This window comes from Neorhizobium sp. T6_25 (assembly GCF_002968555.1).
Taxonomy (GTDB): Bacteria; Pseudomonadota; Alphaproteobacteria; order Rhizobiales; family Rhizobiaceae; genus Neorhizobium.
On record NZ_PVBL01000001.1, the window covers coordinates 229,680 to 286,157 of the forward strand.

Sequence of the window (56,478 nt, forward strand, 5' to 3'; positions counted from 1 at the left end):
GATGTGAGAGCCAGACGGTCCGAGCCCGGACTCTGTAGACGGATCGCCGACTACGAAGAAATTGTCAGCGAACTCAGGGATGCTCTCGCTGCCATGACACCCTCACGGCTGCACTAGGCTGGCGGAACTTTGGGCACGCCTTCTCGGTTTGATTTCCAGCAGGAGATCAAGACACACCGCCCAGCCGGCGCGAATTCCTGTTTTATGTCTACCAGACCGTAGCTCTCGGCTGCCTATCGCAGGAGCGATGTGGTTGGCCTTCAACCAAGAGCGAAGGGCATCCGAAAGAAAGCTCAACGCTGCTACTTTAGGTGATCTAGCGGGGATTTCGCTCGCGAACTACGCTCGGCGGTATGACAGATAGATCAAAAATTGCTGGTCGCAGAGCGGGCATCGGTGCTGGTGGGATAGTCCTACTAGGCGCCGTCATCGCCGGTTCTTATTTCGTGTCTATCGAGCGAAGCAGGCCGAGCAACTGCCGCCCGTTCCTGGCGCAGCTATTGTGTCGCCTGCCCGCTGGAGTTAGCGTAAAAGGCGAACGCCTGCAGCTTGATCCCGACGAACGTCGAGACAAGAATGTCGCCGACTCCTCGTCTAGTGAGAGGTGGCTATAAAAGGGCGCATCTCAGGATCGGGTGCTCGGGCCGCGACCGATCCGGCAATAGAGCCTCCCGACTATTCCGTCGTCCGCCTGACGCTCCGCAATCGCGATACGGTCCGGGATTCGGACCGGCAGGAGATTTTTCCTCAAGCTTCGCAAAACGCCGTTGATCGCGACAACTGCATATCCGGGCAAGGCGGACACTCCCGCACTGCGATTGCCTTTTATCTTTCGCAAGAGCCGCTGCCGGCTATAGTCTCGTCCACGGCTGGAATTCTCGGCGCGAAACAGGCCGTGTCGGCGAAAATTCCGAGAATGGAAACTCCGTTCCCATGCCGAAAACCTCACACGCCTGCAGGTGGGATGACACCCTTGGTGAACAGGAAGCAGCCATAGAAACGCGTTTCCCCAGTCGAGATCACGCAATAGGCCTTCTTGGCCAGATCGTAGAAATCGAAGCGCGCGATGCCGTACATGGGTGAAGACCTGCCTTCCGCTTGGTCGATCTCCGCCTGCACCTCGCTTTGCACCGTCGGAATTTCGCCCGGCGCGCCCATAACTTCCATGCGACCGGCAGAATTCTGGAGCGGCGTGTCGAGCGGCAGCACCGAGAGAATGGCACGGATCGCCTGCGGTGCCGGGAGATTGGCCATGCTGAGCTGCCGGCCGACCACCGTCTGCCTGGCGACGCTGTCGCTCGGGAAGTTGGTGTCGGAGACAACCAGCGTGTCCCCGTGCCCCATGGAGCGAAGCGCGTGCAGCACGTCGGCGTTCAACGCCGGATGAATGTTCTTAAGCATAATGTCCTCCCTATTGGCATTTACTGGACGGCACATGCAGTCAGCCTCTTGACGATATAGCGCTTCCGAAAGATACCGACGAGGATCAGGAGCATGATCGCAGTCGTTCGGAACTTTTTAGGCTGGACTGTTTCAGGAGCTCGTTCCGCCATCACCACGCCGCCCTGTATATTGAGAGTGCGTTCGCCTCGCCAATCTCGCGCGGGTTGTTGACGAGAAGCCGGGTCTGTTTCATGGCCTCCCGCGCCATTCCGGCCAGGTGCTCTTCCCCGATACCCACGTCCCGCAGCCGCGACTGAAGGCCGAGCTTAAGCGACAACCTGGCAAGTCGCTCGATGAAAGCGGCGCAGCGTCGCTGGTCACCCTGTTCCGAACCGAGGTCCGGAAAGACGTCGGCTGCGATCTCCGCGTATATCGACGCAGCATCCGGTGCATTGAACCGAAGGACATGCGGGAGCACGAGCGCGTTTGAGAGGCCGTGAGGAATGTGGAAGGTTCCGCCGATCGGATAGGCCAACGCATGAACCGCCGCCACGGGAGAGTTCGCGAAGGCCTGTCCAGCCAGCATCGAGCCGAGGAGCATTGCGCCGCGGGCGGCACGGTTCTTTCCGTCAAAGACCGCCTTTTCGATATTCGCGCCCAGAAGCTGGAGCGCCTGGCGCGCAAGCATCTTTGAAAGAGGGTTGTTATTCGCGCTCTTCGATGCATATGCCTCGATCGCATGGACCATAGCATCGATGCCGGTGGCAGCCGTTATGTCAGCGGGAAGCCCTAAGGTCAGATCGGGATCGAGGACCGCGAGGTCGGGCAGGATGATCGGCGACGACACGCCACGCTTCTCGTCGCCGCCGACCGTGATAATGGAAACCGGGGTGACCTCCGATCCTGTTCCGGCCGTGGTTGGAACAAGAGCCAGTGGCAGCCGCGGCCCCTTCGCGTTCCCCACGCCCCAGGCATCGTTGAGTTGTTCACCGGAACCGCAAAGCAATGCGACGACTTTGGCCACGTCAAGTGAAGAACCGCCGCCGAAGCCGATGACCCCGGAGACATTGGCAGCCTTGGCGGCACCTGCCGCGGCCATCACGGTCGCGAGCGATGGGTCGGCTTCCACTCCATCGAACACGGTGGTCTCGATGCCGGAGGCAGTAAGAGACGCAAGAGCAGGTTGACAAAGGCCAAGCCGTCGCAATCCGGGGTCTGTCACGAAGAGAACCCGGCGGCCGAGCTTTTGCTTAACCAGATCACCGATCGCAGTTGCGGCGCCAGGCCGAAAGACTATCTGTGCGGTCGTACTGAAGACAAACGGATTCATGCATCTTCCCTTCGCCGATTTACGCCTACGCCACCGCATGCCGTCGCCACGTTTGTCCTGCAGGATTTTTCCGCAACCCGCACGAGCATCTCAGTAGCGACGTCGACGCGGTCCGGGACCTTGTAGGCCGATAGCCGGTCTTTGCAGTGTTTGAGCAGAGCATCCTGATCGAATGCAACGACACCCATTAGAACGATGCATGCGACCGGCGCCTCCCCCAGCATTGGGTGAGGCACGCCTGTGACAGCACCCATGGTGGCATCGTCGAGCAAATTGCCTTCTCCGCGTCGACGGCGCGCATGGCCCGTCCTCCTCCCGCCACGATCCGCCAGAAACTGGAAGGACCCGATGAACTACTCCCAGAAGCGAGGGGAAACATCAAGGTTGCTCAGCGCGCCTCTGACGCTCGGCCCGCCGATGCTTCCGCCAGGCTTCCCACCAAAGCCTGGCCTCCCTTGAAAGGGCCGGCGCAACCGGGATGGCCACTGCGACCAACATTACCCAATCCGTCTTGGACATCAAACAATTCTCCGGTGATCACCACACGCCGTTGAGGATACAGGTAAGGTGTTCGGCGGGGATATTCGGGCGAATTCAAACCCGGTGTGAATTTCCTAACTAACTGATATTTCTTTATCTGAAGAATCCGGGGCAGCTGAAGCGAGTGATGAACTTCCCCGACCTGTAACGAGCGCGGGAATCTCCTCCAAATTGGAATTGATCCCCGCATGCTGCGGAAAGGTGACGCCATCGGGAGGATGAGTTGAACCCGGACTAACAATCATGGGTGCCTCAAAATGTGCAATAATTGCACCACCGGAACAGTTGCCCTATCTCGCAATCGATGCAGACAACAGCTTTGCCGGTATCGAGGGGTCGTCCGCGTGGGTGACTAGGAGAAGTTCCAGCATGGCGTTTTCTAGCCCAGCGCTGATGCCCTCCACCTTGTACGGCCGGTCAAATGGGTGCAGGCAGACCAGATGTCCGTCATTGTCGGCGATCCCGATCGCAGCCCCGACGCAGCGCCCATCCCGATAAGCGTCTTCAGTATCTTCCGCCACGGCGCAGAACACCATGTCACCACCGGGAAGAACTGTGGCGTCAGTGAAGCAGAGCGGAACTCCCTCGATTAGACCAAGGTCCAGCCGTTTTATGGCGAACGGCGCGACGGTATCGGCTTGCGAACTTTGCAACGCACCGAGAACTTGCCCGAGTGAATAACGGATGATCGCGTTGTCGGCATGTTGCTTGTTGCCGCGCTGGAACAGGCGCAGCTCGTTACGAACAACAACCGCGCCCTCAATATTGAGTTCATCGAACGCTTGGTCAAGCGGACCGACAATGGGGGACATGTTCAGTTCATTGGGTGAACCGCAGACCGCACCATGCGCGTCGAGTGTCAGTAACGCGCCGCGTCCACGGTTTGGCCTGGATGCCGATCCCATAGCCAAGAGCGCGCCATGCGGAAAATTGTCGAAAGCCGGAACAAAGGTGATCGCCTCAAGGTCCGGCTTCTGCCGCTTTCGCTCAGCCTTACCGCTGGGCAGATCACCGGCAAACAGGCGGATCAGATGGCCAGGTTCAGAGGTATCCTTTGAAAACACCCCGAGGTGAAGCTCGTCATCAGCAACAACATACATGGTCGAGCGGACGCAGACGAGCCCGCTTGCAGCGCTGATGTAGAGGGGCTGCGTGGTCGGCACTTCCGGCGAGACGTCGAGCGCTCGCATCTCTGTAGCGTTGATCATTGCGCTTTCTTATCAATTCGAGCCGTCTCACTCCACCGCTACGCAGCAACGATCTCCCTGGCGTGGTCGTGACGATCTTGTCACGACATTATGATGCGCGGCCCCAGCAAGCCAAATACGGGTGCCCCGGCCTCGAACCCTCCGCCTTCTGTCGCGCCGCCCGCAACCAGTTCCTGCTGCAACTTCCTCGGTTGAACAAGGTTGTCCCTCGCAAGACAGAAAGAGGGCCGCACTGACGCGCGGAGCGCTCTCTGCGTCGCTATCGCTCAAAGATGGAACTGTCGCCGACATGGATTGTTCGCGCCTAGGGTTGTTTTTGGAGCGCGCCGTGTTTAACCACATTTTCCGATCGTTGCGGCGCGGCTGCGGACCGGCCGGATTCTTCATCGGCCTAGCCTTGGCCGGTTTTTTCGATGGGATCCTTCTCCACCAAATCCTGCAGTGGCATAGCCTCTTCAGCTCACTCGATGGCCAGGTTTATCAGGACCTCCGGTTCCGAATGTTGACAGATGGGGCTTTCCACGCCGCAATGTACGGTGTCGGGCTTGTTGGGCTTTGGTTGCTCTGGCGCGCTCGCTATGACTTCGCTTCGAACGGATCCGGAAAGCGGTTCGCTGCAACATTGCTTGTCGGATTCGGCGTCTGGCATCTGGCCGATGCGGTCGTGAACCACTGGCTCCTGGGTCTGCATCACATCAAGGAAGACAGTCGAAATTGGCTGTCGTGGGACTTGGCCTTCTTTGCTCTCGGCCTGATATGCGTGGGTCTCGGTATAGCCTTTGACCGATTTGGCGGCAGCCGCCGGCGCCACCTGAGTAACACGGTAGCGTCGAGCGTCGGGATCATCACTTTCGCGGCGGGCGCCGTCGCTGCCTCACCCTGGTCAAATCCGCGACCGGTCACGGTCGTATTCCAGCAAGGCATCAGCCCGGCCGCGGTTCTCGCCGCCGTGGATAATGCCGATGGCCAGATTTTGTGGAGCAATGCTGATGGGGACGTGTGGGCGATCGCCTTAAAAAACCGCTTCGACGGATGGTCCTTCTACCGTTACGGCGCGCTCTACGTCAGTGGTTCTGTGTTCGGCATGGGATGCTTCAGTGCCACTCCCGCCCCCTCCCCTTAGACGGCCTACTCCCACATCGGTGAACCGCAAAAGGCGACGGTACGATTTCGATAACTGCCTTAGCAGGCGAAATCACCTCGGTGCGAAATCAGCGGCCCACATAAGGAACCAAGTGGCACTTTTGTAGTTCATTTCCCGACGTGCAGGAGGCTGATTATTCCCCGAGGCGTAGAACGGCGTTCGTAAAGCAGCGGCGCCGCACCGAACGCCAAGCAGGCCTTACGCTTCTGTATCCAGGGTCGGAAGCATCAACGCCCGGGAAGGGACCAGAATGATCGAAAGGACTTGCTTTGGTAAACACTGGAACCGAACACAGAAACTCCGACACGGTACCAGCCACAACCCCGTTCTCGGCTGAAAACGTATGCCGGAAATGCAGCGGCAAAGGGCAGATCGATGGCGCGCGATGCCCCGACTGCAATGGAACCGGCAAGGTCATCACACCTGTCGGAGGGGCAGGCTAGGCTTTGATGAAACCAATAGAGCGCACGCTTGACGATATCCTTGGATCAATCGGGAAACGATCCCCCGATATCCCTGGCAGTACCGCTTCAATCCTCGCCGGATTGATGGGCCTGTCGATGGCAAAGATGTCCGTCCTCGTCTCCAGTCATCCCACAAACGACCCATGTTTGTACGCGGCCGTGGAAAAGATCGATCGACTTTCGGGTGATCTCTTGCAGGCAGCAGAACAAGACCGCACAAACTTCTTGAACTACATGGAAGTTCTGCGGGATCGCTGCGCCGTGGAGAGCGAGCGAGCTTATGTTTCCGCTCTCCGCGAGGCGGAATCCAGGGCAACTGTCCAACCTCTCGATGCAGCCCGTCTGATCGTCGAGGCGCTAGAACACCTGAACGAGTTATCCTCCTCGGTGGATCACTCGGTCGCGAGCGACCTTCACGCCGGAGCCGCAATCCTCAATGCCTCCTTTGCCGGCATAATCATGGCCGTGAAGATCAACCTGGAGCCCGACCGCATGGTCGATCTGCACCAACATACGGCGGAGATCCGGGCAGAGCTTGCTGCGCGCCGCGACACCGCATTCGCGGCCCTCAAAAGAGCCGCGGCGCAACAGGACTTCCAATACTAAGGCCAAAATGAAACCTGCGCGCCCGAATCGACCGGCCGAGAACGCCGATCATGGGCGCTTGCCAGGCAGGTTGTTCGTGGGCTTTGCCTCAGCAACATCATGTCGCGGATTTGCTCCCCCGTCGGACCGACCATTTCCTCCCAGCGAGGACGCTTCCTCCACGATCCGGTCGCCGGCCACGTCATGAACCTCGGTGGCGATGGAGACTGCCTTGTGGACGGCGTCCGAGGCCAGGTCCTCAGCCCTATCCAGCACCCTCGACGCCCAAGACGACAGCCCGTCCTTTACGTTGTCGGCCGCCGCGCCAACCGCTTCATCCTCCTGGCTGGTGTGTGGCAGGGGCGCTGCTCCAGGGCGCCCTCGGTCTTTCGGCAGCGATTCCAGACCGGGACTTCACTGACATTTCCCGCTGCATCAGGTCTCGACCTGCATCGGATACGGCTCCTCGGGCTCTGACTGAATCAGCACACTCCTTGCTTGGAAAGTCTCATGAACAATGAGGGAAAGGGGCAAGTTCCTTAGAGGCGAAATGAAATCAGGATCGTCTCACGCGGAACTTTGGTAGGTGCAACTGGTTTACGCGCCTCAGTGGAAGGAGCCTGAAATGATTTGATGGCGCGCCCCGGGACCAACAGGTGTTGACCGACTGGTGTGCCGCAATCCGGTCTGCGAAGGCTTGGTCTGCACCATTATCCTGGAGCAAGAGAGCTGCTCGTTCAACAGTCGTCGGGGGCGTGTTGCGATCGCACTCTGACTCAGCGGCGGCCGCTCAAGTTGGTACAATGAAAATCGATCCGGCGGATATCTTCGAGACATGTGACTTTGCCCGAGCGCGGAGTTTAAACCGTGCCCTGTCATGGATGCCGCGCTACCATACGGGCAGGCGGCTGAACGCCAGGCTGATTGACAGCGTCATCGGGTTTGGCCAGCACCTCCTGCCCGAAAGGCAACGAGAAGACATATCGACCGAGACTGTCTCGTTGCCCGTTGGCAACCGTCAGACGATGATCCGCATTCTCCGACCTCGGCAGGGGAGCAAGGCCCTCCTGCTGCACTTTCACGGTGGGGCGTGGGTCTTGGGCAATGCCCGGCTCGACGACGGCTGGAACACGATGATCGCCAGATCTTGCGGCGTCACCGTCGCCAGCGGCGATTTTCATCTGGCGGTGGATGACGATCTTGAGCAGACGATAGACGACGCTGTCGCTATCACCAGGTGGGCGCTGGACCATGTTGCCGACTTCCAGACGGATCGACTGATCATCGAAGGCGAATCTTCTGGTGCACACCTTGCCGCGTGTGCGCTGATCCGCCTCGCAAGACATCGCTCGCTCGAAGAGGTAGCCGGATTTGTCTCGCTTTGCGGAGCCTTCGACCTAGCCGGATCGAAAAGCCTAAGGACCGCAACGGGTAGCCTGATCATTGAGCCCAGGTCGGCGCAAAGGAACCTCGACAGATTGACTTCCAGTTTAGCAGTGACTGATGCGCAGGTTTCGCCGGTTTTTGCGGATCTTTCAGCAATGCCTCCCGCCCTGTTTATCGCGGGAGCGCTTGATCCCATAGTGGAGGATACCCTCCGAATGCATGACCGCTGGCAACGCCAGGCTGGCAGCTCGGACCTGCTTGTCGTGCCGGAAGGCCCTCATGGCTTCGAGCGGCTGCCGACCCGACTGGCTCTCAAGACGCGGCAGTTCATGGCGGACTGGATTAGCAGGACGTTGTCTTAAACCGAGGGGAAATTCCGGAACAAAAGCGTATGTGCTCCGAAAGTTGGCACGCAGGCGACGTTAGCGGTTGGCAGTCGGACCAATTTTCTTATAAATTCAAGGATTGTAGCGCCATTGGGCATTGCGCGAAGTGCCCTTCGTAGCTCAGTATCAAGCGCAGCAGCGCCGACTCCAGTCCTGAAGTTTCCAACGATGATTTCCGACCATGCAAAATTCGATTATCCGGATCCGCTTCAACCGGAAGACCTGCAAATGATACAGCGCGTCTTCGACGTAACCTGCGCAGCGGGCGGCATTCGCAAGAAGAGCCCGCAGGCTGAGGGGCTTGCGGCGACATTGCTCGAACTCTTCCAGAGCGGAATTCGCGATGAACATAAGCTTGAAGCAGCGGTCGCGCAGATCGAGTTTATCTGATGCGGTAGAATGATCGTCGGGAATTACCAGCCCCGCCTAGAGCAGATCTTGTAATCGATGAACGTTTGCCAGGTGATGTGAGGCGTCGAGGCTCACTCGACGCCGAAGAGGTGGATGAGTGCAAAAACATCGGGCAATGATCTCCAATGACGGGTGTTGAAAGCGTCTGCGGCGAGCATATTTGCACGGCAGGCCGCGGCGCCGGATAAGTTGACGGCGCATGGACAGGTAGTCGCAAAGAAAAGTCTCGTACGGGAGCTCGATGGAAAGGAACCCGGCTGGTTCTTCGCCAAGGACGTCGGGTCTATTCGCGATAGTTCCAGCCACCGCCCCGGTGGGTGGTGTTCCTAGCAAAGTGGCGACCATCGGCCGAAAGATCGAAGAACTGTTGGGCGACCAGGTGCACCACATCCCGTTTCTGCTGAATCCTGCGGTTGATAGCCCTCATGCTGGCGCCGAGCACGACCCGCGCAAAACCTTCTCAGAAACGAGCACGAGAAAAGGCCAAAGCTCGCCACACGCCCGAAACCTGGGCTTTAATCGCCGCCCAATGCCGCGCGCAAATCGCCATAGGGTTCATTTGTTGGTAGCCGGATCGACGGATGGATAGAATCGAAGATGGGCTCAGGCTGGCTTTTATCGATTACCCGCAGACCAACGATTGCAGAAGACGAATAAGTCGGATCGGGATAAATGCATTACGCTTCCGAACTGCTCAAGAAGCGCAGGGCCTTCTTGGAGCAGGCGACCGCTGCCGATGATTGCAAGGGCAACGGCACCACCGAAGCTCTTCCTTACCCAAAAGCGAGGGTGGGAACCGGTTGAGGGCGGCATAAATCTCTTTCTATCGGATAGTGCCGGTCACAATGGGATCGAGTTTGTCGAGTTGGTCCCAGGCGAGCGACGCGCCAAACAGCAGCACCGCAATAAGCGGGATAACCAAAAGTACAGCACCACCGGGTACACGCATGACAAAACCTCTCAGCGATTGAGCCGCAGACTCATGCTCCGGCTTCGTTACCGAGAGGTTAATGGCGTCTCACTTTCATACAGAAAGCCACAACCATCTGTGCTTCTTTCCGACCTCCATTGGCTTGCTGAGGAGGTCAGCAGATGGCGGAAACCACAACTTACGACGAGTGGCGGACACGACACCGATCTTCAGTGAACGGATGGGACGGCCAGCGGTTCAGGAAAGGGCTCGGTCAGGCAGCGATGTAGCCGCGCGATCTGTCGATTGAAGTGCATCATCAGGAATGGCCAACTCGCCAATGACCTGTAGCCGGCGACCACGCCCTCGTAATTGTTTCACTGGGTTTACGTCTTCAAACCCCTTTGGATCGCCTCTGGCGGGCCCACTCATGATGGGGCCAAACCTATGACCCGTTTCGAAGTAGACGGTTGCAATCCACGTTCCGGACCGTGCTGAACCTCAGCACATTATCAGGTTCAAGCTGAGCTGCCGGGCCAGGCCGTGCAATGTAATATCCCTGAAGCCGGTTGATTCCGTACTGCTGCATCAGCCGCTGATGTTCTATGGTCTCGACGCCTTCAACGAGGATACTCACACCGAGATTGCGCAACAGGCTGATGATGTCAAGCAACATCCTCTTCCCTCTCTCCGTGTTGCAGTCGTGGAGGAAGGATCGATCGATCTTGACCGTGTCGAATTCGATCAGGCGAAGCCACGACCGAGCCAGACTTGGGCGCCCAGCTTTCTCAGGTCGCTAATGCAACGGGCCACATGGCCCCCCCGAGAAACGCGATCAGGCGTGATTATTTTGCCATCGTCTGCCTTCGCGCTCAAAGGCTCGTTCCACCACTATACTCCGGGCGATCGTGGCATTTTCGTGCATTCGATGGCCGCAGCCGGCAAGGCGACTATCATGCTTATCAATTTAGGCTGCGGCCGCGACTATAACACAGAACGACGACGCGGTTTTCGCGGAGAGGTTCGACCGGTTTGTCACCTCAGGCTATGCCGGTTGTCGCAACAAGGCTCGCCGGCCGCGGCGAGGCTGAAACGATTCCAATCCAGGCCTATGCGGACGTCCGCGGCCTGTGGCAGAGCGCAAGGTGCTGGCGGTCTGCGCCAAGTCAAACTTTCATAAGGCTGCTGGCGGGGGCGGCTGCCGCGGGGCCGGAGGCATCGCCAAATTCCACTCCCAGTAGGGCTGTCGTCGCATCGACGCCTTGACCGCCATACCGCGCTATATGCGCCTGACCGTTTCGATCATCGGAACGAGCCGTCTTTATCTTTGCATAGCCGCCTTCTTCTAGACTAGCCATCCGTCTCGGCCAATATCTCAGGTCTTGCGAAGGAGGAGAGGAACAACCCAGCAATTGGTCCGCGCGACTAACGGATCTCCAGCGCAGATCGGACACGCCAGCATAGCTTGAACATCGGCCTGGGCACTGGCCTCGAACATTGGGATCGATCATGACATTTCATGCAGACCACGCGGTGGGCATCCTGTTCGCCGCAACTGGCGGTATCGCCGTCTATCTCGGCCTGGACTATGGCTTCGGCGAGCTTTCGGAAATGGGGCCGGGCGCCCTGCCCGTGCTGCTTGGCACGACACTCTCAGTCTTCGGCATAACGCTCTTGGTGAAAGCCACTCTGGCGAATGCGGGCGCGGCACCAATTGCGCTTATACCGCGCGAGGAAATCCGGCCCTTCCTGGCGATCCTTACGGCGCTCTTTGCCTTCAGCCAACTTATCGATCGCGTTGGGCTGCTGCCAAGCGTCGTCGCATTGATCAGTCTCGGCTGGCTTGCGGACAACCGCGGCCGGCTGAAGGAGTTGCCCGCCCTGACTCTCGCGATCGTCGCCATCATCCTGGGCATCTTCCATTTCGGTCTCGGCATTCCATTCCACCTGTTCGACTGGAGCATCTAGCGTGCTGGACTTCGTTTCTTCGATTGCCCTGGGACTGCAAGTCGCCGCCAGCATCGACAACCTCTTCTATTGCTTTCTCGGCGTCACGCTCGGAACCGCAATCGGCGTGCTGCCGGGTGTGGGCCCGATCATCACCATCTCGCTGCTCCTGCCGCTGACTTTCGGACTACCGCCAGAAGGTTCGGTGATCCTGCTGGCCGGCATCTATTATGGCGCCGCCTATGGCGGATCGACGACCTCGATCCTGCTCAATCTTCCCGGCGAAGCATCGTCGGCGGTCACCTGCCTGGATGGCTACCAGATGGCACGTCAGGGCCGCGCGGGCGCGGCGCTCGCCATTGCCGCGCTTGGTTCCTTCTTTGCCGGCACCGTCGGCACGCTGCTGATCGCGCTTGCGGCACCCGCCATGGCCTCGGTGGCCGCGAAATTCGGCTCGGCGGAATATGCCGCCCTCGTCTTCTGCGCGCTTGTCGCCACGGCCTCGATTGCCAAGGGCGGTTTCGTCAAGGGCATCGGCTCGGCAGTCCTCGGCGTGCTTCTGGGCTTGGCGGGCGCCGATGTCGCCTCCGGCGTTTTCCGCTTCACCTTCGGGATTGCGGAACTGCGCGACGGTATCGACTTCGCGGTGCTTGCTGTCGGCCTTTTCGCAGTATCGGAAATCATCACCACAATCGGCAGCACGGGGACGCCGGAACTGGTCACCTCAAAGGTCGGCCGTCTCTGGCCGAACCGCGAGGAATTCCGTCAGGCGTGGCCGGCCGTATTGCGCGGCACGGCGCTCGGGTCGTTCCTCGGCATGCTGCCCGGCGCAGGCCTCGCGATGAGCTCGTTCTCCGCCTACATGGTCGAGAAGAGCATTTCGAAACAGCCCGGTCGTTTCGGCAGCGGCGCGGTTCAAGGTGTTGCGGCTCCCGAGGCGGCCAACAATGCGGCATCTCAGACTGCCTTCATCCCGACTCTGATGCTCGGCGTGCCCGGCAGCCCGGTCATGGCGCTCTTCCTCGGCGCGCTGCTGATCCAGGGCGTCAATCCGGGCCCGAGCATGATTACCAACAATCCGCAGCTTTTCTGGGGACTGGTCGGGTCGATGTGGATCGGCAACCTGATGCTCGTCATCCTCAATCTGCCGCTGATCGGCCTGTGGGTGAAGTTGCTGACGGTGCCTTATCACTGGCTCTATCTGTTCGTGCTCGCCTTTGCCTGCGTCGGGGTCTTTTCGATCGGCTTTTCATCCTTGCAGATCCTGACCCTCGTCATCTTCGGAGCCGTCGGCTACCTCCTGAAGCGTGCCGATTGCAGCCTTGCCATGTTCATCCTCGGCTTCGTGCTTGGGCCCATGTTCGAGGAGAATTTCAGACGTGCCCTGTCACTGTCGCGAGGCGATCCGATGACCTTTATCAACCGCCCGATCAGCCTCACCTTCGTAGTCCTCGGCATCGCGATCCTGCTGGCTGCCACCACCTCTTTCGTGAGGAAAGGCGCACAGGAGGCGGCGGATTGAGGTCTACGTCGTCCTCCGGGCGGCTGTAAATTCGAGTGCCATCAGTGACTTTACTCGCGCAGCCCCCTGAACAGCGCACCAATGTCCTCGGCTTCGTCCAAATTGAGAAGAGCCGTCGCCAGCTCCTGACCCGCCGCGTCGGAAATCACGCCACGAACATTCGCCCGGAATTTCTGCAGATAGCCCTCTCGGGCGACCGGGTTGCGGCGGGTGCCCGGCATATCCTCAATCGTATGAGATAGTTCGCGTCCATCTTTCAGGCGGACGGAGACCGTCGCACGCGAACGGCTGATATCGTGTGCGGCCACCAAATCCGGCCGGTGGATGACCTTACCTGCCATCGCGTTGATGAGCGGGTTGGCGAGGTTCTCCGGCGCGTAGGCATCCTTGTCCATCCGGCCAAGCACCAGCGCTTCGGCGACCGTATGTTGCAAGCTGATACGCCCGTGCCAGGAGGTCCGCGGCCGGCGCTTTTCTTCGGCCGGCTCGCAGACGGTCGCAAAGGAACGGGGCATTATATCGCAATAGATGACGTCCACATCTTCCGGCTTGACCTCATGAGCATCGCGAAGCTCGATCGCCGCGGCGATGAACGGGATCATCGTATATGCGCAAGGATGCGCCTTCGAGGCGATGTTCAACACTTCCCAGCGTTCGCCGAGTTCGTCCGTCAGTGCCGAAAAGCGGAACTCGGGCGTGGACTGAAAATAGCTCTTGAACCAGCCGAACTTGCCTTCGAAGACCGGATAGGGACCGGAAATGCCCTGGTTCGCCAGTGCGACCGCACGGATTGCCGCAGATGCCGCCATGCCGATATGCAAGGTTTTGGTCGAGGTACCGTCCTCGAACGAGGCGATCGAGCCTGCCGAGAGGCTGGCCGCCGTACCGATCGCATGCACCGTCTGCTCGACCGAAAAGCCCCGCAGATGCGCAAGCCCCCAGACCGCGCCGAAGACGCCATAGACGGAACTCGGATGGAACCCCACCTCATGCATCCGCACCGGTGAGACGAGGCCGAGACGGCACAACAACTCGCTGCCGATCAGCGCGGCATCCAGCAGGTTTTTACCCGAAAGGCCGAGACGCTCGCATTCCGGCAGCAGGGCCGATAGCACGACGCCGGTCGGATGGATGTTCGACTCGATATGAGTGTCGTCGAATTCGAGAACGGCGGACATGACCCCGTTGATGAAGGCCGCACTCGCGGGTGTCGTCGGCGCAGCGTCCGTCACGGAAAAGGCGCTCCCCTGGCCGCCATCCGATTCCGCCACGGAGCGCCGTGCGGCCGAAACTACGTCGAGCCGACTCGATGCGATCATCACGCCGACGACGTCCAAAATCCGCAACTTAGTATTTTCCAGGACGTCGGCCGGAACCGTATCGAGCGGAAACCCCGTCATCCATTCCGCCACCTTGGCGCTCAGGGTCGGGACGGTCGAGCGTGTCTCCTGCATATTTGGATCCTTGTTGGCCTATATTAAAGCAATACGCGCCAGCAGGTCCGCGCGTATTGGTGTGCTGTCTTATCCGGATTGCTCGGAGGGGTTATTTCTTGGGGAGCTCCATGCTCTTCAGCAGCTCGCCGAAATAGGCATATTCGGCCTCTAGCTCCTGCTGAAGCTGCACGCTGGTGCGGAAGCGCGGCGAGAAGCCAGCGCGGGTGAGAGCTGCGCGGAATTCCGGGCTGGCATCTGCGTCCTTCAGCGCCTTCTCGATCATGGCGACAAGTTCCTTCGGCGTGCCGGCGGGTACCATGACAGCCTGCCAGCCACCGGAGCGGATGTCCTTCAGGCCCACTTCCCGGAACGTCGGCACATCGGGGAAGTCAGGCAAGCGTGCCTCGCTCGGCACGGCGATGGGCACGAGCTTGCCTTCGCGCGACGGCGGAATGACCATTGCGTCGATAACGAACTGCACATCTCCTGAGAGAAGCGCCTGAACCGCTTGCGAGGCCCCACTATACGGAATGTGCCTGGCAGTGACGCCCACAGTCCGCAGAAAATCCACGCCGATAATATGGCCGGTCGAACCGACACCCACCGAGGCGTAGTTCAGGGTTCCCGGATTGGCTTTTCCGTAGGCCACCAATTCCTGGTAACTTTTCACCCCGAGCGATGGCGGCACACTCAGCATGCGCACGGATTCGCTGACATTGGCGATGGCGACGAAATCCTTGAGCGGATCGAAACCGATCTTGGTAATATGCGGTGCGGTCGTGAAGATGGCGCTGCCGGCGAGAAGCAGCGTCCCTCCATCCGGCTTGGCGCGAGCCGCCTTTTCGGTGCCGATCGTGCCGCTGGCGCCACCGATGTTCTCGATCACCACCGTGGTCTTAAGACGCTTGCTGAGTTCCTCCGCGATCATACGGCCGGTTATGTCACCGCCGCCGCCAGGGGCGTAGGGCACGATCATGCGCACCGTCGAGATGGGATACTGATCGGCTGCCCAGGCGCCCACCGTATAAAACAGCACCGCCGCCATCCCACACAGGCCATTCCTCATCCAATTTTTCCAGCGAACCATGATCCCCTCCCTTGATGCCCGGCGACTGCAGAGGCGCATATTGGTAAGCTGTAGTTCGGAATTGCAAAAGATTGCTAGCCTCGTTTCGAAGGGCGAAACTGCGACCTAAGAGCCGAGGCATTTTGAGAGTCAACCCGAACGTTTTGGAGATCTATCCGGCGCCTCTCCTCTTCTAAGGGGATTTGAAGCGTGGCTCGCCGAAACCATCGGTCAGGATCTGAACGGCGTGACCGACCGCATTCGCGCGATCCGTAAGGATCTGTCACCGACGGCAGGCCGCATTGCTGATTTCATCATGCTCGATGCCGCTGAGGTGGTACACATGTCCGTCACCAAAGTCGTCGCTCGGCGGGCGGGGTTTTCAGCAGGTCAAGATCGCGCTCGCCGGCGATCTGGTTCAGCCGGTGCAATTCATCCATGAAGACCTGACACCCGAGGACGATACGGCCGCCGTGATCGAGAAAGTCTTTCAATCGGACCTGCAGGCCCTCCGTGATACCCAGAAAGCGCTTGATATAGCCGGGGTGGCGAGGGCGGGCGAGGCGATCCGCCAAGCAAGCCGCGTCGAGATCTTTGGAATCATTCAACCTATCGAAACCGTTATGTTTATTGCGAGAACTTCAGGGCTAGCAAGCTGCCGTCTGAAGCAGATGCATGATTGCGAAGCGCTACGGGAGGGCTTCGGTGCGGACGCAGAGCGATCGGCGTTTCTGCTAGCGTCTCGATCCGGCTCGGCCTGAGATCTTTGACATGCTGGAAACCCGCGGCGGGATGTTGTTTTCTTGGACGAAGCGCAACGCAAGGCAGGCCCTCCGCCACTTCCGTCGAGTTGGCTGCAGAACCGCGAAAGGAACCTGATCCCTCCGAGAGACTTTCCGGCCTGGGAAAATGCCCAATGGCCGGACCCTCGGTGGTAGATCGCCTTCGCGTCGGGCACTCTCAACGGGATGGCCTCCCCTTCCCCTGCCCTAAGCTAAAACCGCCAACTCAAAAGCGAGGGCCGACTTTCGGCAGAGTGCTTCAGTTGAAATCGGAAGAAATCAATCCACTGTCGCGTCAGCGACCACGACTTTGTCGAGATCTGCAACAAACTGAAATCGACGCCGGTCAGTGCCTTGGCTAGAAGGCGCCGGCGGAAGGGTTCCGAGAAACGCCGCGCCCAGATCAGGCACACGGGATAGACGTGGAAGGCGCGCAGGTCGCGGTTCGCCATGAATCTACATAGTGTACACCTTTGCCAACAGGTCCCAGTTGCGCGAAGTCTCCGTTTATACCACTGTGTAGCGGTGACAGAGGGTACAGTGATGGATCATAAGAAGCCCAACCCGATTGACATACATGTTGGATCAAGGATCCGACTGAGGCGGGCCATGCTAAAGATGTCTCAGGAGAAACTAGCCGACGGGCTTGGTATTACTTTCCAGCAAGTGCAGAAATACGAAAAGGGAGCCAATCGAGTTGGCGCGAGTCGTCTTCAGATGATTGCGACTATACTGAGCGCTCCTGTTGGTTATTTCTTTGCCGATGCGCCAACCCCGTCGTCGACAACCGATAGCAAGCCTGTCGTGCACGAGGAAGATGCGGTGACCTCCTTTCTGGCAACCCGCGAGGGGGTGGAACTCAATCTGGCGTTCCAGAGGGTGGCAAATGCGAAGCTGCGCCAAAACATCGTTCAACTGGTCAAATCCTTAGGGGCCCCGTCAGATCCGGATCGCCATCACGCGGGTCCGGGCGTGACGCGTTAGCGGATCGTTCCGATGCTCCGGCTTGTGACATTCGGGGGTCTTTGGCTTGCTGACGAGGAACGAGGGACGGTGCCATTACCACAGAAGGCACTGTTCGGCCTCGCCTATATGTTGGCCAGCGGTGAAGTTGAGCTGCCGCGAGACTATCTGGCGCGGCTGCTTTGGGCAGGCGATCAAGACGCCGCCAAGATCAACTTTCGAAAGATGACCGAGCGCGTGCGCAAATGCGCCATGGACGGCTGGCCTGCTCCACTCGATTTCACTTCTTCGACCGTTCTGCGGTCCGCCGAGCCCGTTGAGGCGGATTTCTCCGTCTTTTCCAATGATGTTGAAGCGCTGCCGCGACTGAACGCGATGTCGAAATTGATGACGCGGCCGTTCATGGACGAAGCCAATTTACCCGTCGGCATGAAACCATGGGTCGAGAAACAGCGGTCGGTCCAGTGGCAACGTTTTCGCGCGGGACTGTTCGAGGCACAAGCCGCCGCGGCAAGTCGATCGGAATGGACTGATGTTAAGGATAGCGCAAAACAGCTCCTCGAACGCGATCCGGGCGATTCCGCCGTACGCGAGGTGCTGCTTGGTGCGCATCGTCATGAAGACCAAATTGGATCCTCTAGATCATCGATCGGTCGAAGCGAGTTCACGTTGCCCATCGGGACCGCAATCGTCCCCCCAATGCCCATGGAACTCCCCCGGCTGGTATTACTTCCTCCGCAGGAAGCGGAGCAAAACTCTGCTTATCCAGCCCGCGCATTGATGGAAGATATCACGATAAGTCTTTGCTCCTTGAGGACGGTGGCGGTCGTTGCTCCGTATACGGCAGCCCGCATCCGGCAGGATGCGGATAAGATGGCCCAGCTGGAGAGACATTCCATCTCCTACGTCCTTGACACCAACATCAGCAGCGAGGGCCTCTTCGTACAGATGGTATTCCTTCCCTCGGACAGCGTTTTGTGGGCGGAGCGCTTCCGCCTCAATGCCAGCTCACTTGCTTCACATCGCAGACAAGTGGCACAGATGATCGTGATGGCCATCAGCGACCACCTTCAGCGCACCGAAATTGTGCTCGCTGATTACCGTGCTCATCCGGACGTCTATAGGTCCTATCTAGCAAGCGCCCAGCATCTCAACAAATTCACGCTCCCTGACCTGCGCCGGGCCAGAAACGCCTTTCGAGAAACGCTGAGAATCAGCGGGGATTTCGCGCCGGCGTTGGCGGGTTTGTCCCGTACCTACTCCTGGGAATGGGTCTTGACGGCGCGGGGAGAGACCGAGCTGCTGGTTCAGGCGGAAGAAACTGCAAGAAAAGCGGTGGCCCTGCAGCCAGAACTGGCATCGGCGCACCGGGAACTGGGGCTTTCGAGGCTTTACCGCGGCGATGTCGACGGAAGCCTGCAGGCATTCGATCGCGCGGAGGGGTTGAGCCCACACCTTGCCGACGCTATATGCGGGTATGCCGATGCTCTGGTTCATGCATCGAAGCCTGCCGATGGGTTGGCGAAGATCAGCAAAGCTATCCGCTTAAATCCGATATGCCCCGACGATTATTTCTGGATTGCGGCCGGCGCCAGCTATTTCCTGGGCGAATTTCATCAGGCTATTAGCTACATAGATAAAATGGGGGACTCCTCGTCGGCCCGGAGATTGCTTGCGGCGAGTTATGCTATGGCTGGCGATACCGCGAAGGCACGCGTGCATCGTCGCAGGGCTCGGGAACTCAACCCGCACTTCGATCTCGACAAATGGCTCTCGGTGCTTCCGGTGAAAGAACAATGGCAAAAGGAACTCTATCGAGAGGGCCTCCTGAAGGCCGGTTTTTAGATTTTCGCGCCAACAACGTGAGGGGTAAGATATGGCAAGAGTTGTGATAATCGGGTTGCCCGGAGACGATCAGCTTTATCTCGCGGACATTGACGCGGGAACGGTCCTGCCGATGCAGCCGCCAGTTTCCGGCCCGCTGGCTGCGGCAAACGCTCTTAGAAATGCGGGGGGAACAATTATCAAAGACGTCAATTTGGCGGTTGCAGTCTCCTCTTCCGGACAGGCTTTCTCCGGTGTCTTCGATGGCTAAGCTGCCCACAGCGTAAGGGATGGACCGCATCTGCTTACCCGAGGAGACTTATGAGCGGGTACGTCCTTTTTTGAAGACGCTTGGAATAACCCGTATCGGCCGCCAGACCGGACTCGATCATATCGGCATTCCGGTTTGGTGCGCCTATACTCCAAACGCCAAATCGATCGTCGTTGCTCAAGGCAAAGGACTTACCGATGCCGATGCGAGAACATCCGCGGTCATGGAGGCGATAGAGCGGGCTGCCGCTTGCGATCCGTTCCTGTCAATCAAGAATGTCTGCGCGTCAGCTCTTTCAGATGCTGCCGAGCGTGTCGACTTGCTTGTGCCGCTCCTTGGCCGGAACCAGTCCCCTCCCCGAGCAACCGACACTATGGCATTCGCGGCGGGAGAAGACCTCTTCAGTTTTGATCGCGTCCACGTTCCGGCCGAAGCCGTGTCACTTGATCGGACCCTGTCGAACTGCCGGTACTGGCAATCTTCGGATGGCCTTGCATCGGGCAACACGCAGGACGAGGCAATTTTCCACGGCCTTCTGGAGCGTATCGAACGCGACGCTCATGTCTTGTGGCAGGTTCTTCCTGAATCCAGCCAGCACTCCAGGTGTCTGGAACCGAACGCTTTCAGCGATGAGGACGTTAGGTCCCTTATCGTGAAGATCGAGGATGCGGGCATCCTGCTGCGCATGTTCGACATGACAAGCGATATCGGCATACCGTGTATCGGCGCCTTCCTTGCGGCGAAAACCGCGCTCGCGTCGCGTGCGCCCCGATATGTCGACGTGACGTTCGGCTGCGGCGCCCATCCTTCCTCCGAGCGCGCTGCCATGCGCGCGCTGACGGAAGCCGCGCAGTCCCGGGTCACTTATATCAGTGGCGCCCGTGATGACGTATTTCATGAGACCTATCGGCGACCATTGCCGGAGCGGCTGCTAAAGTTGTTTTCTGCTGATCCTTCACGCGGCGTGCCCTTGCCGGGTCCGAGCGACCTTGCAGGCATCCTGGGGAACTTGAAGAGGTCGGGTATCACGCAGGCAATCGCGGTTCGATTGAGCGGGCCGGCATTACCCTTCGCGGTCGTCAAGATATTGGTGCCCGGATTGGAAAGTCCCGGGGGAGAGCGACGGCACAGATTTGGCGGCAGGGCGATGGCTGCATCGTTTACCTCATGAAAGTCCTCTTTGTCGGTCCAAGCCTGCCGGAGGCAGGACGTTTCGTCTCTGACGATATGATTGTGAGGCCGCCGGCGATGCAGGGAGACGTGCGGCTGGCGGTCGACCAAGGCGCGCGTGCCATCGGATTGATCGACGGCGCCTTCGAATATGTGGCTCCCGTCTGGCACAAGGAAATTCTCTACGGTCTCTCAAAAGGCGTGGCGGTCTTTGGAGCGGCGAGCATGGGTGCCTTGCGGGCGGCAGAGTGTCACGCCTTCGGCATGATTGGCATTGGGAAAATCTTTGCGGCCTATGCGAGCGAAACCCGTGTCGACGACGCGGATGTCGCACTGCTTCACGGACCGGAAGAGCTGGGATATGTCGCCATCACCATTCCGATGGTCAATGTAGACGCAACAGTCACTCGCTGTTGCACGCACGGGCTGATCTGCGGCCAGGAAGCGCGGCACCTCAAAACAAGCGCGCGATCCTTGTTCTTCAAGGCCCGTAGCTGGAACGCGATCGTGGCAAACTGCTCGGGGATTACCAGTGGGCGGGGCCGCGAAGTACTGCGAATTCTTCGCCACAATTATTTGGACCAAAAAAGAGCCGACGCCATAGCCTTGATCGATGCTCTGCGTCAGGTCGACACGTATTCTCCCTCCACCCACTTTGAATTTAACCGAACGTCTCTCTGGCGTGATGCCTAGCGTCATCAGCCATACGTTGTGTCACGCCGATGTCACGCCCGACGACCCTCAAAGAGTTTTAGATTGCCCACACAAGTTGGGGGTTGGTGCATGGCATTCTCGGATTTGCAAATTGATATGGAAGCAGAACTCGTCGCTCTGGCGAGACTGGTGATCTACGCGAGAGAGATCGCAAAAGGCCTCAAATCGATCGAGGTCGAGGCTGGATTTTCCGTGACGCTTGAAGCGATCACCAAGGAGCTTACTGGTGGTCCAGATGCTACGGCGACCAAGTACTCACGCAAAACATCAAGTCAAACCTATCAATGAGCGGGAACCGCGACCGGATCATGGTTGACGGTCGAGGTCGCTGAACGGTGCAGTGGGGGCGGCACAAAGGGCTCGACGGGCGGTATGGAAAGCACGTCGAGCCCTTGCCGCAGTGGGGTAACCGCTGGGGGCGGCCCTGCGGCAGTGGAACTTTCACACGGCTGTCGCCGTCGTCCAGTTCGGTCAGGAAGTGTAACGAATATCCAGTAAACTTCCACCACAACCAACGAGTACTGGGACAAAGTTTGCAGGCACGTGATCTCGTCGGCGCACAGGATCAAATGACAGCAACAACTCCGGCCATTCAGTCAAAATTGGCGAGAAGCTTCGGCAGATCCGCGGTGAGATCTTGGGGCAGTGCCAGGACATCACCTGCGACCCCTAAGCGCTCCCGGCGATCGCCGCTGCCGCCGTTCAATGAGCCGTTGGCTCTGAAATCAAGAAACCGAACGGATTCGGTTTGTCGCATTGAAAAGTTCAAGGACGAAATCGGATGAGACTGGCATGAGCGCGAGACTGTCAAAAACAGCTTCTGCTGAGCAGAACATACCGGCCCTCGGACTTCCAACCAGGCCCAATAACACGTCTGCCATGAACCCGCGCGGCCCACAGCGGCCATGGGTTCAAGTTGACCGCAGAACGGTTGCTGTTTCTCTAGCCCTTCTGAGCGGACTTTGGTTATTGGGAGCCGCAATCCTTGTCTATCTCCTCACATAGAGCGCTGATTGATCTCATGCTGCACTACGTGTCAGTTTCCGCGTTGAAGGCTTGCGGGCAGACGGCGCGGACGTGCACCCTTCGGGCTTCCAGCCGTAACAGGTCCAGGCTTTCTTCATCGCATCCTCAAATTATAGCGAGTCGTCGAGCCGGATGCCGCCGCCTTATTAGAGATCAATAGCCCAAGCTACGATCCCAGCGGGAATCCCGGCTATGATCACGCCAGCCAGCAGAGCCGAAATCATCTTGATCGCATTCGCACGTCGCGCCCGCCGCGCGTCCCACTCATAAACCATCACTCCGCCCTCACACACCCTGCTGCCTCAAAGTGAAACATCGCCGAGCCCGCGAGTCGAGTGGCTATTTAGAACATGGTAAAATTCCGGGGCCTCGGCCGGTCTTCGCCGACAAGACACCAAGGTGCGCAGGTCCAAAAAGAACAGGATTCGTCGGTTGTCCATTCGAGCCCTCAACTGTCTCTTGGCGGGCGGAATATTCCACAATCACGAGATGGTGCACTGTGACAGGTAGACTTTTCGATCTAGCCGGCGGCTGCATGCGCCGGAACATTGGCTCCCGGCAATCGGCATTGAGCGCTCGGGCATCGTTGGATGCGCGGAAGCCTTCTCCCGGCAGGTTGCTTTGATCTCGATGGAGATTGCAAAGAGGGGTCTCCACTTAATCCTCCGGTCGACACCGACGAAACGGCACGGGCTCGATGGCCGGGGCAAAGTCTCGGAGAGTAGCCTCGAACCGAGCGGCGTCGACGCTATCGTCTGGCAGCGCGCACGGCTAGCATCCCGATTAAGGCCTGCCAATTCGCCAATCTGGGCCAAAATTGTTTTGCACATTCAATCGGCTCCGCCTCAATGAGGCAAGAATGCGAAAGCTTAGTCTACGTCAAAAGGCGGCGATGTATTCGCGCGATGAAATAGTAGAATTTGCCTTGTAACGGCCAAGAGGGCGTCATGAGCAAACCGGCTTTCTTCGCAGTGATATTTCTCATCTCAACGCAAGCCACAGCCCAAATGGGCGATCGCTATGAATTCCACGCACGCAATCTGGAGCTTATAGATCGCGTTTGGTGGGTTCATGGCGTCGCCCTCGACAATCAACAAAATAGGACTTGGTGGTGCGTTTACTACGTCAATAGTCGTACGATCATAACGAAGCTGGAATGTTTGCGGAGACTGATTCCGTCAACGGATATAGATCCAAGCTGGTCTGGCGGGATCGGTATGGCCCTAGCGAGCAGAAACACTTTTCCGCCGAAGGTTGCTTGGTCACTGGATCCCTATACGGGTAATCTGGAGGCCTGTCTCTTGGTCACCAAACTGAGTTGTAAAGCGGTCCAGCTTGGCTCTTCTCCCAGGTTGCTAGAGTCTAGTTTGCCGTCGCCTTTCCGCATATGGAGATAGAGCTGCCGGGGTCGATATCACTTCTCTCATTTGACTGTCTTCCCCCAGCGGCAGGGACGCCGGTTGCTCGCGATCGTAGACTTCCCCCGACCGCACAAAAAGCGGTCGTAGCGTTTGGCCTGGCCGCTCATGGAAGCTGATCGTCAAAACCGCCCCGGACGCACGCGCCGAGCACTCGACACGATTGCTTCGGTCCTGCCCATGAAGCGGTGCGACGAACTGGCGGAACTGCTGACGGACCAGGACATTGAGATGCTGCGCCATCCTGTCAACGAAGACATGGGCGCCAATATTTTTCGCGCCTGACGTCTGATCTCTCCTACCTGCAGGCCTGCCGCTTTCCGGCACCAGAAGCTTGCTTCTGACGTTGTTGACCATCATCTGTAGGACCCGAAGAAAGCAGCGGACAGATCCGCAGCGCGGCCTGCCAGCCGAAGCGAGGAAAAGCTTCGAGTCCGAGCGACGATGAGTTTTCATTTTCCTGGGGTGACATCGCGCAGATGTGTAGATCGGGCTCCTATAAGCCGCTGCGGCGGTTTTTTTGGCCCACCCTTTTGACGACCCGGTTTCTTGGAACCGATCTTAGCGAAGTCAGCCTTTGGTACTTGGCGACACATCGCCATGATCAGGCAATCGACACTCTGTCGCGCGCGAGCGCAATCATTTGATACGCTGCTCAGTCCCGGCGTCGAAAAGATGGACATGGTTGCCGGAAAACGTCAGCCGGATGGCTTCGCCCGCCGCCACCACGCTCCTGCCGTTCAAGGCAATGACAATCTCAGGCGTTGTGGCAGTCGTGATGAACGTCACCGCGCCGGTCGTTTCGACTGCCGCGACGTCCACCTTGAAGCCGGCGGCGTCAGCCGCGGCTAAAGTAAGATGCTCCGGGCGGATGCCGACGATCAACTCACGCTCCGCCGGCAGCGGGCAATCGAACGGAATGGTTTGCGGCTCGGCAAGATCCAGAACAAGGGCTCTACCGTCAGGCGTCGGTCGCGCCGGAATGAAGTTCATCGCAGGCGAGCCGATGAAGCCGGCGACGAAGCGATTGCTAGGCCGGTCATACAAATCAAGCGGCTTGCCCTGCTGCTCGATGACGCCATTGCGCATCACGACGACATGATCCGCCATCGTCATGGCCTCGACCTGGTCATGGGTGACATAGACAGAGGTCGCGCCGAGGCGATCATGCAGCGCTCTGATCTCCTTGCGCATATGGACACGCAATGCTGCATCGAGGTTCGAGAGCGGTTCGTCGAAAAGGAAGGCCTGGGGGTTGCGGATGATTGCACGGCTCATCGCGACGCGTTGACGCTGCCCTCCCGACAGTTCCCGTGGATAGCGGTGCAGCAGGTTCGACAATCCGGTAATGGCCGCGACATCGGCGGCCGCCCTTTTCCTCTCCGCCTTTCCGACCCCGTTGATCTTCAGGCTGTAGGTCAGGTTCTGTTCGACGGTCATATGCGGGTAGAGCGCATAGGACTGGAATACCATGGCCAGATCGCGCTTTCGGGGTGGCACCCCGTTCATGCGCTTTCCGGCGATGATGAGATCGCCGCTCGATATTGTCTCGAGCCCCGCCAGCGAGCGCAGTAGCGTGGACTTGCCGCAGCCGGATGGGCCGACCAATGCGACGAACGAACCCTTCCGAATGGAAAGATCGATATCCTTCAGCGCGTGATAGGCACCGTAATATTTGTTGACGGCCGAGAGTTCGATCTGGTGGGTCATTTCAAGGCTCCCGATGTGAGTCCGGACACGATGCGACGCTGCAACAGAACGAAGATGGCAAGGATGGGCGTCACGTACATGGTGGCGTAGGCCATGATGTTGTTCCACTCGCTGGTGTTCGGCCCCATGAAGGAATTGAGCCCGACGCTGGCCGGCTGGAGCTGGATGTCCTGGATCATCGATTTGGAATAGACGAATTCGCCAAAGGCCTGCATGAAGATGAGGATGGCGCTGACCAGAATGCCGTTGCGCGCCAGTGGCAGAACGATGTTGAAGAAGGCGCCGATGCGGGAATTGCCGTCCACCAGCGCCGCCTCTTCCAACTCCATCGGCACGGCCATGAAGGTTGCGCGCACAAGCACGACGAAGAAGGGCATGCTTTTGGCGGTAATCGCCAGGACAACGGCAAGGCGCGGATATTCGAGCAGTCCCAGTTGCGAAAAGCCCACGAAGATCGGCGTTATCATCAGCGAGGCAGGCAGTACCTGAAACATCAGGATGAGGAAAAGCCCGACATCCACCCAGATGTTGCGATAGCGCGCCAGCACATAGGCACAGCCGGTGCCGAGGATCGCGATCAGGGCTACCGCACCGAAGGCGATGACGGTGGAATTCCACAGGTAGCGGCCCATATTCCGGCTTTCCCAGACATAGGCGAAGGTGCTCCATTGGGCCGACCAGGGCCAGAAGCTGGGCGGCGTGGCAAACATTTCCGAACCGCTTTTCAGCGCCGTCACGTACATCCAGTAGAGCGGGAAGAGATAGACCGCCGCCATCACGACGGACAGGGCGAGCAGCAGCCGGTTGCGTGCATTGTCACTCATCCGCGCACCTCGTGACGAGTGGAGCGGACATAGACGGCTGCGGCAAACATCACGAAGACGGTCATGATGACGGAAATGGCGGCCCCTTTGCCGAAATCATATTGCCGGAAGGAAAGATCCCAAGCCCAATATTGCGCAACATTGGAGGAATTGTTCGGCCCGCCATCGGTAATCGCGGCAAACAGATCGAACTGTTGCAGGGTGAAGATCAACCCGAGTGCGATGATGGCGCCGATGGTGGAGCGCATCATCGGCAAGGTGATGGTCCAGAAGCGCTGCCAGGCATTGGCGCCATCCATTTCCGCCGCCTCGTAGAGGTCTGCCGGGATGGCGGCAAGACCAGTGGCAAGCAGGATCATGTTGAAGGAGGTGCCAAGCCAGATATTGGCCAGGATGACCGCCCAGAGCGAAAAATTCGGATCCGACCGCCAGAAGATATTGCCGTTCATGAGGCCGGTTTGCTGCAACAGAAAATTAAGCACGCCGAAGTCGCCCGACAGAATCCAGTTCCAGATGGCGCCGACGACGAGGCCGGGCATGACCCAGGAAACCAGAAACAGGCCCCGCAACCAGGATGCGCCAGGAAAATTGATCCAGAAGAACAGGGCGAGCGCAAAGCCGACGAGGAACTGCCCCGTGATCGATCCCACCACGAAGACAATCGTGTTCCTGAGGATGGACATGGTTTCAGGCTGGGTGAACAGGTCCACATAGTTCTTGAAGCCGACGAACGGCCGGATGACGCTGCCAAGGCTGAACATGTCCACTTCCTGGAAGCTCATCAGGATGTTGTAGAGCAGCGGAAGTCCGGACAGCGCCAGGAGAAACGTGAAGGGGACCGCGACCAGAACAAGGTCGAAGCCACGGCCATCCGTGATGCTGGAGAACATTCTTTTCATCGAAACCTCGCTGAAGCCTGGAGGACGGCCCGGCGGTGGGTGCCGGGCCGTCACCGCGGGATGGCGGCTGTCTCAGCCCCCGATCGACTTGATCTTCGCGGCCGCCTGATCGAGCGCGGCCTTCGGCTCCATCTGGCCCGTCAGGGCTGCCTGAATCGCGTCCTGGACGGCTTTCGAGATTTTCGGCCATTCCGGCGAAGGGCCACGAGGCTGCGCATATTTCAGCTGTTCCACGAAGGTCGCGAGCGCTGAATCCTTCACGGCATTGCCCGTGGGCGGAACCGGAAGGTCGGAGCGGGCCGGCAGCTGGCCGAAATCCTTGTACATGGTCACATCCTTGGACGCGAAGAATTCCAAAGCCTTGAAGGCCTCCTTCGGATGCTTGGTGCTGGAAAAGATCGCCCAGTTGAAATCGCCCATGGCGGATGAACGCTGTGCGCCCTCGCTCGGCACCGGCAGAAGTGCCGTGCCCCACTGGAATTTGGCATCGCTTAACATCCGGTCGATTTCCCAGGGGCCGGAAATCGCCATGGCCGCATTTCCGGCATTGAAAGTGGCCGTCGAATCCCATTGGCTTCGGGTCAGCGTATCCGGCGAGGCCAGCTTTTCATCCAGCATCTGCTTCCAGACCGTCAGAGCCTTGACGGCACCTTCGCTGTTGATCGTTTTATAGGTGGCGCCGCCCATCTGCGCCCAGGGCAGGAACTGGAAAGTGCCCTCCTCGTTGGCTTTGGCGGAAAAGGTGAGGCCGTAGATGTTCTTGGACGGATTGGTGAGTTTTTTCGCCGTCGCCAACAGTTCGGCCCAGGTCTGCGGCGGCTTTTCGGGATCGAGACCTGCGGCCTTGAACAGATCCTTGTTGTAATAAAGTGCGATCGTGTTGGTCGCCTTCGGCACCCCGTAATATTTTTCGTCCCAGGTCACCGATTTCAGCGGGCCGGGGAAATAGTTTTCCGGCTTGATCACCTTGGATTGCCGGATCATGTCGGTCAGGTCCAGAAAGGCCTTGCGCGACGCGAACATGGCATGGTTGGGATTGTCGATGGTGATGATATCAGGCGCCTTGCCGGTCGAATAGGCGCGCATCGCCTCGCTCACCACATCGTCGAACTGAAGCTGGCGATATTCGATCTGGATGCCGTTCTTCTGCGCGTTGAATTCCTTGATGAGGTTCGGCGCGGGCTGGATATCGCGGTCCAGCGACCAGAGAACGAGCTTCACATCCTCCGCTCTCGCGCTGATGCCGGCAAATGACGCAGTGGCCAGAGCCAACGCAATGGAAATCATAGTCCTGCGGATACCCATGGTTCTCCTCCTTCTTGGTTATTCTCAATTCTCGTCCAGCTGGCGCAGAGCTCCTTCTCTGGCCAGCCGGCCTGCGCATCAGACCGGATCGACGACGAATGTGCCGCCCCTTGCCTGTTTCAGATGGTTCAAGGCGTGGATCTGGCCCGTCATTTCCAGCGCATCCCGGTAGACGGGATCATGCCATCCCTCAATGTCGATGGAGCCTGACCACCCGGCCAGCCGCAGTTCGGAAATAATGTCGGTCCAGTTGCTGTCGCCGAAACCCGGCGTACGCATGAAAACGAAGGGATGTTTTCCGAAGATACCGTGCTCGCGGATCACGTCCCAGCGGATGGTGGCATCCTTGCCGTGGACGTGGAAAATCCGCCGTGCCCATTTGCGGATCTGCGGCAAGGGCTCGATGAGATAGACCATCTGGTGGCAAGGCTCCCATTCAAGCCCGATATGCTCGTCCGGCGTCTCGTTGAAAATAAGTTCCCAGGCATCGGGGTTATGGGCGATGTTCCAGTCGCCGGTTGCCCAATTGCCGTCCATGGCGCAATTTTCAAAGGCAATGCGGATGCCCTTGTCGGCGGCGCGACGGGCAAGCTCGCTCCAGATTTGCCGGTAACGCGGCAGGCTTTCCGGCAGCGGCCTGTTGCGGATGCGCCCGGTGAAGCCGGCAACGCAGGTGGCGCCAAAATGATGGGCGTTGTCGATGCAGTCCTTCCAGCCCTGAAGCGTCTGGAGATCAAGGTCCGTTTCTTCCAGCGGATTGCCGAACATGCCGATGGTGGAGATGGTGATGTCCCGCTCGCCGATCGCCTCACGGCAGCGCTTGCCAAGCTCGGCGATGTCCTGGCCGTTGGTGGTCTGCCAGAAAAAGGGCTGGAAGCTTTCAAAGCCCATATCTGCAATTTGGGAAATCCGCTCGGCCGCGTGCCCTTTTGTGGCGCGGACCATGGTGCCGATGCGGATGGAATGGTTTGCCTGTCCGGTCATATTGCTGGCCCTTATGCTGCAAGGTCGATGGTTTGCCGGGACCTGGCGCTTTCAATCGCGCCAAACACCATGGCAAGGCTCTTGATGTTGTCCTGTCCCGCGGTTTCCGGCACGCCGCCGGTTTCGATCGCCGAGAGGAAATCGGCAATCACGCTGGCATGGCCGTGGGTCTCCTCCTCCCGGGCGGGCGGCAGAACCTCGATCGGTATTGCGCCGCGCAGCAACCCGCTGTCGCTTCCCGCAACCGAGGCGCGGAAGGCGTCTTCCCCGTCCCAGGTCAGCATTCCGTTTAAGCCGACAATGCGCCATTCGCTTTCCCAACTCGTGCGTTGGCCTTCGGCGCACCAGGAGCCGCGATAGGTGAAGACCACGTCGTCGGAGAGCTGAAACACGGCATTGGCGCTGGCGCCATGGGCATACCAGGAGCCCGGCGGATTTGTTTCCAGGCAGTAGACGGAAAGCGGTGTCTTGCCGGAAACGAAGCGCGCTGCGTCGAAAGTGTGGATCGCCATGTCCAGAAGCAGGACATTGTCCATCTGCTCACGGAAGCCGCCGAAATGCGGGGCGATGAAGAAATCGCAATGGATCGCGGTGATATCGCCAATCGCGCCGCTCTCGACGAAGCGCCGCATGCGCCGCACACCGGAAATGAACCGCCGGTTCTGCACGACGGAATGAATGCGCCCCGCAGCCTCGGCGGCGCGGATGAGGTCTGTCGCCTCCTCCATCGAGGTGGCCATGGGTTTTTCGCTCAGCACATGACATCCGTGAGAAAGCGCGGCCTTCACGACGGAATGGCGGGCGGCGGGAATGACGACGTCGAATACAATGTCTGCACCGGTTTCGCTGAGCACAGCGGTGAGATCGGATCCGACAGAGACGGGCTGAAGAGAAAACTCGGCGGCCAAGGCCTGCGCGACCGACACATCGAGATCGACCAGACCCGCGACGGTCAGCGCTTGCCTCAGCTTCGGCGTGGACTGGAGCGCACGCAGCCACCCTTTGGCCATGGCTCCGCAGCCACACAAAACGACCTTGTATGTCACCGACATCCTCCCATGCAATGTCTACGGCACGGCACCTCCTGTGCATCCGTAAACGTTTACGGCACTATGAACGCGTCGATTTTTTTGTCAATACTGCTTCCGAAAACGATTACGGTCGTATGTCGAACCCTTGAAAGGCTCCCCTGTGACAGGCATCCGCCAACTTGCCGATTACCTCGATATTTCCATTGGCACCGTGTCCCGCGCGCTCAATGGAAAGGCGGATGTGAATGCGGAAACCCGCAGGCGCGTTCTGGAGGCGGCGGAGAAGCTTGGCTATGTGCCAAACCAGTCTGGCCGCTCGCTGCGCAAGGGCACGACCGGCGTGGTCGGTTTCATGATGCAGACTGGCCCGGAAATCACCAGCCAGGGAGATGCTTTCTTCATGAGCGTCTTCGACGGGGTGCAGACCGTCCTTAGCCGTCACAAGCTCGATCTCGTTGCCCTGCTCTGCTCTTCCAACGAAGATCCCTATGCCTATCTGCAACGCACCGTGGCGCGCGGTTTTGCCGATGCCATCGTCCTCTCGGCCACCCGCCGCAATGATGCACGGTTCGAACTGCTGCATCGGCACGACATTCCGTTCATCTCGCTCGGCCGTAGCCTGACCGATGTCGGCCAGCCGTGGATCGATCTGGACTTTGAAGGCATGGCGGAGGTCGCGATCGAACGGCTGATCAAGGCGGGCCACAGAGATATCGGGATCATCTGGCCAAATGGCGATCTCAACCTGGGTTACCTGTTCGCCGATCGGTGCCGCGAGGTACTCGCGGAACATGGGCTTGTCCTCAGCGAGGATCATATCTTCCGGGCAAAACCAAGCGAGGCGGGGGGCTACGCCGTGGCACACCAGATCGCATCCAGATCTCCACGCCCGTCGGCAATCGTCCTGGTCAATGAGATCCTGGTGACAGGGCTTTACAAGGGCCTTGAGGACGCAGGCGTCAAGCCGGGCAAGGACATTGCGATCATCGGTCGCTACAGTCCCCAGACCCAGTTCCTCTCTCCGGCGTTGACCTGCTTTACATTGTCGCTTCGTGATCTGGGGATCAGCCTGGCGGAGCATCTGCTGTCGGTCATGCCAGCCTATCAGTCCCATTACATCGGACAGACACCCCGCGTGATCTGGCCTATGACATTGATCGAAGGCACAAGCGGCTGAAGGACAGTGTCGGGGGATACCCAGGGTCAACGCGGAAGATGACGTCTCAGCCATGACGCGCCTTGAGGAGAATTGGACCGGGCACGTCGCTGTTCGGGCAGGGGAATTTCCCAAAGGCTTTGCAAAACGCTTGACATCCGGACTGGAGAAAGCAAATGCTCTGCCATGGGGTTGCGATCACCCCACGAGGCCACGGCCGAAGAATCGCGTCCATGAACCCGCAACAACGGAGGACGCGCTATGCCGTCATATCTTGAAATCACATCAGACAAACTTGCCCGCATTATCGGCACGCCAAACCTGCCGACGATCATCGACGTCCGCAACGATGAGGATTTTGGAAGCGATCCCCGGTTGATCCCCGGATCGATCCGCCGGGATTTTCGCCGCGTCACCGAATGGGGCCCTGAGATATCGGGCCCTGCCATCGTCCTTTGCCAGAGAGGACAGAAGCTTGGCCACGGCGTTGCGGCACACCTGCGCGCGATGGGGAAACAAGCGGAGACGCTGGAAGGAGGGTTTGAGGCCTGGCGCGACTCGCAAGGCATTCTCGTTCCCGAGGACAAGCTCCCTTCGCGAGACGTCCAAGGGCGAACCGTCTGGGTGACGAGGTCCCGCCCAAAGATAGACCGCATCGCCTGTCCGTGGCTGATCCGTCGGTTCGTCGATCCTTCCGCGATCTTTCTGTTCGTTCCAGCGAGCGAAGTGGCGCTGGTGGGTGACCGCTTCAACGCGACACCTTTTGACATCGAGGACGTCTTCTGGAGCCATCGCGGTGAACTGTGCACCTTCGACGTGATGATTGACGAGTTCGGATTGAAGAGCGACGCGCTTTTGCATCTCGCCACCATCGTGCGGGGCGCCGATACGGCCCGACCCGAGCTGGCCCCTGAAGTGCAGGGCCTGCTGGCCATCTCGCTCGGATTGTCCCGGATGTTCAACGACGACCTTGAGCAATTGCAGGCAGGCCTGCTGGTCTATGACGCGATGTATCGCTGGTGCCGCGACGCCACGGAGGAGACCCATAACTGGCCCAATCCGAGGAAGGGGTAGCGGCCATGACTGATACGGCGAAAAACCTCACCGTCGGTCAGCCGGTCGCCGGCGGCGATGTCGTACCTCTTTCCGAAGCAGTCAAGGTCTGGGCACGGGTCGCCGCACTCAGCTTCGGCGGTCCCGCGGGCCAGATCGCGGTGATGCACCGGATCGTCGTCGACGAGAAACGCTGGGTCGGTGAGCATCGTTTTCTTCACGCCCTCAACTACTGCATGCTTCTGCCGGGGCCAGAGGCTCACCAGCTCGCCATCTACATCGGCTGGCTGCTCAACAAAACCAAGGGCGGCGTGATTGCCGGCCTTCTATTCGTTCTACCCGGTTTCATCTCGATCCTGGCGCTGAGCTACATATACGTCCTCTTCGGTGACGTGACCGCCATTGAGGGGATGTTCTTCGGCCTGAAATGCGCGGTGCTCGCGGTCGTCATTCAGGCGGTCTTCCGGATCGGTGGCCGCGCGCTCAAGAACAAGGTGATGGTGGCGATCGCCGCCGTCGCGTTTGTCGCGATCTTCCTCCTTCACGTGCCGTTTCCACTGATCATCATAGGCGCGGGTGCCATCGGATATTTGGGTGGCCGTGCCGGGGTCGCGGCGTTCAGGGTCGGCGGCGGGCACAAATCCGGTTCCGGCAAAATCCTGGAAGATCGGGACTCCGTTCTCGGCGAAGACATCCCCCTCCATGCACGATCGAACCTGGCCTGGTCGCTGAAGACGTCAGGCGTCCTTGCGGCGCTGTGGCTCCTTCCAGTCGCCGTTCTGCTGCTGACGCTCGGCCGTGACAACGTATTTTCGCAGATCGGCCTATTTTTCAGCCAGATGGCCGTCGTCACCTTCGGCGGCGCCTATGCCGTGCTCGCCTATGTCGCGCAGGAGGCCGTCGAGCAGTTCGGCTGGCTCCGTCCGGGCGAAATGCTCGACGGACTCGGCATGGCAGAGACGACACCCGGGCCATTGATCATGGTGACGCAATTTGTCGGGTTTCTTGCGGGCCATCGTGATCCGGGAGCGATCAATCCCCTGACCGCAGCCACCCTCGCCGCCATCCTGACGACCTGGGTCACGTTCCTGCCAAGCTTCCTGTGGATCTTCGCAGGCGCCCCGTTCATTGAAAAGATGCGGGGCAATACCGCCCTGACGGGGGCAATGTCGGCAATTACGGCGGCCGTCGTTGGCGTGATTCTCAACCTCGCGGTCTGGTTCGGCCTGCACGTCCTGTTTGGCGAGGTTCAGCAGATATCGGCGGGTCCGTGGTCGATGGATATTCCTGTCTTGAGCTCGGTTATTCTGCCCTCGCTCGTTTTGACGGCCATCGCCGCCATATCCATCTTCCGCTTTGGCCTGTCGGTCATCGCGACGCTTCTCGGGTCAGCAGTGTTGGGAATCTGCTGGAAGTTTATCGCCTTGAGTTGATGTGTGCCGAGACGCTTGGCGTCTCGGCATTGTTCAGATTGCTGCCGATCAAGGGGGATCGCCGGCTTCGACGCGACTGGTGCGGCTGGCTACCGCCACTGCGTCGCATTGCCTGCGGCACAGCCGTAGGGGGGCAAGGAGCCCGCAAAGGTGGCCTTGAGCCTGGCGCATCCCCAGCTGTTGATCGGACCGGGCATGGCGCTATTGAGCGAGATGCCGACTTCATCATAGGGGCTGTCGGTATTGGTGACATAGCGATGCCAGCGGAAACCGGCAAGAACAACGATTGCAAGGACGACCGTCAGCAGCAGGCGAATCAATTTCTTCATGGGAATATCCTTCAGACGCAAAATCCAGCGTCTAGCACCCGGATGTCGAAGCTGAAAGTGCTGCTGCCAGCGCACGCGGATCCCGTCAGATGCAAGGGCCGCAATTGAGATTGCGACCCTTGTCTTGAGACCACCTACCCCCTATCAGGGCGGGGATGGAATCGGGATTTGCACTCGTTGCCGGTCAGCCCCACTTCATTTCGCCGGTGGCGACCTTGGAGCCGATGTCGAGCGCGATGCCCATGCCGAGGCCCGGGAAGCGTGCTTCCATCGCCGCCTTGAGCCCGGCCGAACCCTTGGCCTTTGCCAGTTCTTCCTCGAACGCCTTCAAATAGGCGATGGTATGGGCGACGCCTGACAGGTCGCTCGGTGCTTCCGGCGTCATATGGCCCGCGACCACGATCGCCGGCTTGCGCGCTGCGATCTTCTCGAGATTGGCGATCCAAGCGGCCCGCAATTCGGCGCTGTTGGTGTCGGCCGTCCAGACGTGAACACCGTTAAAGATCATCACGCCGCCGAATACGGCGTTCAGCGACGGGACGAAGAGATAGCGGCGATTGGACAAACCTTCCGCGTCGACGATCTCGACGATTTCGCCGTCAACCGTCAGCGTCTTGCCGTCAAAGGTTTCCGGCATGACGACGTCGGCCAGCGCCTGCGGGCCATTCTCCTTGAGCTGCGGCCCCCACACAGCAAGCTTCTTCTCGACACTGCTCTTGATGGCCGCGACAGTGGCCGAGGCCGCGATAACCTTGGCACCCGGGAAGGCAGCCTTGATCGGGCCAAGACTGAAATAGTAGTCTGGATCGGACTGGCTGACATAGATCGTGGTGAGTGTCTTGCCGGTGGCCTTGATCGCTTCGGCGACGGCCTTGCCGTCGGCGAGCGTGAAGCCGCCGTCGATCAATATGGCTTCCGTTGCGCCGGAGACCAGGACGGGACTGCGGAAGAAACCGCTCTGTCCGGCAGGAAAGTGCTTCCACGTCAGGCCGGTGGCGGCATGGCCGAGACCCGCGGGCGCAAAGACTGCGGTGGCGCCTGCGGCGAGAGTGGTTTTCATGATCGTTCTCCTTGTGAACATGGCTGTCTCCTGGTGTTGCGTTCAGTCTCTGGAATTCCGGTTATGGCGACTCGGCTGGCAACCTGACGGGATGCCGGTCTGCTCCCGGCACCGGGTCCAGCAGATAGGGGATGTGATCCTGCCGTTCATGCCGCGCTCCTTGTGAAGCCGTAAATGACATGACGAAATAGAACCAGGAAGACCAACAAACACGACAGAATGTATGCTAAGAGCTGACAATCACAGGAGAAGCTTTCATGCAGCATGCGACCAACCTCAATCGGCTCGCCTATTTTGTGGCTGTCATCGATGCAGGGTCTTTCACCCGGGCGGCCGAGTATCTCGGCATTACCAAGGCGGTCGTCAGCCAGCAGGTTGCAAGGCTGGAAAAGGAGGTCGGCACGACGTTGCTGATGCGCACCACGCGGCGTCTCCAGCCCACCGAGGCGGGCCGGATGTTTCACGCCCGATGCGTATCGATCCTCAGAGAGGCCGAGGATGCGCTGGCGGAACTGGCGCAGGCCAGGTCAGAACCCAAAGGCCTGTTGAGGATCACGGCACCCTATGACTATGGCACCTCGGTCATCGTGCCGGTGGTCACCGCCTTCACGGCCCGTTATCGGGATTGCAAGGTCGAACTGAACCTCAGCGACAAGATGGTCGATCTGGTCGCCGACAACATGGACCTCGCCATTCGTGTCGGGTGGCTGACCGACTCAAGCCTGCAGGCCAGGCGGATCGGCTCGTTTCGGCAATATCTGATCGGTCCGCCTCAGCTTGCCGGCAGAATAGCGGAACTGGATGGGCTCGCCGGTTTGCCCGCCCTGCCCTTTGTTGCCAACAACGCGCTGCGAGAACCTTTGGAGTGGAGGTTCACGCGCGGCGATCAGGAGACATTGACGGTGCGGTTCAAGGCGTCGATCGCGATCAATACCACGCCGGCGGTCATGCAAGCTGCAAGGCAAGGTGGCGGACTGTCGGTCCTGCCGGACTTCCTCGCGAACGCTGAACTGGCCAGCGGGCGCCTGGTTCACGTCCTGCCCGATTGGCAGCTGCCCTCGGGCGGCGTGTTCACGGTCTATCCGGCTGCACGCTTCCGTCCGCCCAAAGTCTCTGCATTCGTGGAAATGCTGATTGCGGCGTTGAGAACCGAAACACCGCGGGCGGAATGAAATCCAGTTTCCGGCCACCTCCGGCTTGACAGATTTTCCAATTCACTCATAGTAGAAATTGGTCAGACAATCTGACCGCCTGCGCATCAAGGGAGTGATGCGCTCGGAGGATTTCGATGTTCGTGGCTTTGGAGCCGCGCCGGCTTTATCGCCAGGTCGCGGAACAGATTCGTGTGCTGATCGACACGGGGGAGCTGAAGCCGGGTTCGAGGCTTCCGCCCGAACGGGAGCTTGCCGAGCGGTTTTCCGTTTCCAGGCCGACAGTCCGCGAGGCACTGATCGTGCTTGAGGTCGAAGGTCGGATCCAGATCCGGATGGGATCCGGCGTCTACATCAGCAGCGCCTCGAAACAGCCTACCGGTGTCCTGCCGAACGACGAAGGCGGCGGCCCCCTCGAAATCCTTCAGGCGCGCTGCCTGATCGAAAGCGGCATCGCGGAAGAGGCCGCGCGTCTCGTGACGCCCGACGGCATTGCCCGCATCGATCTGCTGCTGGAGCGCATGGAGCAGTCGTTGAACGACGGCCCGGTCGCTCTTGCCTGCGACCGCGATTTTCATACGGCGATCGCCGACATCATCGGCAATTCGGCGCTGAAGCACTTCACGGGGCTGATCTACGATACGCGGATGTCGCCTTATTTCACCAAGCTCGCCAGCTACTTCGAGGGACCGCACACATGGAAGCTGGCGCTCGAGGAGCACCGTGTCATTCGTGACGCCATCGCCGCGGGGGACCCTGCCGCGGCGCGCGAGGCCATGCGTCGTCACCTGACGCTGGCGCAAAAGAGATTCTCGGAAAGCTTCGAGGAGGAGCCGACCAGAGAAGACTGACCGTCCGCCATTGCGGCCGGGTCGACCATACAGTTCCGTTTCACTTGGGAGGAAAGAATGAAACACCGACTGAAAACATTACTGGGCGCCGCCGCAGTTATCGTTGCATCGACGCTTTCGGCACATGCCGAGACCGTGCTGAAATGGGCTCATGTCTATGAGACACCCGAGCCTTTCCACACCGACTCAGTCTGGGCTGCCGGCGAGATCGCCAAGCGGACCAATGGCCGCTACAAGATCGACGTCTATCCGGCTTCACAGCTTGGAAAAGAAGCCGACATCAACCAGGGCCTCAAGCTCGGCACCGTGGACATCATCATCTCCGGCTCCAGCTTTGCGGCGCGTGACCACAAGCCAATCGGCGTCACCTATTATCCCTATATCTTCCGCGACCCGAGCCATCTTCTGGCTTACACGAAGAGCGACGTCTTCAAGAAGCTCGCCAAGGGTTACGAAGACAAGACGGGCAACCACATCGTCGCTCTCAGCTATTATGGAACGCGCCACACCACATCCAATCGCCCGATTTCGAAATGCGCCGATATGGCGGGCCTGAAGATGCGCGTACCGGATGTTCCGGCCTATCTGGCGATGCCGCGCGCCTGCGGTGCCAACACCACGCCGATTGCTTTTGCGGAAGTCTACCTGGCGCTGCAGAACGGCACGGTGGAAGCCCAGGAAAATCCGCTGACGACGATAGAGGCCAAGAAGTTCTACGAGGTTCAGAAGAACATCGTGCTGACCGGCCACATCGTCGATCATCTGAATACCGTGGTGTCCAAGACCCGCTGGGCCAGCCTTTCCGACGAAGACAAGAAGATCTTCACGGATGTGATGCTTGAAGCCGCAGCCCGCACGACGAAGACCATCGAAGCCCGCGAAAAGGCGCTCGTCGATGAATTCAAGAAGAAGGGCCTTACCGTTACCGACATCGACAAGGCAGACTTCGAGAAGAACGTCATCGACAAAGTGAAGCTCGAGGACTTCGGCTACGAAAAGGCCGACTGGGAAGCCATCCGCGCGTTGAAGTGACGATCCCAGCCCCGGCGTGCAACGCGTCGGGGCAACCTCTTGCGATTTTTCACTGAACGGAGTGGACCCGATGACGGAGCATTCGCACGCGCCGATAAGCGTGGAAGAAATGGCGCATGCCTTTGAGGAAGAAGCAGCGCCCGTTGACCTGTCTCCCTATGCCATTGAGGACTGGGTGACGCTTGCGGTCTTCTGGGCCATGGGTCTATCGGTATTCCTGCAATTTTTCACACGCTACGTGCTGAACGACAGCTTTGCATGGACGGAGGAAATCGCTGCCAACTGCCTTGTCGTGGTGGTATTTCTCGGCTCCGTGATGTGCGTGCGAACGGTTCGGCACATTCATGTCGATCTGCTCTACCGTTTCCTGTCGAAGCGGGCCGGAAGGCTCCTGGAACTGGTGGTCGATGCGATCAGCATTGCCTTCTTTGCCTATATCACATGGCTGATGTGGCGCTATCTCGAGATTGTCGGGGAGGAGCGAATGGTCACGGTCGACCTGCCGCGCGGCATCGTCTTCTACACCGTCTTTGCAGCTTTCGCCCTGATGTTCCTGCGGTCCGCCCACAACCTGATCAAGGACTTGACCGGCACCAAGTCCGTGCGCGAGCAGGCGCAGGACGACATTCACGCGGGGGGAATTTGACATGCTGCTTCTGATCGGATCATTCCTCGTCCTTCTAATGATCGGCTCGCCGGTCGCCGTGTCCATGGCTGTCGCCTCGCTGCTCTACCTGGTGATCTACGGCGTGGCTCCCGACATCATCGCCGCCCAGCGCATGATCGCCGGCGTCGAAAGTTTTCCGCTGATTGCCGTGCCGTTCTTCATCCTGGCCGGCAACCTCATGAACATTGCCGGCGTGACGGGCCGCATCTATCGCTTCGCACTGTCGCTCGTCGGCTGGATGAAGGGCGGCTTGGCCCAGGTCAACATCATCGGCTCGGTCGTCTTTTCCGGCATGTCCGGAACGGCGCTGGCAGATGCTGCCGGTATCGGCACGATCGAAATCAAAGCCATGAAGGACCACGGCTATCCGGTCGAGGCGGCCGTCGGCGTCACCGCGGCATCGGCAACGCTCGGCCCGATCTTTCCCCCGTCGCTGCCTTTCGTCATCTACGGCATGATGGCGAATGCGTCGATCGGCGCCCTGTTCATGGCGGGCATCATCCCCGGCATCGTGATGACATCGCTGATGATGCTCACCGTCTATATTTTCGCCAAACGCAAGGGCTGGGGCTCCGATACGCCCTTCGAGCTGAAACAGTTGCTCGGCGCTTCGCTCGAAGTGGCCATCGTGCTTGCCTTTCCTGCCACCGTCTACCTGATGATCCTGGCGGGCCTGTCGGTCAATGTCGCGGTGCTGATCGGGCTTGCGTTTCTGGTGGCGCTGGACTGGTACTTCGACTTTTCCGCCGTCATGGCCCTGATGACGCCTGTCCTGTTGATCGGCGGCATGACCATGGGCTGGTTCACGCCCACCGAAGCCGCCGTCGCTGCGGTCCTCTGGTCGCTCTTCCTCGGCCTGGTGCGCTATCGCACCATGACGCTAAGGGCATTGGCCAAGGCATCCTTCGACACGATCGAAACCACGGCCTCCGTTCTGTTCATCGTCACCGCGGCATCCATCTTCGCCTGGCTGCTGACGGTCAGCCAGGCCGCGCAGCTGTTCTCCAACTTCATGTTCAGCCTGACGGACAGCTGGTGGACCTTCCTGATCATCGTCAACATTCTGCTCCTGATCGTCGGCGCCTTCCTCGATACGATCGCCGCCATCAGCATCCTGGTGCCGATCCTGATGCCCGTGGCCGCACGCTACGGCATCGACCCGGTGCATCTCGGTCTCATCATCACCCTCAACCTGATGATCGGCCTTTTGACTCCGCCGGTGGGCATGGTGCTCTTCGTCCTCTCCCGCATCTCCAAACTGTCGGTGGAGCGAACGGCGCTCGCCATCCTGCCCTGGATGATCCCGCTGTTCATTGCACTCGGCCTTATCACCTTCATCCCGGCCATCACGCTTTGGCTGCCAACCCAGCTGGGCCTCATCCGATAACCGTCCAGGTCCATGTGCGGTGGACCGGCGCCTCTTGAACGAAAGGTATCAGTGCGATGCAGACGCGCGTTGCCCGCCTTCACGCTCAGCGTGACCTCCGAGTGGAGACGCTGGATGCCCCCGACCTCGGTCCAGGCAACGTGCTGCTTGGAATGGCGGCGGGCGGCATCTGCGGCTCCGATCTCCACTACTATCAGGATGGCGGATTCGGGCCGGTGCGGGTTCGCGAACCCATCATCGCCGGCCACGAGGCTTCCGGCTTCGTGGAAGCCTTGGGCGCAGGGGTGTCCGGGCTCGAGCTCGGGCAACTGGTTGCGGTCAATCCGTCGCAGCCCTGCGGCCATTGCCAATACTGCCGGACCGGCCAGCCGATCCATTGCCTCGACATGCGTTTCATGGGCTCGGCGATGCGCCTGCCGCACGAAAACGGCATGTTCCGCGAGAGGCTGGTCGTCCCGGCGATCCAGTGCCATCCGGTGGGACAGGATGTGACGGCCGGCGAGGCCGCCTGTGCGGAACCGCTTGCCGTGTGCCTGCATGCCGTCGCCCAGGCCGGGGATCTGTCGGGTCGCAACGTGCTGGTGACGGGCGCAGGTCCGATTGGACTTCTGACGGTCGCCGCGGCCCGGCATGCCGGCGCCGCCAGTATCGTGGTGACGGATCTGGCCGATGCGGCACTGTCGCGCGCGCCGTCCATGGGGGCGACCGAGACGATCAACGTGATCTCCAATCCGGACGGGCTTCTTCCCTTCCAGGAGAACAAGGGCAGCTTCGACGTGGTGTTCGAATGCTCGGCTTCAGGTGCGGCCCTGCGATCGGCATTTGCCGCGATCAAGCCGCGCGGAACCCTCGTCCAGGTCGGCGTGACGGGTGACATGACCATCCCGCTCAATGCGCTGGTCGGCAAGGAGATCGTCTGGCGCGGCTCGCAGCGCTTCCATACCGAATTCGCCGAGGCTGTCGATCTGATTGCCAGGCGGCGTATCGACGTGCGGCCGATCATTTCGCACAGCTTCCCGCTGGATGCGGTGACCGCGGCTTTCGAGCAGGCTGCGGATCGTTCCAAGGCCTGCAAGGTGCAGATCACATTCGGGCAGACCGAAAACCAGCCGACCGAAAAATCCATGAAGGACGAGATATGAGACATACGTGGCGCTGGTTCGGCCCGATCGACAAAGTGAGCGTGAGAGATGCGGCCCAGGCCGGCGCGGAAGGCATCGTTTCGGCGCTCCACCACATCGCGACCGGCGAGGTCTGGCCGGCCGACGAGATCGCCCGGCGGCACGAGGAGATCAAGGCTGGCGGCCTGGTGTGGGATGTCGTGGAGAGTGTTCCGGTTTCCGAAGACATCAAAACGCAGACCGGCGACTGGAAGCGCCATATCGCCAACTGGCAGGAAACGCTGCGGCATCTCTCGGTCTCCGGCATCCGCACGGTCTGTTACAACTTCATGCCGATCCTCGATTGGACACGCACGGACCTGCGCTGGGACACCCGCCATGGCGCCAAGGCCATGCGGTTCGACCTGACCGATTTTGCCGCCTTCGATATCCATATCCTCAGACGTCCCGAGGCTTCCAGGGATTATCCGGAATGGTTGCAGGAGGATGCGGCGGAGCGGTTTTCCGAAATGGCGGATGCAAAGATCGCAGCCCTGGGCAAGAACATCGGGGCGGGGCTGCCGGGCTCGGCGGACGGCTATACGCTCGACCAGCTGCTGGAAAAGCTTCGATCCTACCAGGGTATCGACCGGGCACGACTTCAACAGAACCTCGTCGATTTCCTGACGGAAGTCACGCCCGTGGCGGAAGAAGTCGGCATCAACATCTGCGCCCATGGTGATGACCCGCCTTGGCCGTTGCTCGGCCTTCCGCGCATCCTGTCGACCGAAGCCGATTACGCACATATGCTGTTCCAGGTCGGCGCGCGGGCCAGTGGCGTCACGCTCTGCACCGGCTCGCTCGGCGCAAGGGCCGACAACGATCTGCCCTTCATCGCCTCGCGCTTTGCCGACCGCATCCATTTCGTGCATCTGCGCAATGTGAGGCGGGACACCGACACCGTCCCCTGCTCTTTCTTCGAGGACGAGCACCTGGAAGGCGCGACGGACATGGTTGCCGTGATCGCCGCGCTGCTTTCGGAAGAGGCCCGTCGGCGCGGGGAAGGCCGCGAGGATCATCGCATCCCGATGCGGCCGGATCACGGACAGGAAATCCTCGACGACCTGACCCGCGGTGCGCAGCCGGGCTATCCTGCCATCGGGCGGCTCAAGGGGCTGGCGGAGCTACGCGGAATCGAGCGGACGCTCACGCATCCGCGTTTTGGCCTGGGGGGATGATCAGAGCTGCCGGCCGGCCGACGGGCGTCAGCCTTCACTCGGTCGCGGAGAACCTGGCCGCCCAAGCCGCCGGCGGAGGTTCAACCGCACCGGGGAATGATGCCGGCGAGCGCCTGATGAACCGTGACTTCCGAAAGAAGGTCTCCCGCTGCGTCGCAGACACGAATACTGCGAAGACCAAACTGCCCACCGCCGCGAAGACAGTCTGCGGCGAGATCGCGGATGCCTCGGGTCGCCTCCGTGGTCGCGGCTTGAAGATCGGGAAGGTCCGAGCCGTCAGGATCCTCGATCACGATCGTAGACAAATAATTCAGGTGAAGGAAGAATTTCGGCATTCGGGTGCTCCAGGGTCGCGACTAGCTCCTCCCGCCAAAGCACATCGTTTGATAATGATATGAACATATATAGTATGTTAGGATTGTCTACGGGACTTAAGCCCCAAGCCCACAGAACAATACTTCGAGCTGGCGGCGTTACGGTGATGGAATGTCCGCTGGCGTACCAAACTACCGCGGTATTCAGAAGCTTGTATACTGCCAATATCGTCTGGTGAATTCTCAGGGCGTAGACGATTGAGAGTGGCTACTCTTGCCCAACACCGGCCAAGAGAACCATGACGGCAATTTCTCAAACATCCATGCGCAACAAGCTCCTTGCATCGCTGCCAAGTACCGACTTCGAGCAGGTAAAACACTATCTGGAGCATATCGATCTGCCGCGCCGCACCCCAATGGGCACGCGCCATGAACACATCGAACATGTCTATTTCCCCACGGACGGCATTGCGTCGATGGTTGCCGTTTCACCGGAAGGACAAAGGACCGAAGCGGGCATATTCGGCAACGAAGGGTTCTTCCCAACGTCCGCGGCCATGGGAAGCAGCGTCAATCTGTTCGACTGCAACATGCAGGTGGCAGGCGAGGCCTATAGGATGACGCTTCCACAGTTCGTCAGCCTCCAAGAGGAAAACACGAACTTTGCAAAGCTCATGTTGCGCGCCGTCGAAGCGTTCACGGCTCAGGTGGCCTATACCGCATTGTCGAACGCTGTCCATGGCGTGGATGAACGGCTGGCCCGCTGGCTGCTGATGTGCCACGACCGATCGATGGGAAATGAGATACCCCTTACCCACGACTTCATTTCTCTGATGCTGGCCGTACGGCGCCCCAGCGTGACCAGTTCACTGCACATCCTTGAGGGCAATTTGTTCATCCGCTCGCAGCGAGGGATGATCACCATCCGGGACAGGCCTGCAATGGAGGAATTCGCGCACGACGCCTACGGCCCGCCCGAAGAGGACTACAGGCGGCTGATGTCGGGGCTTTTCTAGGCGCTGCAAGCAGGACGGAAACGGTCAAGTCTCAGTGCAGCTGGAACTCGCCTTCGACCCGACGCCACTCATTCGGTCCGATCAGGCGCTGATGGGCAAAACGAACGGAATGCAGTGGCCCGTCTAGATTGGCCTGCCAGAAATCCAGAAATTTCTGCATCTCGGGAAATCCCGGCGCCAGATCGTAATCCTGCCAGACATAGGTTTGCAGGACGGATTCGAAGTCTGGAATGTGGTAGAGAATATGCGCCGTCGTGAGACCGTAGCCGTTCAGCTGCCGCTCCAGATCCGATGAAAATTGCATGCTTCATCTCCGTTCAATGACTTTCGAAAATTGGCCTGATCTTTTACAGGTCATCGACCGATTCCTAAACGCCCGGCTCTGATTTCCGTTCCTTATCAGGATCTTAGCAGCCACCCGCACGAAGTGCTGATTTTTCGTCTTCGCCCTCTTGAAATCGAAAAACCGGAAAACCAGATCATGTCGCGCAAAATGCTCGTGCGAGGTTTTGCACCCGCCCGGACTGGCATCCGGTCCGGTCAGGGGAACAACGTCATCACTGTTTGTCCATTGGAGGAAAACATGTCGTTCCGACCGCTTCATGATCGCATTCTCGTCCGCCGGGTCGAATCGGAAGAAAAGACCAAGGGTGGCATCATTATTCCCGACACTGCCAAGGAAAAGCCGCAGGAAGGCGAGGTCATCGCCGTCGGCCCTGGCGCCCGCAACGACGCCGGGCAGGTCCAGGCGCTCGACGTCAAGGTTGGCGACCGAATCCTGTTCGGCAAGTGGTCCGGCACCGAGATCAAGATCAACGGCGAGGACCTGCTGATCATGAAGGAAAGCGACGTTATGGGCATTATCGAGGCCCGGGCCGAGCAGAAGAAAGCCGCCTGAGAACACCATCCATCAGTCAAGCAAGCTGCCTAATCGAGGAGTGAAAAATGGCTGCGAAAGAAGTCAAGTTCAATACCGATGCCCGTGAACGCATGCTGCATGGGGTCGATATTCTGGCCAATGCCGTGAAGGTGACGCTTGGGCCGAAGGGCCGCAACGTCGTGATCGACAAGTCATTCGGGGCGCCCCGCATCACCAAGGACGGCGTATCGGTCGCCAAGGAAATCGAACTGGACGACAAGTTCGAGAACATGGGCGCCCAGATGCTGCGGGAAGTGGCATCGAAGACCAACGATCTGGCCGGTGACGGCACGACGACCGCGACCGTGCTTGCCCAGGCGATCGTCAGGGAGGGTGCAAAGGCCGTCGCTTCCGGCATGAACCCGATGGATCTGAAGCGCGGAATCGACATTGCCGTCGATGCGGTCGTCAAGGAACTGAAGTCCAACGCCCGCAAGATCTCGAACAATTCCGAGATCGCCCAGGTGGGTACCATCTCGGCCAACGGCGATGCCGAAATCGGCCGGTATCTCGCCGAAGCCATGGAAAAGGTCGGCAACGAAGGCGTCATCACGGTCGAGGAAGCCAAGACCGCCGAAACCGAACTCGAAGTCGTCGAAGGGATGCAGTTCGACCGCGGCTACCTGTCACCCTATTTCGTCACCAACCAGGACAAGATGCGGGTGGAACTCGAGGATCCCTATATCCTGATCCACGAGAAGAAACTCTCCAACCTGCAATCCATGCTTCCGGTTCTTGAAGCCGTGGTTCAGTCCGGCAAGCCGCTGCTGATCATCGCTGAAGACGTCGAAGGCGAAGCTCTTGCAACGCTCGTCGTCAACAAGCTGCGTGGCGGCCTCAAGATCGCTGCCGTCAAGGCTCCGGGCTTCGGCGACCGCCGCAAGGCTATGCTCGAAGACATCGCCATCCTGACGGGCGGCACTGTCATCTCCGAAGACCTCGGCATCAAGCTCGAGAACGTCACGCTGAACATGCTGGGCCGGGCCAAGAAGGTGGCGATCGAGAAGGAGAACACCACCATCATCGACGGCGCCGGCTCCAAGGCACAGATCGACGGCCGCACGACCCAAATCCGCGCCCAGATCGACGAGACGACCTCCGACTACGACCGCGAAAAGCTGCAGGAACGTCTGGCCAAGCTGGCCGGCGGCGTTGCCGTGATCCGCGTCGGCGGCTCGACGGAAGTGGAGGTGAAGGAAAAGAAGGACCGCGTCGACGATGCGCTGCACGCGACGCGGGCCGCCGTCGAAGAGGGCATCCTGCCGGGCGGCGGCGTGGCACTGTTGCGCGCCGTCAAGGCACTCGACAATCTTAGCACCGCCAACCAGGACCAGCGGGTCGGCGTCGAAATCGTCCGCCGCGCGATCGAGGCACCCGTTCGCCAGATTGCCCAGAATGCCGGCGCCGAAGGTTCCGTGATCGTCGGCAAGCTGCGCGAGAAGAGCGAGTTCTCCTACGGCTGGAACGCCCAGACCGGCGAATATGGCGACCTTTATGCCCAGGGCGTCATCGATCCGGCCAAGGTCGTCCGTGCAGCACTGCAGGACGCCGCCTCCGTGGCTGGCCTGCTCGTGACCACGGAAGCCATGATTGCCGAAAAGCCGAAAAAGGACGCTGCTCCTGCCATGCCCGCAGGGGCCGGCATCGATTTCTGAGTGATGATCCGGCCCGCCCTGTCCCAGGGCGGGCCGACCCGCTCCACGAACAAATCGACGACCGGCGAAATCGCCATCTCCAGCAACGGGGTCACACGATGAGAAAGGAAAATCCCGAGAATACCGCATCGGAGCAGGCCGGAGCGGCAACCAGCGCCCCCCATCTGCTGCATCCGGCTTCGCATTTCGATCACCCGCGGGACGTGCTGGCGGCCGAACATATCGGCAGGGACGAGAAGCGGGCGAACCTCGCATCATGGGTTTCCGACATATCCGCCATCGAATCCATGCCGTCCTTGCGCCGCTATCCGGGCATGGAAACCGTCGTCACTTATGACGAAATACTCGATGTCTTGAAAGCGCTCGACGGCGGCTGTGAGCCCCTTGGCGCGCAGACTCAGCGAGTTTTCGTGGAGCCGAGCAGGAGCGACCGCAGAAAGAGACGGAACCGACGGCTCCGTCACCGTCTTGGATCGTGCAGTTACTGGAACGGACGGCGCCGCCAGTTGTTTGAAACCTGAATATTCCAATCCGCCGCGCGCCGTCCCGACGGGCGCGGACATGATTTTTGCCGACGACTCACTGCTCTCACGAGGAGGTTTTGCCGATGAAGATCGCTCAGATCGCACCGCTCGCCGAAAGCGTTCCGCCGAAGCTTTACGGAGGGACCGAGCGCATCGTTTCTTATCTTACCGAAGAACTTGTCGCCCAGGGTCACGACGTCACTCTCTTTGCCAGCGCCGATTCCGTCACGGACGCGAAACTGGTCGCCTGTTCGCAACTCGCACTGCGGCTCAACCCGGCCGTCAGGGACCACCTGCCGCATCAAATGGTCATGCTGGAAGAGATCCGCCGCCGGGCGTCCGAATTTGATGTTCTCCATTTTCATATCGACCTGCTGCATTTCCCGCTGATCCGCGATTTTGCCGACCGCACGGTGACTACCCTGCATGGTCGCCTCGACCTGCCGGACCTGCATCCCTTTTATCAGGCTTTTCCGGATATTCCGCTGGTCTCGATCTCCAACGATCAGCGCTGCCCGATGCCCAAGGTCAGGTGGTCCGGAACCGTCTATCACGGCCTGCCCGCCACCCTCCTCCCCTTTACCGCAACACCGCAAGGCAACTACCTCGCCTTCCTCGGACGTATTTCGCCGGAGAAGCGGCCGGATCGTGCAATCGAGATCGCGGCAAAGGTCGGCATGCCGCTCAAGATCGCGGCCAAGATCGACAACGCCGACAAGGCCTATTGGGAGACGGTGATCGAGCCAATGGTCAAGCGCCATCCGAATGTCGAATTCATCGGCGAGATAAACGAGCACCAGAAAGCGGCTTTCCTCGGCAATGCCGTCGCCCTGCTCTTCCCCATCGATTGGCCGGAGCCTTTCGGGCTGGTGATGATCGAGGCCATGTCTTGCGGCACTCCGGTTATCGCCTTCCGCTGCGGCTCCGTCCCGGAGGTGATCGACGACGGCGTTTCCGGCATTCTGGTCGACAGCGTGACCGAGGCGGCCGAAAATGTCGAATGGGCGTTGCGGATGGATCGGAGAAAAGTGCGCGGCACATTCGAGAAACGCTTCACGGCCAAACGAATGGCACGGGACTATCTCGAACTCTATCGCAATCTGCCAGGCGTCCGCACCAAGGCCGCACGTGTCCGCCGGTCAACCGGCCAGGCGCTCGATCTGCAGGTGGTAGCCTGAAAACTTGAGGAGAAGCCATGTCGATCGCCTCCGCGGACAACCCGACCGGGATGGTGGCCGGCCCAGGCGCACCGGTCGCGCAATTCTTCATTCCCGCCGCCGCATCGCTGCAGGAGCGGCGGCCACGCACCCTGAAGCACGGCGATACCTTCGCCGTCTTCGATCACAACGGCGACGCGCTCTCCGGCCCGGGAAGTCCTGAAGGCCTCTTCCACCGCGATACGCGCTATCTTTCTCACCTCTACCTGTCGATCAACGGGAAGCGCCCGATGTTGCTGTCGGCGACATTGCGCGACGACAACGCAACGCTCACCTGCGACCTGACCAATCCCGACCTCTTCGACGGCAAGGGCAGGCTCATCCTGGAGCATGACCTCATCCATCTGCGCCGGTCGCGCTTCCTGTGGATGGCAAACTGCTACGAGCGGCTGACCGTCAAAAATTATGACGAGCGGCCGCAGCACATTCGCATCGAGATCGCATTCGCAGCAGACTTTGCCGACCTGTTCGAGGTCCGCGGCACCGTGAGGGCAAGAAAAGGCCGCCATCTTCCGGCGGTCATCGAGCAGGGTTCCATCCTCCTCTCCTATATCGGCCTGGACAGCAAGAAACGACTGACGCGGCTTTCCTTCGACCCGCAGCCGAATAGGCTCGGCAGCGACCTTGCCGTCTATGACCTCCACTTGGCGCCGCACGAAAGCCGGTCGCTGTTCATCGAGATCGGCTGCGATCAGGCGGCGCAAACCGACAAGACCGGCTACCGCTCGTTCTTTTTTGCCTTGCGGGATGCCCGCCGGGCATTGCGCGCCTCGTCTTCGCGCGCGGCGTCGATCGTAACCTCGAACGAGATCTTCAACGAGGCCGCCCGCCGCAGCATTTCCGATCTCTACATGCTGATGACCGACAAACCCGAAGGCCCCTATCCCTATGCCGGCATCCCATGGTTCAGCACCGTGTTCGGCCGCGACGCCCTTATCACCGCGCTGCAAACGCTCTGGCTCGACCCGGAGATCGCCCGCGGCGTGCTCGGCCATCTGGCGGCCAACCAGGCAACCGAGTTGGACCCGGCCTCGGATGCCGAGCCGGGCAAGATCCTGCACGAGGTCCGCTACGGCGAAATGGCCGAACTCGGAGAGGTCCCCTTCCGGCGCTATTACGGCAGCATCGATTCGACGCCGCTGTTCCTGATGCTGGCCGGCGACTACCTGAAGCGGACCGGCGACCTTTCGACGATGTTCCGTCTTCTGCCGCATATCGAAACGGCGCTGACATGGATCGACGAGCACGGCGATCGCGATGGCGACGGTTTCGTCGAGTACGGGCGGCAGACGAAAGAAGGTTTGATCAACCAAGCATGGAAAGACAGCCAGGATTCCGTCTTCCATGCCGACGGCACGCTGGCCAGAGGCCCCATCGCCATTGCCGAGGTGCAGGCCTATGTCTATGGCGCGTGGCTGAGTGCTGCCGAGATCTTCCGTAGGCTCGATCGGCCGGAACAGGTCACCCACCTTTTAGCGAAGGCGGAAGGCTTGCGCCGCGCGTTCGATGCGGCCTTTTTCGACGAGGAGCTCAGCACTTACGTGCTGGCTCTGGATGGAGACAAGCGGCCGTGCCGCGTTCGATCGTCGAATGCCGGCCACGCGCTTTTCACCGGCATAGCCTATCCCGAAAGAGCGGGACGGGTCGTCCGCACGCTCATGAGTGCATCTTCCTTCTGCGGCTGGGGCATCCGCACCATCGCCTCGACGGAGGCGCGCTACAACCCGATGAGCTACCACAATGGGTCGGTCTGGCCGCATGACAATGCGCTGATCGCCAGCGGTCTGGCGCGATACGGGTTTCGGGCGGAAGCGGCGCGAATATTCGACGGACTGTTTGCGGCCTCGACCTATATCGACCTGCGGCGGCTTCCCGAACTTTTCTGCGGATTGCCCCGACAGCGCGCGCAGGGACCGACATTCTATCCGGTCGCCTGTTCCCCGCAGGCCTGGGCGGCGGCCGCCCCGCTTTCGCTGCTGCAATCCTGCCTCGGTCTCGATTTCGATCCGAATGCGTTGCAGATCAGCTTCAATGAACCCCAGCTTCCGACATTCCTCGACGAGGTCACCTTGCGGCATCTTATGATCGGCACCGGCTCGGCCGATATCGCCATCCGCCGCTCACGCCGCCAGGTCGTGGTCGATGTTGTCGACCGCAAGGGCGATGTTCGGGTTTTGACGATCGCGTGAGCGGGCACCAGGCCCGGTCGGAACCACTGCCGAGTTCATTCGGCTTGCTCTTCCTCGTCGGCGGCGAGCAGATCGACAAGGGCGGCAACCCTGCCGATCGGCAGTCGCCGCCCTTCGCCCATCAGGGCTTCGTCATTGCTGATCCAGGCCCAGGCCTCGGCCAGCTCAGCCTGGGTCGCCCCGGTTGCGATCACCTCGGTCACAAGTGTCCGGTCGACGGGGCCGAGTACGGCGATGACGTCTTTTGAAGTCATTGTCATCATCCCTTCCTTTCCATGCTTTCGCCCATTTAAAGGGAGCGAGACGGCAAAATTCCATTTTTTTGCCTGAGGAGTTCGCGGAGCCTTGAAACGTCAAGCTGCTGAATTATATCAGCAATGTCGATCGCCTGACGGGATCGACACAAAGTCCGGAGGCACTGACCGCGTCTCACTGTCTCCTGTCCCATGTTGCTTCCAAGGAGGATATGGCTATGAGAACAAACCTTGATTTCTCTCCCCTGTTCCGGTCAAGCGTCGGCTTCGACCGGATGTTCAACCTGCTGGAAAAGGCAGGCAGCTTCGACGTGATCGACAGCTGGCCGCCCTATGATATTCTCAAGACCGCCGAAGACGATTACCGCATCACCTTGGCGGTTGCCGGCTTCGCGCAGGACGAACTGACCCTCACGCAGGAGCAGAACATGCTCCTTGTCTCCGGTCAGAAGACCAATGAGGACGAAGGTCAGTACCTGCATCGCGGCATCGGCGGGCTGAGCTTCCAGCGTCGCTTCCAGCTTGCCGACCACGTCAAGGTCGTCGGCGCCAGCCTAACAAACGGACTCCTGACCGTCGATCTCAAGCGCGAAATCCCGGAAGCGATGAAGCCGCGCAGGATCGAGATCGCGACCGGCTCCGCTCTTCCGCAGCTCGAGACGGGTTACGTCGAGGCCGAGAAGACCGCCGCGTAAGGCTTTCCAACATGGGCCCAGGTGCCGGAGACTGCCCGGCACCTGGGCATTGTTGTATCTGGAGGAGCCTATCTTTTGCGAGTTTATAGCAAGCTGTCGCCTGCTCTTAGGCGGCTTCAGGGATTGAACAGCAGGTTCGGCATGTAGAGCACGATCCCGGGCATGAAGATCAGGAGCAGTGTCACCAGCGATACCGCGACCAGGAAAGGCATTGATTCACGCGCGTAATCTTCGATTGGGCATCGCAGGATCTGGCAGACGACAAACATCGCTCCACCCACCGGCGGCGTATAATTGCCGATCGTCGCCGCGATGATGAAGACCAGTCCGAAATGCACGGGGTCGATGCCGTATTGCTGGATCAGCGGCATGAAGATCGGCGTCAGCATAACGATCAGCACCGAGCCTTCCATGAACGTGCCGGCCACCAGGATGAACAGCACGATGATCACCATGACGATGGTCGGATCATCGGTGATGCCGAGCATCCATGTGGAAATCACCTCCGGAATGCGCTCGAAGATGATGCCGTAGCCGAACACGGCCGAGAGCGCGAGCAGGAACATTACCGCGCCGACGTCGACCAGGCTGGCCTCGACCGCCTGTTTAAAGCTCGTCCAGGTCAGCAGCCGATAGGCGAAAACTCCGACCAGGAACGCATAGACGACGGCGAAAGCGCCGATTTCCGATGGCGTGAAGACGCCAAAGCGCAGGCCAAAGATCAGGATGATCGGGAAGAGGATCGCCCAGCTGCCGGCAATCGAGGCCTTGAAGACCTCCGACGGCGTCGGTGCGCGGTCCAGTTCCGGCTTGTAGCCGTGCTTGCGGGCGGTTATCGAGATGGTCACGGCAAGTGCTGCCCAGAGCATGAAACCCGGAATGATACCCGCGGCAAACAACCGGCCGATCGAGACCTGCCCGACCGTACCGTAGAGAATGAAGCCGATGCCGGGCGGAATGATCGGCGCCATCAGCGAACCATAGGACAGCACGCCGGCCGCATAACCTTTCGAAAAACCGCGCTTCAGCATCTCGAAGCCGAGCAGGCGGGTATTCATCGCCGCATCGGCGATCGACGAGCCGGTCACGCCGCTCATCAGCGTCGAAAGCGCGATCGACACCTGCGCCAGGCCGCCCTGCAGCCGGCCGGTCAGCACCGACGCGAGCTTCAGGAGATTGTGGGCGATGCCCGAGGAGTTCAGGAAGTTTCCGGCGAGGATGAAGAGCGGCACGGCGAGCAGCGCGAAATTCTGCGTCTCCGTCACCGTCAGCTGGACCGTCATGGTGCGCGGCAGGTCCGGGTTCTGCAGGAAGAAGACCACACCCGAAATGCCGACCGCAAAGGCGATCGGCATGCCGATGACGAGGAGGATGGTGAATACGGTCGCCACAAGCAGCATGGCGCGCCCTCACACCACGTCGACGGCGGTATTGGCGACGTGGTCACCGCCCAGGTCCGCCCGGATGTGAAGGAGCGTGGTGGCAAGCAGCAGTGTCGCGCCCACGGGAAGGCTTGACGTCACCCAGGAATAGCTGACCCATGGAATGCCCTGGAAGGAGCGGATGCGGCTGATCCAGGTGAGGGTGAACCCGTAATACATGATGAACAGCAGGAAGGCGACGATCAGCACATAGTTGACCAGGCGCAGCGTCTTTTGCAGCTTTTCCGGCATCCGCAGCGTAAACACGTCGAGCGCCATCATGCTGTTCTTGCGCCAGGCGATGTCGGCGGCCAGGAAGCAGGACCAGGCGAAAAGGCAGGTCGCCACGTCGATCGTCCAGTTCTGCGGGTAACTGAAGAAGCGGGCGAGGCCGCCCACAAATATGAGCAAGGTCATGAGGATCAGAAACGTACCCGCGACGATTGCCTCGATCTTTCCGATGAAATCGTAAAAGCGTATCATGATCTCGTCCTTTCGCGGCATCGTTCCGATCCTCCTCCAACCACGGCTCCTACTTCTTGCCGAGCTCCGCTTGGACGGCGTTCCTGGCCTCCAGAATGCCGAGCTTCGAATAGGCGGCGTCGCCGGCCTTTTTGAACGCAGCAAGATCGATGTCGCTCACGACCTGCATGCCCCGCTTCTGGAGATCGGCCTTGATCGTGTCCGCCGAGGCCGAGATTTTCTGCGAGGTCTCGCGGCCGGCCGCCCTGCATTCTTCGACGAGCGCCGTCTGGAATTCCAGTGGCAACTTGGCGAACCATTCGGCGCTGACCACCTGGAAGTTGATCAGCATGATGTGCTTGGTCTCGTTGGCGTATTTCAGCACCTCGTAGAAGCGCCCTCCCGGAATGTTGGCATAGACGAGCTCGACGCCGTCGATCGCCTTCTGTTGCAGGGCGGGGTACATTTCGCCAAAGGCCATGGCGGTCGGCGCGGCACCCAGCGCCCGGATCGATTCCTGCCAGATCGCCGCAGGCGGCGTGCGGATCCGCAAGCTTGCGAGGTCCTGCGGTGTCCTGATCGGCTTGTTGGTGAAGAAATGGCGGAAACCCTGCACCCAGTCGAAGCAGACGACCTTCAGACCATGGCTGGACGCGAGCTCGTCCTGCCATTTCTTCAGGGACGGAGTTTCCGAAAGCTTCCAGACATCCTCCAGCGTATCGACGAAATAAGGGCCGTTCATCACCGCGATACTCGGCACGTAGTTGCCGAGACGGGCGGAATCGGTGTTCTGGCCGACATTTGCGCCCTGGCGGATCTGTTCGATAATGTCTTCCTCGACGCCGAGCTGGGCGCTGTGGAACACTTCCAGCTTCAACCCGCCCCTGGTTCGCTCGTCCACCTTCTTTGCCCAGACCTGGAAACCCGCATGAAACGGTTCGCTCGGCGCCAGAACGTGATTGAAGCGCAGGGTGAATTTTTGCTGGGCGCTTGCCGGCGCCGTCATCAGCGCGGCCAAACCGGCAGCCGCCAGAACCGGCAGCAGTCTTCTTGCAGAAATACGCATGCTCTCCTCCTCTTCGTGTCTCCTGGACGTCGTTTGCCTTGCCGGCTCCTCCGCCGGCAATCGTCACGGCAAAAGCGCGGGGGGCTTCAATCCGAAGCGTTCGCCAAGCTTTGCGAACGCCTCCCGCGTTGCCGGATCCAGTGGAACGCCACGCTGTTCACGCTCGTCGGCGACAATCCATTCGCGGTCGCCCGGAGCCATCACCCGCATGCCCTCGCGCGGCGGCGAAGACCGCAACACCTCGACATATCGCTGCATGCCGGCGGTGAAGACGTCTTCCGGCACGAAAGCGCCGGGCTTCATGGCCAATACGAAAGCGCCAAGCGCGCGGGGCGTGGAAAAATCCGGGCCGTTCATCGGCAAGAGGTCGAAGCTCAGCCGCATGCCCGACAGAACCGCGCTCAGGATCTCCACCAGGCCCGCCAGCCCCGCGCCCTTGAACCCGAACTCGCCGCCGACCGGCGCCAGCATCTCGACCAGCGATGGATCGCGGACGTCGCGTCCCTCGACATCCGAGGCGACGCCCGCTGGAAGCTCTCGGCTGAGGCTGCGGTAGAGCTTCACGCGGTTATAGGGAATGGCGCTCGTCGCCATGTCGAGCAGCCAAGGACTTTGTCCAGTGACGGGCACGGCAAACGCGATCGGATTGGTGCCGTGGAACCGCATCGCTCCGTCGTGCAGACGTACGAAACTGTCCGAATTGCAGAAAGCGGCGCCGATATAGCCTCTCTGCGCCGCAGAGAGCGCATAGGCGCCGGCCGGGCCGAAATGCGAGCTGTTGCGGATCGAGACGACGCCTATGCCGCATGTGTCGGCAAGCTCGATCGCCTTGTCCATGGCGCGATAGGCGGCAAGCGCCCCGTGGCCGTGATCGGCATCGAGCAAGGCTACCGCCAGCGCGGACTGAGTCACCGTGATGTTTGGGCGCTTGTTCACCCGGCCGCCGGTCATCACGGTGATATAATGGTCGAGCAGGCGCACCCCGTGGCTGTCCACTCCGAGCCGCGAGCCGTGCATCATCGCCCGGGTCGCGGCATCCGCGGTCGCCTCATCCGTCCCGGCGGCGACAAAAGCCGCGCGGCAGAACCGCTCGACATCGCCGATTGCCGCATGGACTGTATCCTCCGTATCTGAAGTTTGGCTCAAAGCGTCTGTCCTCCGTCGATCACGAGTATCTGCCCGGTCATGAATGCTGCTTCGTCGCTGGAGAGAAAAACGGCCGCCGCGGCCATCTCCTCCACTGTGCCCAGCCGGCCCATTGGCTGGCGGGAAATGAAGCTGCGCCGCATTTCCTCCGGATCGGCCGCCGCGTCGATCCGACCCCGCAAGCCAGGCGAAAGCGTCGTGCCCGGGCAAAGCGCGTTGACGCGCACGCCGGTTGCGATCACGTCCCGCGCCACGACCTTGGTAAGGCCGATCAGCGCCGCCTTGCTTGCGCCATAGGCGACCCTTTTTTGAACTCCGGTGATGCTCGAGGCAACCGAGGCGACATTGACGATTGCCCCGCTGCCGCGCTCGATCATGCCGGGCAGGACCGCCTTCATGGTGCGGAAGGCGGACGTCGCATTCTGATCGATGCTTTTTTGCCAATCCTCTTCTTCGCAATCGAGGATCGAGCCGTTGTGAACCCAACCGGCACAATTGACGAGA

At 59.9% G+C, this 56,478-nt stretch carries 55 protein-coding genes and 1 pseudogene (2 of these 56 running past the window's edge); 31 read left to right on the top strand and 25 right to left on the bottom strand.

Features of this window, described 5'->3' with window-relative positions:
* A protein-coding gene (locus tag C5L10_RS33455; protein ID WP_172716855.1) for a hypothetical protein crosses the window boundary here: on the top strand, positions 1-117 show its 3' portion. The gene continues 69 nt to the left of window position 1, outside the view; 117 of the gene's 186 nt are visible here — the last part of the coding sequence; its start codon lies off the left edge, out of view; the stop codon is at positions 115-117.
* A gap of 828 nt (positions 118-945) precedes the next feature.
* On the opposite strand, the gene C5L10_RS01025 is transcribed toward C5L10_RS33455, so the two are convergent.
* From C5L10_RS01025 to C5L10_RS01040, 4 genes are all read right to left on the bottom strand, one after another.
* On the bottom strand, positions 946-1,401 hold the full coding sequence (locus C5L10_RS01025) for an RbsD/FucU family protein (RefSeq protein ID WP_105428140.1): 456 nt from the start codon (positions 1,399-1,401) through the stop codon (positions 946-948).
* Positions 1,402-1,552: 151 nt separating this feature from the next.
* A complete protein-coding gene (locus tag C5L10_RS01030) occupies positions 1,553-2,713 on the bottom strand; it encodes an iron-containing alcohol dehydrogenase (protein WP_105428350.1) in 1,161 nt (386 codons plus the stop codon).
* Positions 2,710-2,967 (bottom strand): hypothetical protein, encoded by a 258-nt coding sequence (locus tag C5L10_RS34115; protein ID WP_371411905.1) that lies wholly within the window; start codon positions 2,965-2,967, stop codon positions 2,710-2,712. The genes C5L10_RS01030 and C5L10_RS34115 overlap by 4 nt, the downstream gene beginning before the upstream one ends.
* Before the next feature lie 576 nt (positions 2,968-3,543).
* On the bottom strand, positions 3,544-4,461 hold the full coding sequence (locus tag C5L10_RS01040; RefSeq protein WP_105428141.1) for a hypothetical protein: 918 nt from the start codon (positions 4,459-4,461) through the stop codon (positions 3,544-3,546).
* Between the two features lie 328 nt (positions 4,462-4,789).
* Here C5L10_RS01040 and C5L10_RS01045 point away from each other — a divergent pair, with 328 nt between their 5' ends.
* The 4 genes from C5L10_RS01045 to C5L10_RS01065 all read left to right on the top strand — a co-directional run bounded on the left by C5L10_RS01045 (position 4,790) and on the right by C5L10_RS01065 (position 8,816).
* The gene (locus C5L10_RS01045) at positions 4,790-5,584 is read left to right on the top strand and encodes a DUF2243 domain-containing protein (protein WP_172716856.1); all 795 of its coding nucleotides are present in this window, start codon (positions 4,790-4,792) and stop codon (positions 5,582-5,584) included.
* A gap of 470 nt (positions 5,585-6,054) precedes the next feature.
* Positions 6,055-6,675: a cyclodeaminase/cyclohydrolase family protein gene (locus tag C5L10_RS01050; RefSeq protein WP_105428143.1), complete on the top strand. Its 621-nt coding sequence runs from the start codon at positions 6,055-6,057 to the stop codon at positions 6,673-6,675.
* A gap of 782 nt (positions 6,676-7,457) precedes the next feature.
* Positions 7,458-8,402 (top strand): alpha/beta hydrolase, encoded by a 945-nt coding sequence (locus C5L10_RS01060; RefSeq protein ID WP_105428144.1) that lies wholly within the window; start codon positions 7,458-7,460, stop codon positions 8,400-8,402.
* A gap of 114 nt (positions 8,403-8,516) precedes the next feature.
* Complete coding sequence (locus tag C5L10_RS01065) at positions 8,517-8,816, top strand: hypothetical protein (protein WP_172716857.1); 300 nt, start codon at positions 8,517-8,519, stop codon at positions 8,814-8,816.
* A gap of 1,376 nt (positions 8,817-10,192) precedes the next feature.
* Here C5L10_RS01065 and C5L10_RS01070 read toward each other — a convergent pair.
* A pseudogene (locus tag C5L10_RS01070) lies at positions 10,193-10,560 on the bottom strand (EAL domain-containing protein); the annotation flags it as partial.
* Positions 10,561-11,256: 696 nt separating this feature from the next.
* On the opposite strand from C5L10_RS01070, the gene C5L10_RS01075 reads away from it, so the two are divergent.
* Entirely contained in the window at positions 11,257-11,715 is a 459-nt protein-coding gene (locus C5L10_RS01075) for a tripartite tricarboxylate transporter TctB family protein (RefSeq protein WP_172716858.1), read from the top strand.
* 4 nt (positions 11,716-11,719) lie between these two features.
* The gene (locus tag C5L10_RS01080; protein ID WP_105428351.1) at positions 11,720-13,216 is read left to right on the top strand and encodes a tripartite tricarboxylate transporter permease; all 1,497 of its coding nucleotides are present in this window, start codon (positions 11,720-11,722) and stop codon (positions 13,214-13,216) included.
* 50 nt (positions 13,217-13,266) lie between these two features.
* On the opposite strand, the gene C5L10_RS01085 is transcribed toward C5L10_RS01080, so the two are convergent.
* The 4 genes from C5L10_RS01085 to C5L10_RS01100 all read right to left on the bottom strand — a co-directional run bounded on the left by C5L10_RS01085 (position 13,267) and on the right by C5L10_RS01100 (position 16,952).
* Positions 13,267-14,670 carry an MmgE/PrpD family protein gene (locus tag C5L10_RS01085; protein WP_105428147.1) on the bottom strand — a complete coding sequence of 468 codons (1,404 nt, stop codon included), beginning with the start codon at positions 14,668-14,670 and terminating at the stop codon, positions 13,267-13,269.
* Between the two features lie 91 nt (positions 14,671-14,761).
* Entirely contained in the window at positions 14,762-15,718 is a 957-nt protein-coding gene (locus C5L10_RS01090; RefSeq protein WP_172716859.1) for a tripartite tricarboxylate transporter substrate binding protein, read from the bottom strand.
* 350 nt (positions 15,719-16,068) lie between these two features.
* Complete coding sequence (locus C5L10_RS33460; protein WP_172716860.1) at positions 16,069-16,293, bottom strand: hypothetical protein; 225 nt, start codon at positions 16,291-16,293, stop codon at positions 16,069-16,071.
* Between the two features lie 419 nt (positions 16,294-16,712).
* Positions 16,713-16,952: a hypothetical protein gene (locus C5L10_RS01100; RefSeq protein WP_105428150.1), complete on the bottom strand. Its 240-nt coding sequence runs from the start codon at positions 16,950-16,952 to the stop codon at positions 16,713-16,715.
* 91 nt (positions 16,953-17,043) lie between these two features.
* On the opposite strand from C5L10_RS01100, the gene C5L10_RS01105 reads away from it, so the two are divergent.
* From C5L10_RS01105 to C5L10_RS01135, 7 genes are all read left to right on the top strand, one after another.
* The gene (locus C5L10_RS01105; RefSeq protein WP_105428151.1) at positions 17,044-17,484 is read left to right on the top strand and encodes a helix-turn-helix domain-containing protein; all 441 of its coding nucleotides are present in this window, start codon (positions 17,044-17,046) and stop codon (positions 17,482-17,484) included.
* Positions 17,485-17,553: 69 nt separating this feature from the next.
* On the top strand, positions 17,554-19,308 hold the full coding sequence (locus C5L10_RS01110) for a hypothetical protein (RefSeq protein WP_172716861.1): 1,755 nt from the start codon (positions 17,554-17,556) through the stop codon (positions 19,306-19,308).
* Between the two features lie 31 nt (positions 19,309-19,339).
* The gene (locus tag C5L10_RS01115; RefSeq protein ID WP_105428153.1) at positions 19,340-19,558 is read left to right on the top strand and encodes a hypothetical protein; all 219 of its coding nucleotides are present in this window, start codon (positions 19,340-19,342) and stop codon (positions 19,556-19,558) included.
* 19 nt (positions 19,559-19,577) lie between these two features.
* Positions 19,578-20,729: a YcaO-like family protein gene (locus C5L10_RS01120; protein WP_105428154.1), complete on the top strand. Its 1,152-nt coding sequence runs from the start codon at positions 19,578-19,580 to the stop codon at positions 20,727-20,729.
* Entirely contained in the window at positions 20,726-21,421 is a 696-nt protein-coding gene (locus C5L10_RS01125) for a TfuA-like protein (protein WP_105428155.1), read from the top strand. The genes C5L10_RS01120 and C5L10_RS01125 overlap by 4 nt, the downstream gene beginning before the upstream one ends.
* Positions 21,422-21,511: 90 nt before the next feature.
* Entirely contained in the window at positions 21,512-21,730 is a 219-nt protein-coding gene (locus tag C5L10_RS01130) for a hypothetical protein (protein WP_172716862.1), read from the top strand.
* A 2,264-nt stretch (positions 21,731-23,994) separates the two neighbouring features.
* Positions 23,995-24,171 (top strand): hypothetical protein, encoded by a 177-nt coding sequence (locus C5L10_RS01135; protein ID WP_371411897.1) that lies wholly within the window; start codon positions 23,995-23,997, stop codon positions 24,169-24,171.
* 354 nt (positions 24,172-24,525) lie between these two features.
* Here C5L10_RS01135 and C5L10_RS01140 read toward each other — a convergent pair whose 3' ends face one another.
* The 6 genes from C5L10_RS01140 to C5L10_RS01165 form a co-directional block, all read right to left on the bottom strand.
* A complete protein-coding gene (locus C5L10_RS01140) occupies positions 24,526-25,596 on the bottom strand; it encodes an ABC transporter ATP-binding protein (RefSeq protein WP_105428157.1) in 1,071 nt (356 codons plus the stop codon).
* Positions 25,593-26,420, bottom strand: a complete 828-nt coding sequence (locus C5L10_RS01145; RefSeq protein WP_105428158.1) for a carbohydrate ABC transporter permease — start codon at positions 26,418-26,420, stop codon at positions 25,593-25,595. Before C5L10_RS01145 ends, C5L10_RS01140 begins: the two co-directional genes overlap by 4 nt.
* Positions 26,417-27,319: a carbohydrate ABC transporter permease gene (locus tag C5L10_RS01150; RefSeq protein WP_105428159.1), complete on the bottom strand. Its 903-nt coding sequence runs from the start codon at positions 27,317-27,319 to the stop codon at positions 26,417-26,419. Before C5L10_RS01150 ends, C5L10_RS01145 begins: the two co-directional genes overlap by 4 nt.
* A gap of 72 nt (positions 27,320-27,391) precedes the next feature.
* A complete protein-coding gene (locus C5L10_RS01155; protein ID WP_105428160.1) occupies positions 27,392-28,624 on the bottom strand; it encodes a sugar ABC transporter substrate-binding protein in 1,233 nt (410 codons plus the stop codon).
* Positions 28,625-28,702: 78 nt separating this feature from the next.
* A complete protein-coding gene (locus C5L10_RS01160; RefSeq protein WP_105428161.1) occupies positions 28,703-29,608 on the bottom strand; it encodes a sugar phosphate isomerase/epimerase in 906 nt (301 codons plus the stop codon).
* Between the two features lie 11 nt (positions 29,609-29,619).
* Positions 29,620-30,654 (bottom strand): Gfo/Idh/MocA family protein, encoded by a 1,035-nt coding sequence (locus tag C5L10_RS01165; RefSeq protein ID WP_105428352.1) that lies wholly within the window; start codon positions 30,652-30,654, stop codon positions 29,620-29,622.
* Positions 30,655-30,799: 145 nt separating this feature from the next.
* Here C5L10_RS01165 and C5L10_RS01170 point away from each other — a divergent pair, with 145 nt between their 5' ends.
* The 3 genes from C5L10_RS01170 (at position 30,800) to chrA (ending at position 34,281) form a co-directional block, all read left to right on the top strand.
* Positions 30,800-31,816 carry a LacI family DNA-binding transcriptional regulator gene (locus C5L10_RS01170; RefSeq protein WP_105428162.1) on the top strand — a complete coding sequence of 339 codons (1,017 nt, stop codon included), beginning with the start codon at positions 30,800-30,802 and terminating at the stop codon, positions 31,814-31,816.
* 240 nt (positions 31,817-32,056) lie between these two features.
* Positions 32,057-32,869, top strand: a complete 813-nt coding sequence (locus tag C5L10_RS01175) for a sulfurtransferase/chromate resistance protein (RefSeq protein ID WP_105428163.1) — start codon at positions 32,057-32,059, stop codon at positions 32,867-32,869.
* 5 nt (positions 32,870-32,874) lie between these two features.
* A complete protein-coding gene (gene chrA / locus C5L10_RS01180) occupies positions 32,875-34,281 on the top strand; it encodes a chromate efflux transporter (protein WP_105428164.1) in 1,407 nt (468 codons plus the stop codon).
* A gap of 89 nt (positions 34,282-34,370) precedes the next feature.
* Here chrA and C5L10_RS01185 read toward each other — a convergent pair whose 3' ends face one another.
* Both C5L10_RS01185 and C5L10_RS01190 read right to left on the bottom strand, forming a co-directional pair.
* Positions 34,371-34,610: a hypothetical protein gene (locus tag C5L10_RS01185; RefSeq protein WP_105428165.1), complete on the bottom strand. Its 240-nt coding sequence runs from the start codon at positions 34,608-34,610 to the stop codon at positions 34,371-34,373.
* A 184-nt stretch (positions 34,611-34,794) separates the two neighbouring features.
* Entirely contained in the window at positions 34,795-35,691 is an 897-nt protein-coding gene (locus C5L10_RS01190; protein ID WP_205837004.1) for an MBL fold metallo-hydrolase, read from the bottom strand.
* 236 nt (positions 35,692-35,927) lie between these two features.
* Between C5L10_RS01190 and C5L10_RS01195 the strand changes: the two genes are divergently transcribed.
* From C5L10_RS01195 to uxuA, 7 genes are all read left to right on the top strand, one after another.
* Positions 35,928-36,842: a LysR family transcriptional regulator gene (locus C5L10_RS01195; RefSeq protein ID WP_105428167.1), complete on the top strand. Its 915-nt coding sequence runs from the start codon at positions 35,928-35,930 to the stop codon at positions 36,840-36,842.
* Between the two features lie 116 nt (positions 36,843-36,958).
* A complete protein-coding gene (locus C5L10_RS01200; protein WP_105428168.1) occupies positions 36,959-37,672 on the top strand; it encodes a FadR/GntR family transcriptional regulator in 714 nt (237 codons plus the stop codon).
* Positions 37,673-37,729: 57 nt separating this feature from the next.
* Positions 37,730-38,704, top strand: a complete 975-nt coding sequence (locus C5L10_RS01205) for a sialic acid TRAP transporter substrate-binding protein SiaP (RefSeq protein ID WP_046665592.1) — start codon at positions 37,730-37,732, stop codon at positions 38,702-38,704.
* A 70-nt stretch (positions 38,705-38,774) separates the two neighbouring features.
* A complete protein-coding gene (locus C5L10_RS01210; protein ID WP_105428169.1) occupies positions 38,775-39,350 on the top strand; it encodes a TRAP transporter small permease in 576 nt (191 codons plus the stop codon).
* A gap of 1 nt (position 39,351) precedes the next feature.
* Positions 39,352-40,758, top strand: coding sequence for a TRAP transporter large permease (locus tag C5L10_RS01215; RefSeq protein ID WP_046635894.1), 1,407 nt, complete (start codon positions 39,352-39,354; stop codon positions 40,756-40,758).
* Between the two features lie 56 nt (positions 40,759-40,814).
* Positions 40,815-41,900 (top strand): L-idonate 5-dehydrogenase, encoded by a 1,086-nt coding sequence (locus C5L10_RS01220; RefSeq protein ID WP_105428170.1) that lies wholly within the window; start codon positions 40,815-40,817, stop codon positions 41,898-41,900.
* Complete coding sequence (uxuA, locus tag C5L10_RS01225) at positions 41,897-43,096, top strand: mannonate dehydratase (protein WP_105428171.1); 1,200 nt, start codon at positions 41,897-41,899, stop codon at positions 43,094-43,096. The genes C5L10_RS01220 and uxuA overlap by 4 nt, the downstream gene beginning before the upstream one ends.
* Before the next feature lie 80 nt (positions 43,097-43,176).
* Here the strand turns inward: uxuA and C5L10_RS01230 are convergent, their stop codons facing one another.
* Positions 43,177-43,431, bottom strand: a complete 255-nt coding sequence (locus C5L10_RS01230) for a hypothetical protein (protein WP_105428172.1) — start codon at positions 43,429-43,431, stop codon at positions 43,177-43,179.
* 278 nt (positions 43,432-43,709) lie between these two features.
* On the opposite strand from C5L10_RS01230, the gene C5L10_RS01235 reads away from it, so the two are divergent.
* Positions 43,710-44,426 (top strand): Crp/Fnr family transcriptional regulator, encoded by a 717-nt coding sequence (locus C5L10_RS01235; protein WP_105428173.1) that lies wholly within the window; start codon positions 43,710-43,712, stop codon positions 44,424-44,426.
* Positions 44,427-44,457: 31 nt separating this feature from the next.
* Here C5L10_RS01235 and C5L10_RS01240 read toward each other — a convergent pair whose 3' ends face one another.
* Positions 44,458-44,730 (bottom strand): usg protein, encoded by a 273-nt coding sequence (locus C5L10_RS01240; RefSeq protein WP_105428174.1) that lies wholly within the window; start codon positions 44,728-44,730, stop codon positions 44,458-44,460.
* A gap of 279 nt (positions 44,731-45,009) precedes the next feature.
* Between C5L10_RS01240 and groES the strand changes: the two genes are divergently transcribed.
* The 5 genes from groES to C5L10_RS01265 all read left to right on the top strand — a co-directional run bounded on the left by groES (position 45,010) and on the right by C5L10_RS01265 (position 50,930).
* Complete coding sequence (gene groES, locus C5L10_RS01245; protein ID WP_105421705.1) at positions 45,010-45,324, top strand: co-chaperone GroES; 315 nt, start codon at positions 45,010-45,012, stop codon at positions 45,322-45,324.
* A gap of 47 nt (positions 45,325-45,371) precedes the next feature.
* Positions 45,372-47,000, top strand: coding sequence for a chaperonin GroEL (groL, locus tag C5L10_RS01250; RefSeq protein ID WP_105428175.1), 1,629 nt, complete (start codon positions 45,372-45,374; stop codon positions 46,998-47,000).
* Positions 47,001-47,098: 98 nt separating this feature from the next.
* Positions 47,099-47,521: a hypothetical protein gene (locus tag C5L10_RS01255; RefSeq protein WP_105428176.1), complete on the top strand. Its 423-nt coding sequence runs from the start codon at positions 47,099-47,101 to the stop codon at positions 47,519-47,521.
* Positions 47,522-47,607: 86 nt separating this feature from the next.
* Positions 47,608-48,702 (top strand): glycosyltransferase family 4 protein, encoded by a 1,095-nt coding sequence (locus C5L10_RS01260; protein ID WP_105428177.1) that lies wholly within the window; start codon positions 47,608-47,610, stop codon positions 48,700-48,702.
* Between the two features lie 17 nt (positions 48,703-48,719).
* Positions 48,720-50,930 (top strand): amylo-alpha-1,6-glucosidase, encoded by a 2,211-nt coding sequence (locus tag C5L10_RS01265; protein WP_105428178.1) that lies wholly within the window; start codon positions 48,720-48,722, stop codon positions 50,928-50,930.
* Positions 50,931-50,965: 35 nt separating this feature from the next.
* Here the strand turns inward: C5L10_RS01265 and C5L10_RS01270 are convergent, their stop codons facing one another.
* On the bottom strand, positions 50,966-51,190 hold the full coding sequence (locus C5L10_RS01270) for a hypothetical protein (protein WP_105428353.1): 225 nt from the start codon (positions 51,188-51,190) through the stop codon (positions 50,966-50,968).
* 212 nt (positions 51,191-51,402) lie between these two features.
* On the opposite strand from C5L10_RS01270, the gene C5L10_RS01275 reads away from it, so the two are divergent.
* Positions 51,403-51,879: an Hsp20 family protein gene (locus C5L10_RS01275; protein ID WP_105428179.1), complete on the top strand. Its 477-nt coding sequence runs from the start codon at positions 51,403-51,405 to the stop codon at positions 51,877-51,879.
* A 116-nt stretch (positions 51,880-51,995) separates the two neighbouring features.
* On the opposite strand, the gene C5L10_RS01280 is transcribed toward C5L10_RS01275, so the two are convergent.
* The 5 genes from C5L10_RS01280 to C5L10_RS01300 form a co-directional block, all read right to left on the bottom strand.
* Positions 51,996-53,279, bottom strand: a complete 1,284-nt coding sequence (locus C5L10_RS01280) for a TRAP transporter large permease (protein ID WP_105428180.1) — start codon at positions 53,277-53,279, stop codon at positions 51,996-51,998.
* 9 nt (positions 53,280-53,288) lie between these two features.
* Complete coding sequence (locus C5L10_RS01285) at positions 53,289-53,804, bottom strand: TRAP transporter small permease (protein WP_245447884.1); 516 nt, start codon at positions 53,802-53,804, stop codon at positions 53,289-53,291.
* 28 nt (positions 53,805-53,832) lie between these two features.
* Positions 53,833-54,828: a C4-dicarboxylate TRAP transporter substrate-binding protein gene (locus C5L10_RS01290; protein WP_105428181.1), complete on the bottom strand. Its 996-nt coding sequence runs from the start codon at positions 54,826-54,828 to the stop codon at positions 53,833-53,835.
* Positions 54,829-54,891: 63 nt separating this feature from the next.
* The gene (locus tag C5L10_RS01295) at positions 54,892-55,974 is read right to left on the bottom strand and encodes an Ldh family oxidoreductase (protein ID WP_105428182.1); all 1,083 of its coding nucleotides are present in this window, start codon (positions 55,972-55,974) and stop codon (positions 54,892-54,894) included.
* A protein-coding gene (locus C5L10_RS01300) for an SDR family oxidoreductase (RefSeq protein WP_105428183.1) crosses the window boundary here: on the bottom strand, positions 55,971-56,478 show its 3' portion. Its footprint extends 236 nt past the window's final position; the window shows 508 of its 744 coding nt (coding positions 237-744); its start codon lies off the right edge, out of view; its stop codon occupies positions 55,971-55,973. The genes C5L10_RS01295 and C5L10_RS01300 overlap by 4 nt, the downstream gene beginning before the upstream one ends.

What these genes read in the sequence shown, in the direction of transcription:
- C5L10_RS01025 (WP_105428140.1), bottom strand. Translation starts at nt 1,401, where the DNA reads ATGCTTAAGAACATTCATCCGGCGTTGAACGCCGACGTGCTGCACGCG.
- C5L10_RS01030 (WP_105428350.1), bottom strand. Translation starts at nt 2,713, where the DNA reads ATGAATCCGTTTGTCTTCAGTACGACCGCACAGATAGTCTTTCGGCCT.
- C5L10_RS34115 (WP_371411905.1), bottom strand. Translation starts at nt 2,967, where the DNA reads ATGGGTGCTGTCACAGGCGTGCCTCACCCAATGCTGGGGGAGGCGCCG.
- C5L10_RS01040 (WP_105428141.1), bottom strand. Translation starts at nt 4,461, where the DNA reads ATGATCAACGCTACAGAGATGCGAGCGCTCGACGTCTCGCCGGAAGTG.
- C5L10_RS01050 (WP_105428143.1), top strand. Translation starts at nt 6,055, where the DNA reads ATGAAACCAATAGAGCGCACGCTTGACGATATCCTTGGATCAATCGGG.
- C5L10_RS01060 (WP_105428144.1), top strand. Translation starts at nt 7,458, where the DNA reads ATGAAAATCGATCCGGCGGATATCTTCGAGACATGTGACTTTGCCCGA.
- C5L10_RS01075 (WP_172716858.1), top strand. Translation starts at nt 11,257, where the DNA reads ATGACATTTCATGCAGACCACGCGGTGGGCATCCTGTTCGCCGCAACT.
- C5L10_RS01085 (WP_105428147.1), bottom strand. Translation starts at nt 14,670, where the DNA reads ATGCAGGAGACACGCTCGACCGTCCCGACCCTGAGCGCCAAGGTGGCG.
- C5L10_RS01090 (WP_172716859.1), bottom strand. Translation starts at nt 15,718, where the DNA reads ATGAGGAATGGCCTGTGTGGGATGGCGGCGGTGCTGTTTTATACGGTG.
- C5L10_RS01100 (WP_105428150.1), bottom strand. Translation starts at nt 16,952, where the DNA reads ATGGCGAACCGCGACCTGCGCGCCTTCCACGTCTATCCCGTGTGCCTG.
- C5L10_RS01105 (WP_105428151.1), top strand. Translation starts at nt 17,044, where the DNA reads ATGGATCATAAGAAGCCCAACCCGATTGACATACATGTTGGATCAAGG.
- C5L10_RS01115 (WP_105428153.1), top strand. Translation starts at nt 19,340, where the DNA reads ATGGCAAGAGTTGTGATAATCGGGTTGCCCGGAGACGATCAGCTTTAT.
- C5L10_RS01120 (WP_105428154.1), top strand. Translation starts at nt 19,578, where the DNA reads ATGGACCGCATCTGCTTACCCGAGGAGACTTATGAGCGGGTACGTCCT.
- C5L10_RS01125 (WP_105428155.1), top strand. Translation starts at nt 20,726, where the DNA reads ATGAAAGTCCTCTTTGTCGGTCCAAGCCTGCCGGAGGCAGGACGTTTC.
- C5L10_RS01130 (WP_172716862.1), top strand. Translation starts at nt 21,512, where the DNA reads ATGGCATTCTCGGATTTGCAAATTGATATGGAAGCAGAACTCGTCGCT.
- C5L10_RS01135 (WP_371411897.1), top strand. Translation starts at nt 23,995, where the DNA reads ATGGAAGCTGATCGTCAAAACCGCCCCGGACGCACGCGCCGAGCACTC.
- C5L10_RS01140 (WP_105428157.1), bottom strand. Translation starts at nt 25,596, where the DNA reads ATGACCCACCAGATCGAACTCTCGGCCGTCAACAAATATTACGGTGCC.
- C5L10_RS01145 (WP_105428158.1), bottom strand. Translation starts at nt 26,420, where the DNA reads ATGAGTGACAATGCACGCAACCGGCTGCTGCTCGCCCTGTCCGTCGTG.
- C5L10_RS01150 (WP_105428159.1), bottom strand. Translation starts at nt 27,319, where the DNA reads ATGAAAAGAATGTTCTCCAGCATCACGGATGGCCGTGGCTTCGACCTT.
- C5L10_RS01155 (WP_105428160.1), bottom strand. Translation starts at nt 28,624, where the DNA reads ATGGGTATCCGCAGGACTATGATTTCCATTGCGTTGGCTCTGGCCACT.
- C5L10_RS01160 (WP_105428161.1), bottom strand. Translation starts at nt 29,608, where the DNA reads ATGACCGGACAGGCAAACCATTCCATCCGCATCGGCACCATGGTCCGC.
- C5L10_RS01175 (WP_105428163.1), top strand. Translation starts at nt 32,057, where the DNA reads ATGCCGTCATATCTTGAAATCACATCAGACAAACTTGCCCGCATTATC.
- chrA (WP_105428164.1), top strand. Translation starts at nt 32,875, where the DNA reads ATGACTGATACGGCGAAAAACCTCACCGTCGGTCAGCCGGTCGCCGGC.
- C5L10_RS01185 (WP_105428165.1), bottom strand. Translation starts at nt 34,610, where the DNA reads ATGAAGAAATTGATTCGCCTGCTGCTGACGGTCGTCCTTGCAATCGTT.
- C5L10_RS01190 (WP_205837004.1), bottom strand. Translation starts at nt 35,691, where the DNA reads ATGTTCACAAGGAGAACGATCATGAAAACCACTCTCGCCGCAGGCGCC.
- C5L10_RS01195 (WP_105428167.1), top strand. Translation starts at nt 35,928, where the DNA reads ATGCAGCATGCGACCAACCTCAATCGGCTCGCCTATTTTGTGGCTGTC.
- C5L10_RS01200 (WP_105428168.1), top strand. Translation starts at nt 36,959, where the DNA reads ATGTTCGTGGCTTTGGAGCCGCGCCGGCTTTATCGCCAGGTCGCGGAA.
- C5L10_RS01205 (WP_046665592.1), top strand. Translation starts at nt 37,730, where the DNA reads ATGAAACACCGACTGAAAACATTACTGGGCGCCGCCGCAGTTATCGTT.
- C5L10_RS01210 (WP_105428169.1), top strand. Translation starts at nt 38,775, where the DNA reads ATGACGGAGCATTCGCACGCGCCGATAAGCGTGGAAGAAATGGCGCAT.
- C5L10_RS01215 (WP_046635894.1), top strand. Translation starts at nt 39,352, where the DNA reads ATGCTGCTTCTGATCGGATCATTCCTCGTCCTTCTAATGATCGGCTCG.
- C5L10_RS01220 (WP_105428170.1), top strand. Translation starts at nt 40,815, where the DNA reads ATGCAGACGCGCGTTGCCCGCCTTCACGCTCAGCGTGACCTCCGAGTG.
- uxuA (WP_105428171.1), top strand. Translation starts at nt 41,897, where the DNA reads ATGAGACATACGTGGCGCTGGTTCGGCCCGATCGACAAAGTGAGCGTG.
- C5L10_RS01230 (WP_105428172.1), bottom strand. Translation starts at nt 43,431, where the DNA reads ATGCCGAAATTCTTCCTTCACCTGAATTATTTGTCTACGATCGTGATC.
- C5L10_RS01235 (WP_105428173.1), top strand. Translation starts at nt 43,710, where the DNA reads ATGACGGCAATTTCTCAAACATCCATGCGCAACAAGCTCCTTGCATCG.
- C5L10_RS01240 (WP_105428174.1), bottom strand. Translation starts at nt 44,730, where the DNA reads ATGCAATTTTCATCGGATCTGGAGCGGCAGCTGAACGGCTACGGTCTC.
- groES (WP_105421705.1), top strand. Translation starts at nt 45,010, where the DNA reads ATGTCGTTCCGACCGCTTCATGATCGCATTCTCGTCCGCCGGGTCGAA.
- groL (WP_105428175.1), top strand. Translation starts at nt 45,372, where the DNA reads ATGGCTGCGAAAGAAGTCAAGTTCAATACCGATGCCCGTGAACGCATG.
- C5L10_RS01255 (WP_105428176.1), top strand. Translation starts at nt 47,099, where the DNA reads ATGAGAAAGGAAAATCCCGAGAATACCGCATCGGAGCAGGCCGGAGCG.
- C5L10_RS01260 (WP_105428177.1), top strand. Translation starts at nt 47,608, where the DNA reads ATGAAGATCGCTCAGATCGCACCGCTCGCCGAAAGCGTTCCGCCGAAG.
- C5L10_RS01265 (WP_105428178.1), top strand. Translation starts at nt 48,720, where the DNA reads ATGTCGATCGCCTCCGCGGACAACCCGACCGGGATGGTGGCCGGCCCA.
- C5L10_RS01270 (WP_105428353.1), bottom strand. Translation starts at nt 51,190, where the DNA reads ATGACAATGACTTCAAAAGACGTCATCGCCGTACTCGGCCCCGTCGAC.
- C5L10_RS01275 (WP_105428179.1), top strand. Translation starts at nt 51,403, where the DNA reads ATGAGAACAAACCTTGATTTCTCTCCCCTGTTCCGGTCAAGCGTCGGC.
- C5L10_RS01280 (WP_105428180.1), bottom strand. Translation starts at nt 53,279, where the DNA reads ATGCTGCTTGTGGCGACCGTATTCACCATCCTCCTCGTCATCGGCATG.
- C5L10_RS01285 (WP_245447884.1), bottom strand. Translation starts at nt 53,804, where the DNA reads ATGCCGCGAAAGGACGAGATCATGATACGCTTTTACGATTTCATCGGA.
- C5L10_RS01290 (WP_105428181.1), bottom strand. Translation starts at nt 54,828, where the DNA reads ATGCGTATTTCTGCAAGAAGACTGCTGCCGGTTCTGGCGGCTGCCGGT.